Raw genomic sequence first — 52664 nt, 5'->3', positions numbered from 1 at the left:
GCGTAGCCGGCCTCTTCGACGGCGGAGCGCACGGCCGTCTCGGAAACGCAGTGGCCACAGGACATCCCGACGACGGTGCAGGTGGTGGTCTGGATCATGGTGCTGTCCTCCGATGGTGGGGGCTGGGACAGATACCCACTGGGGGTATCTTACGAGCACCATAACTCACCCTGCGGAATACCCGCCAGGGGTATGCCGCAGAGGCTTTTCCAGGGAGCTCAGACCGCGTCGATCCTGTCGCGTTCGCACGCTCCCGGCTACGGTTCTGAGGCATGGCGCGATCACGCAGGGCCCGGTTGCCCGACCTCGACGAGATCGCCCTCTCCCTGCCGGAGGTGACCCGCGACCCCACGGAAGGCGGCCGGCCGGCATACCAGGTCAGGGGCAGGACGTTCGCGTTCGCGCGCGGCCCTCGCAAGGACGCCTTCGACCCCGGCACGGGCGAGCTCTACGACGACGTGCTCGCCTTCTCGTGCACCGCTGAGGACAAGGAGGCGATGGTCGGCGACGAGTCGAGCCCGTGGTTCACGACGCCGCACTGGAACGGCTACAACGCCGTGCTCCTGCTCGAGCGCGACCTGCCGAAGGTCACCGTCGCCGAGCTGCGCGAGGTGCTCACCGACGCCTGGCTCGCGAAGGCGCCCAAGCGGCTCGCCGCCTCCTTCGTCGAGGACCAGTCGTGACACGGAGCAGTCTTCGGAATACCCCTGCTGGGTATGCTGTTGTCGATCGAGAGGAGGTGGCGACGTGCCCGGATACACCGGCAGCAAGGACGACTACCTGAAGCGGCTGCGCCGCATCGAGGGCCAGGTGCGAGGCGTGCAGAAGATGGTCGACACCGACACCTACTGCATCGACATCCTGACCCAGGTCAGCGCCATCACCAAGGCACTGCAGGCCGTGAGCCTCGGCCTGCTCGAGGACCACGTGTCGCACTGCGTCGTCGACGCGGCGCGCGAGTCGGACGAGGCAGCCCAGGAGAAGGTGCGCGAGGCGGCCGACGCCATCGCCCGCCTCGTCCGCAGCTGACGTACTCCACCACCGACGGCCCCGCACCCGACCCGCCCCAGGAGGCACCCCGATGAGCACCCAGACCGAGATCACCGTCGCCGGGATGACGTGCGGCCACTGCACCGCCGCAGTCAGCCAGGAGCTGTCGGCGCTGCCGGGGGTGATGGCCGTCGCCGTCGACCTGCACCCCGGTGAGGACTCCCCCGTCACCATCACGAGCGAGGCTCCCCTCGACCCGGCCGTCGTCGCCGACGCCGTCGCCGAGGCGGGTTACAGCGTCCGATGAGCGAGGGGCGGACACCGGTGACGCCCGACGAGCAGACCCCTGAGGAGGTCCGGCTCGCCATCACCGGCATGACCTGCGCCTCCTGCTCCGCGCGCATCGAGCGCAAGCTGTCCAAGGTGGCCGGCGTCGAGTCCGCAACCGTCAACCTCGCCACCGAGAAGGCCAGCGTCTCCTTCTCTGCCCCGGTCACGGTCGACCAGATCATCGCCGAGGTGAAGAAGACGGGTTACGGCGCCAGCGTCATCGGTGGCCCGCCCGCCGCTCCCGCACCCACCGTCGCCGGGGCGACCTCCCCGAGCCCGCATGCCGTCCCGACCCACGCCCCTCGCCCCGCGGCGGGTGTCCTCCTGGAGAAGCTGCGCGCCCAGGAGCTCGCGCGCCACAAGGCGCGGCCCGCCGAGACAGCCCGCCCCACCGAGACACCCAGGGCCAGCTCGCCGAACGGGCACGGAGCACCCGGCGAACCGGCGCGAGCCGACGCCGACCATGCCGACCATGCCGACCATGCCGACCGCGGCGGCCACGTCGCCGGCGACCACGGGGCTGCCGACCACCTCGAGCACACCCCGGCGCAGGACGTCATCCGACCGCGCCTGGTCGCCGCCGTCGCCCTCACCGTGCCGGTGCTCGTGCTCGCCATGTTCCTGCCGTCGCTCGGGGCGAGCCCGTGGCTGCAGCTGCTGCTCGCGACCCCGGTCGTGCTCTGGTGTGCCTGGCCGTTCCACCGGGCCGCCGCCGTCAACGCCCGCCACCTCGCCTCCACCATGGACACGCTGGTCTCGCTCGGTGTCGTGGCGGCCTACGGCTACTCCGTCGTCGAGCTGCTCACCGCCGGCGGCGAGAGGGAGCTCTACTTCGAGGTCGCAGCCGTCGTGACGACGTTCCTGCTCGCCGGGCGCTTCCTCGAGGCGCGCGCCAAGGACTCCGGCAAGGACGCCCTGCGCTCGCTGCTCGACCTCGGCGCCAAGGACGTCGCGGTGCTGCGCATCGACCCGCAGACCCGCACCACGAGCGAGACGCGGGTGCCCATCGAGCAGCTCGTCGTCGGCGACCAGTTCATCGTTCGCCCCGGCGAGAAGATCGCGACCGACGGGGTCGTGCTCGACGGGTCGAGCGCCGTCGACGCGAGCCTCGTCACGGGCGAGTCCACGCCGGTCGACGTCGCCCCGGGCGACGCGGTCACCGGCGGCTCCGTCAACACGACCGGCCGCATCGTCGTCGAGGCCCGCAGGGTCGGCGCCGACACGATGCTCGCCGGCATCCAGCGGCTCGTCGAGACCGCGCAGACGGGCAAGGCGCGGGTCCAGCGGCTCGCCGACCGGGTGTCGGCCGTGTTCGTGCCGGCCGTCCTCGTCATCGCGCTCGTCACCTTCGTCGCCTGGCTCGCGACCGGCCACGGCCTCGCCCGCTCGCTCGCCGTCGCGGTGACCGTGCTGATCATCGCGTGCCCCTGCGCGCTCGGGCTCGCGACGCCGACCGCCCTGCTCGTCGGCACCGGTCGTGGCGCCCAGCTCGGCACCCTCATCAAGGGTCCACAGGTGCTCGAGGACACCCGCCGCGTCGACACGGTCGTGCTCGACAAGACCGGCACCGTCACCACGGGCGAGCTGCGGCTGCGCAGCATCGCGGTGCGCGGCCGGCTCTCGAAGAAGGCCGCCCTCACCGCCGCAGCCGCGGTCGAGCAGGGCAGCGAGCACCCCATCGCCCGGGCGATCGTCGACGGCGCGGCCCTGGCGCGCATCGACCTGCCTCGCATCCGCGACTTCCAGTCCAGCCCCGGTGAGGGCGCCAGCGCCCGCATCAAGGACACCGAGGTCACGGTCGGCAAAGCCGCGCTCTTCGAGAGCGTCGACCCGACCCTCGTCGAGCACGCGGCGCGGCAGGCGGGCACCACCGTCTTCGTCGGCTGGGACGGCGTCGCCGAGGCCGCCCTCACCGTCGAGGACACCGTGCGCGACACGTCGAGGGCCGCGATCGACCGGCTGCGCGCGCTGGGCCTGACGCCCTACCTGCTCACCGGCGACAGCGCCTCCAACGCCCGCAGCGTCGCCGAGCAGGTCGGCATCCCGGCGTCCAACGTGCGGTACGACGTCATGCCTGCCGACAAGCATCGGGTCGTCACCGAGCTGCAGCAGCAGCACAAGGTCGTGGCGATGGTCGGCGACGGGGTCAACGACGCCGCCGCGCTCGCCCAGGCCGACCTCGGTCTCGCGATGGGCTCGGGCACCGACGTCGCGATGGACTCCGCCGACATCGTGCTCATGCGCCCCGACCTCGACGCCGTGGGCGACGCCATCGGCCTCTCCCGCGAGACGCTGCGGGTCATCAAGCAGAACCTCTCCTGGGCGTTCGGCTACAACACGGCCGCGATCCCGCTCGCCGCCTTCGGCCTGCTCAACCCGATGATCGCCGGCGCGGCGATGGCGCTGTCGTCGGTACTCGTCGTCACGAACTCGCTCCGCCTCAAGCGCTGGCACCGCTGACCGGCATACGCCCCCGGGAACGACGAACGGCGGCCACCCACGTGGGGTGGCCGCCGTCGCGTGCGAGCTGGAGGGAGAGTCAGATGGTGACCTTGCCGTCGGGGGTGTCGAAGGTGACCGAGAGCAGGCCCGGCGTGCCGTGCGGCGCGACGAAGGTGAAGTCGATGCCGCCCTTGTCGAAGGTGTCCTCGGGGCCGAGCCACTCGCGGACGCGCTTCGGGTCACCGGCGATCTGGAGGTGGTCGATCGAGACGGCGGTGTCGGCGCCCGCGGACGGGTGGACCGTCATGTCGTCCCACTCGATGAAGTAGGGGACCTGCGGGTCGGCCATGAGGCCCTTGATGCCGAGCTGGCGCCACTTGAGCTCGGTGCCGTCGGGACGGTGCCGGTTGCCGGGGACCGACTCGCGGCCCAGGCGGTGCTCGACGACCGAGATGTCGTCGACCGCGACGACCCACCCGAGCCAGCCGCCGCCGGCCTCGGACGCGGCGCGCACGGCCTGGCCGAACGGCGCCTTGTCGGACGCGGGGTGGTCGAGCACCTCGACGACCTCGAGGTAGTGGTCCTTGGCCAGGGGAAAGATCACGTTGCGCGTGCCGAAACGGGGGTGGACCCCGCCATCGACCGCGGTGACGCCGATGAGCTTCGACAGCCGGTCGGCGGTGGCCTTGAGGCCACCGGCCTCTGCTGCATAGGAGACGTGGTCAACTCGCATACAAGACATCGTGACACACGCCAACGGGTGCTCTTGACCACCCCTCCTCGGCCCCAGCGCGCCCGCCCCGGACGTCACTCGCCCTTCGCGTGGCGGTCATGGCGTATGCCGTCGCACCGCCTCCCCCGGGTCAGCGCAGGTCTCGCTGGCGTACCGCCTCGTAGAGCACGATGGCGGCCGAGGCGGCCACGTTGAGGCTGTTCGCCTTGCCGTGCATGGGGATTCGCACCCGGTGGGTGGCGGCCTCGAGGAGGGTGCGGTCGGCGCCGTGCTTCTCGCTGCCGACGGCGATCGCGACGCGCCCGGTGTAGTCGACGTCGGTGTGCAGCAGGTCGGTCTCGGGGGTCGTGACGACGAGGCGGATGTCGTTGTCCCCGAGCCACTCGAGGGTCGCGGCCGTCGTGGCGCTCGCGGCCGGCACCGCGAAGACGGTTCCCTTGCTGGCGCGCACGACGTTGGGGTTGCCCCAGTCGGTGACCGGGTCGGCCGCGACGACGGCGTCGACACCGGCGGCGTCGGCGGTGCGGAGCATCGCGCCGAGGTTGCCCGGCTTCTCGACGCCCTGGCTGAGCAGGGTGAGGTGGTCGGGGCCGTCGACGCGGAGGTCGGCGAGCGCGACGCCGACCCGGTGGACGACGGCGAGCAGCCCGTCGGGGCCCTCGCGGTAGCTGACCTTCTCGAAGGCGGTGCGGCTCAGGTGGACGACCTCGACCCGGTCGCCCCGCAACCGCGCGAGCAGGTCGGCCTGGTGGCCGATGTCCTGGCTGCCGGCGCGCCCCGCGGGGCTGAAGAGCTCCTCGCAGACGTAGACGGTGCCCGGCCGGACACCGGCAGAAAGCGCGAGACCGATCTCCTCGTAGCCCTCGACGAGGGTTTGGCCCGTCTCCTCGCGGGTGCGGCGGCGGCGCAGGCCGAGCAGCCCCTTGAGGCGCGGGTTGGACGCTGAGGTGATGGTCAGCTCGCGGGCGTCGGTCGTGTTCGTCATCGCGCGCCCAGCATCCCACCCGCGCCTGGGTCGATGGCTGGTCAGGGGTGGACGACGTGCGGCGGCAGCCGCGTCACGCCCGAACGCACCGCGGTGTGGTCGTGCCGGTCGAGGTCGCAGCCGATGACGCCGTCGTCGACGACGGGCAGCGTCCACGTGTGGTGGGCGTGCCCCGGGTACGCGTGGTCGTGCCACTGCGCGTGGAAGACCTCGGCGAAGCCCGCGACCGCGGTCCGCCACGAGACCGTGCGGTCGGTCGGCGCCTCCACAACGGCACGGTAGGGCGGCCGGCGCTCGTAGGGTGAGCCCGTCAGGGCAGGCACGGCCGGCACCCCGAGGAGGGCCATGACGGAGCGAGCAGAGCAGACGGGGCCCGCGGCATACCCGCGGCTCATGCACACCGCCCTCGACACGGAGGACGCCCGCGGCCTCGCGGAGTTCTACCGCGAGCTGCTCGGCCTGCACTACCGGCCGGGGGACGAGCCGCCCACCGACGGCAGCGACGACGACTGCGACTGGCTCGTGCTGCTCGACGCCGACGGGGTGCGGCGGCTGGCCTTCCAGCAGGTCGACGCACCGTTGCCGCGCTCGACCTGGCCGGCCCACGACGTGCCCATGCAGCTGCACGTCGACTATGCGGTGCCGACCTTCGCCGAGCTGGAGCGGCACCGCGACCGGGCACTGGCCCTCGGGGCGGAGGTGCTGCTCGACCGCACCGACGACGAGCCCGAGGCTCTCGTGGTGCTGGCCGACCCGGCGGGGCACCCGTTCTGCCTGCTCGTCGCCGGCTGACCTCCTCGTCCTCCGCCGCCGCACCGTCGGCGCCCGGGCGTAGCGTCGCCTCATGACCACCCTTGAAGGACGACCCAACACGGCGCTGCTCGTCATCGACGTGCAGCAGCAGGTCGTCGCCGACGCGTGGGACCGCGACGGCGTCATCGCCCGCATCAACGGCCTCGTCGACAGGGCCCGCAACGAGCACGTGCCCGTCATCTGGGTGCAGCACAACGACGAGAACATGCCCATCGACTCCGACGGCTGGCAGTACGTCCCCGAGCTGACCCGGGGCGACGACGAGCCGCTCGTGCACAAGCGGTTCGGCGACTCGTTCGAGGAGACCGACCTCGAGTCGTTGCTCGCCGAGCGGTCGGTCGGCCGGGTCGTCGTCACGGGTGCGCAGACCGACGCGTGCATCCGGTCGACGCTGCACGGCGCGCTCGTCCGCGGCTACGACGCCACGCTCGTCGAGGACGCCCACACCACCGAGGACCTCCGCCAGTGGGGCGTGCCGGTCAGCCCCGAGCAGGTCATCGCGCACACCAACACCTACTGGAGCTGGTCCGAGGCTCCCGGCCGCAAGGGCGACGTGAAGCCGGCGGCCCAGGTCGACTTCGGTAGACGCTGAGCGCGGTCGCCGTTCGCCGGCACCTCGGTGACCGCCGGGTCGCCGGCCCCGCCTATGGTGTGGGCATGCTCGACAGGTTGGCCGAGCTGCCCTTCTGGCAGGCGTTCCTCGCGCTGTTCGCGAGCGCGATGGTGCGTTCCAACGGCACGTACTGGCTCGGCCGCGGCGCGGTCGCGAGCTGGCGCCGCTACCGCGGCACGCACGGCGAGCCGACCGCGCGGGCCGAGGCCCTGCTCCGCCGGCTCGGACCCGCCGCGGTCACCCTCTCCTACCTGACCGTCGGCATCCAGACCGCGATCCACCTGACCGCCGGCGTGATGCGGATGCCCCTGCGGTGGTACGTCCCGGCCGCCGTCGTGGGGTCGGTCATGTGGGCGGTGCTCTACGCGACGATCGGCCTCGCCGTCGTGCAGGCATGGCTCGCGGCCGAGGCCGGGTCGTGGTGGGGAGTGGTCGTGGTCGCGCTCGCTCTCGTCGCTCTGGTCGTGTGGGTCAGCGCCCGCCGGCGAACCCGGCGCGAGACCAGCCCGCTCGCAGAGGCGCAGTCCCCCCGCCGCTGAACCACCCGCCACACGCCGGCGTTGGGCCCGTCCGGCGACCTCCCGTAGACTCGTGCACGAGGGGAGTACTTCCTCGCGCGCTCCGGTCAGTACGGCGGTCCCACGACCGCCCCGGTCCGCGGCCGGCGTCGCCGGTGAAGGAGACCTCAGACGTTCATCGTTCTGAGGAGTCCCATGCTCTCCGTCCTGGCGCCCGCCGCCACCGCACCCGCAGCGGCCGAGGCCGCGTCCGGCGCGACCACCGCGTCGATCGGCACCCCCACCCTCTGGATCGCGACGGTCGCGGGCGTGCTCGCGCTCTTCGTCGTCGACTTCCTGATCACCCGCCGCCCGCACGACCCGAGCATGCGCGAGGCGCTCGGCTGGTCGGCGTTCTACATCGCGATCCCGCTGCTCTTCGGAGGCTGGCTCTGGTGGCAGTACGGCTCGCAGCAGGGAGTCGAGTACTACACCGGCTACATCGTCGAGAAGTCGCTCTCGGTCGACAACCTCTTCGTGTTCGTCATCCTGCTGTCGGCCTTCGCGGTGCCGCGCGAGCTGCGCCAGCGGGTGCTGCTCATCGGGGTCGCCGGCGCGCTCGTGCTCCGCGGCATCTTCATCGCGCTCGGCGCCCAGATGATCGCGAGCTTCGCGTGGACGTTCCTGCTGTTCGGCGCGATCCTGCTCGCCACCGCGGTCAAGGTCGGCCGCGACGCGCTCTCGCACTCCGACCACAGCATCGACGTCGACCAGCTGCGCACCGTCAGGCTGATCCGCCGCCTCCACCCCGTCACCGACGTGTATGCCGGCACGAACCTCACCGTCCGGCGTGAGGGTCGGCGGGCGCTGACGCCGCTGGCGCTGGTCGCGGTCGCGATCCTCGGCACCGACATCGTCTTCGCCGTCGACTCGGTGCCCGCCGTCTACGGCATCACGGGCGACCCGTACCTCGTCTTCGCGACGAACGCGTTCGCCCTGCTCGGCCTGCGCGCGCTCTACTTCGTGCTCGAGGGCGCCCTGGCCAAGCTGGTCCACCTGGGCCACGGACTGTCGCTCATCCTCGCCTTCATCGGCGTGAAGCTCGTGCTCCACTGGGCGCACGGCGTCTGGGCGGGCGTGCCGCAGGTCCCGACGCTGCTCTCGCTCGCCCTCATCCTCGGCATCCTCGCTGTCGTCACGGTGACGAGCCTCGTCGCCAACCGACGGGCGGACGAGCCGGCCGAGCCCGCCGAGCCCGCCGAGGCCACGAGCCGCTGACGGTGGGTCCTGGCCGAGGGGTCAGCTCGCGACGTCGGGAACCGTGTCGCCCGGGAACCCGAGGCAGGGCTGCACCTCGACGGTCATCATGCCGGCCTGCACGCACGGGTCGTCGGCCATGATCGTGCGGGCCTCGTCGACCGGCACGGTCATGACCGCGACACCTGCCGTGGTGTCCGACAGGACGGGGCACAGCACGGCGACCACACCGTCGGCCCGCATCGAGACCATGCGCCGCTGGTGCTCGAGCTCGATCGCCGCGGCTCCGTACTGGTGCCGGCCGGGCGCCCAGCGCAGCACCGCCAGGCTGAACGGTCTGGCGGTCGCTGCCAGGGCCTGGATCTGCTCGTCGGTCACGTCCGGGCTCATGCCTGTCACATCCCCAGCCTCTGGTGGTCGACCTCGACGAGCGCCACGACACGCTCCTGGTCGCGGCCGTAGGGCGACCCGATGTACTTCATCGCGATCTCGTCGACCACCTTCCACCCGGCCTCGCCGTCGAGCCACTCGACGACGCGACCCCGCAGGACCACGGGGGTGAAGGGGGAGTCGGCCGGCGTCAGCGAGATGGCGAGCCTGGGGTCGCGGCGCAGGTTGCGGGCCTTCTGGGACCCGGGACCGGTGAGCAAGGCGACCCGGTCGCCGACGGTGCCGATCCACAGCGGGATCGAGTGCGGCGAGCCGTCGGGGAGCGTTGTCGCCAGATGGGCGATGGGGGTGCCGTCCAGGACGGTGCGGACGTCGTCGTCGAGCATGTCGTGCCTTCCTGAGGGTGGGGCTGGTCCGAGGTGGTCTGCCAGGTTCCTTGAAGGAACTTCACTGACGGTAGCATCCGAAGTTCCCTCAGGGAACCCCGGATGCTAGGTTCAGGACATGCAACGCACCCGGTTCGGCGACATGACGTGCTCGATCGCCCGCACGCTCGACGTGATCGGCGAGCCGTGGTCCCCGCTCATCCTGCGCGACGTCTGGGTCGGCATGACGCGCTTCGAGCAGCTCCAGGCCGACCTCGGCATCTCGCGGAAGGTGCTCACCGAGCGGCTGGCCCATCTCGTCGAGCACGGCGTGCTCGAGCGTCGGCCCTACGACGCACGTCCCCGCTTCGACTACCACCTCACCGAGAAGGGCACCGAGCTCGTCGAGATGCTCATGGTGATGGTCCGGTGGGGCGACCGCTGGCTCGCCGGCGAGGCCGGGCCGCCGGTGCTCTACCGGCACCACGCGTGCGGGCAGGTCGCCGTCGTCGACCCGCGGTGCAGCCACTGCGGCCGGCCGATGCACGCCGACGACGTCGACGTCCTGCCGGGACCCGGCGCCGCCGTCTGAGCACCCACCGACTCGTGAGGACCTGAGCCGCCGGCGCTCAGGCCTCCCCCGCCGCCCGGCGCAGCAGCAGCGCCTTCTCGGCGTCGTTCTGGGCCATCTCCGCGGCCCGGGCGAACTCGGCGCGGGCCTCGTCGTCGCGGCCGAGCCGCGAGAGCAGGTCGCCGCGCACGCTCGGGAGCAGGTGGTAGCCGTCGAGGGCGTTGGTGGCCACCAGGGCGTCGACGACGACGAGCGCGTCGGCCGGACCGTCGGCGTACGACATGGCGACAGCCCGGTTGAGGTCGATGACGGGCGACGGGCGCACCGTGCCGAGCCGCTCGTAGAGCGCGACGATCTGCGACCAGTCGGTGGCGTCAGCGCTGCGTGCACGAGCGTGGCAGGCGGCGATGGCGGCCTGCAGCAGGTACGGCCCGGGGCCCGTCGAGGTGGCAAGGGATGACGCGCGGTCGAGGGCGGCGAGGGCGTGCCGGATGAGGCCCCAGTCCCACTTCGTGCGGTCCTGGTCGAGCAGCAGCACCGGCTCGCCGTCGCGGCCGATGCGGGCGCGGGTGCGGGACGCCTGGATCTCCATGAGCGCGAGCAGGCCGTGCACCTCGGGCTCGCCGGGCGCGAGGGCGGCGAGCACCCGGCCGAGCCGGACCGCCTCCTCCATGAGGTCGCCCCGCACCCAGTCGCGACCCGACGTGGCGGCATACCCCTCGTTGAAGATGAGGTAGACGACCTCGAGCACCGACGCGAGGCGCGGCGCGAGGTCCGCACCCGAGGGCACCTCTATCGTGACGCCGTCCTGGCTCAGCGTCTTCTTCGCCCGCGAGATGCGCTGGCCGATCGTCGGCTCGCTCGTGAGGAACGCCCGCGCGATCTCACGCGTGGTGAGGCCGCCGATCATCCTCAGCGTCAACGAGATCCGCGCCTGGGCGGTGAGGGCCGGGTGGCAGGCCGCGAAGATGAGCCCGAGGACGTCGTCGTCGATGTCCTCGAGGGCGGCGTCGAAGTCGGCCTCGGCCAGGTCGGCCACCCTCAGCTCCTCCATGTGCCCCACCTGCTGCAGCTTGCTCGCGAGGTTGACGTCGCGTCGGATGCGGTCGATGGCCCGGCGGCGGGCCGTCGACGTGAGCCAGGCGCCGGGCTTGCCCGGGATGCCGTCGCGGGGCCACTGCTCGAGGGCCTGCACGAAGGCGTCCTGGGCGAGGTCCTCGGCGAGGCCGACGTCACCGACGACCCGCGCGACGACGGCCGTCACCTTGGCGGCCTCCATGCGCCAGACGGCTGCGAGCGTGCGCTGCACCTCGTCGGGAGAGACGGCGTACGCGTTCGGCCGGGTGGGCGTGGAGGAGTCGTCAGCGGTGGCCTCGGTTGACACCCCGCCACTCTGACACGCTTCTCGAGTGGCGGGGCAGCGACCGCTGCCCTCAGCCGCCGGCGGCGTTGCGAGCCGCTTCGGCGCGCATCTGCTCCTCGCGCTCGATCATCTCGGGCGTGAGCACGTCGGCGAAGTCCTCGGGGGCGTAGACCTGGCGCAGCTCGAGCGCCTGTCCCGGGTCGGGCGCGCACGAGGTGGGCCACTTCTTCAGCCACTCGAGGGCCTCCTCGCGCGAGCTGACGTCGATGATCGTGAACCCGGCGATGAGCTCCTTGGCCTCCGCGAACGGCCCGTCGGTGACGACCCAGTCGCCGTCCTCGTAGGTGACGCGGGCGCCCTTGGCCGTGGGGTGCAGCCCCTGCCCGTCGACGAACACGCCGGCCTTGAGCATCTCCTCGTTGTAGGCCTGCATGTCGGCGAACTGCTGCTCGCTGCCGCTGAGTCCCCGCTCGGTCTCGCCGCTGGCGGGCACGATGATCATGAAGCGCACGATGGTCTCCTCTGTCGGTGCGGGAATCTCCCCGCGTCACCCCTACGTCGAACGGCACGTCCCCGCTTCGACACGGCCGCCGCGCCTCCGTCGGGGCCCCGCCATGGCTAGAGCTCGAGCCGGGCGGTGGCGGCGGACTGGACGCCCTCGCGGAAGGGCACACCGTCGCGCGCGGCCTGGGCGACGGCCTCGAGGATCGGGACGAGGCCGTCCTCGTCGACGTGCCCTGCGACCTCGTCGGCGATGGCCTTGACCTGGTCGGGGGCGTTGCCCATGGCGACGCCCCACGCGGCCCAGTGGAGCATCTCGAGGTCGTTGCGCTGGTCGCCGCACGCCACGGTGTTGATGGGCTCGATCTGCAGCCGTCGACGCACGAGCTCGAGGGCGCTGCCCTTGGACACGCCCTCGGGGTTGATGTCGAGCCACGCGGACCAGCCGACGGCGTACGACACCCCGTGCAGGCCGGCGCGCTCGACGAGCTCCATGAACTCCTCGGCCGTCGCCTCGGGCTGCCGCAGCGTGACACGGGTGACGGGGTGGGCGATGAGCTCGTCCCACTCGACCTCGCGCGACTCGCCCATGAGCTCGCCGTCGGGGAAGTGCTTGCTCACCTTGAAGCCGATGCCGGGCTCCTCGACGGCGATGAGCGCCTCGGGAAGGGCGACGCGCATCTTCTCGAGCACCGCACGGGGGTCGAAGGTGACCATGTCGATGATCGAGTAGCCCTGCGGCACAGTGGGGTCGATCTGCAGGGTCAGGGCGCCGTTGGAGCAGATGGCGTAGCCCTGGCGCAGCCCCAGTGCCTCGAGGACGGGGGTCGTGGCGATGATCGAGCGACCTGTGGCGACGACGACGGCGACGTCGTCGGGCAGGGCGCGCACGGCGTCCCGCACGCGGTCGGACAGCTCGCCCATGTGGTTGAGCGTGGTGCCGTCGAGGTCGAGGGCGAGCATTCGCTGGGCCATGCGCTCACCGTATCGTCCGGTTCGCCCCACCCCCGCCGACCCATCCGCTCGTCACCCGCGCGTGGCCCGCCGACACCGGGACGTCACCCGGCAGCCATCGCGTGGTCAGGCGAGGCGTCCGAGGGCGTCCTCGATGCCGCGGTGGAGCGTCGGGTAGGCGTAGATCATCGCGCGCATCCGGTCGACCGGCACCTGCCCGTGCACCGCGACGGCCAGGGCGCCGAGGACCTCGCCTCCGGCCGGGCCCACCACCGTCGCACCCACGAGCACGCCGCGGTCGGCGTCGGCGACGACCTTGATCAGCCCGTCCGCCCTGGCGATCCAGCCGCGCGTGGTCTCGCCGAGAGGTGTGACGCCCACCTTCACGTTCGAGAGCTGGTCGCGTGCCTGTGCCTCCGTCAGTCCGACGGCCCCGACCTCGGGATCGGTGAACGTGACGCGCGGGAGGGCGGCATACTCCGCGGGAGGTCCGTCGTCGCCGAGGACGTCGCGGATGACGACGCCCGCCTGGTACATCGAGACGTGCGTGAACGCGCCCTTGCCGGTGATGTCGCCGACAGCCCAGACCCCGTCGGCGACGCGGCACCGGTCGTCGACGGCGGCGGTGCGCGAGTCCTTCGCGACCCCCACCCGGTCGAGACCCACGGCGGCTGGGTCGGCGTGTCGGCCGGCCGCCACCAGCAGCTGGTCCGACGACAGGCTCGAGCCGTCGGCGAGGGTCACGGTGAAGGTCGACCCGTCGTGCGTGACCCTGGTGGCGCCGACGCCCTCGCGGACGGTGACGCCGTCGGCCTCGAGCGCCTTGCGCAGCACGTCGGAGGCCGCGGGCTCCTCGTGGGCGAGGATGCGCTCGCCCGCCTCGACGATCGTGACCTCGACCCCGAAGCGGGCCACCGCCTGGCCGAGCTCGCAGCCGATGGCCCCTCCACCGAGGACGACGAGAGAGCCCGGCAGCTCCTTGGCCTCGATGATCTCGTGGTTGGTCCAGTAGGGCGTGCCGGCGAGCCCCTCGACCGGCGGGATCGCTGCCTTGGTGCCCGTGTTGACGACGATGCCCCGGGCGGCGGTGTAGGTCGTGCCGTCGACGTCGACCCGGCCGGGACCGGCGATGGTGCCCGTGCCGCGGACGAAGGACGCGCCCTTGCCCGTGAGCCGGTCGACGGCGACCCGGTCGTCCCAGTCGTCGGTGGCCTCGTCGCGGATGCGGGTGGCCACGGCCGACCAGTCGGGGGTGACCTCTCCGACCGTCCCCGCAAGGCCGTCGACCCGCCGGGCCTCGGCCAGCGCGTCGGCGGCCCGGATCATCATCTTCGACGGGATGCAGCCCCAGTAGGGACACTCTCCGCCGACGAGGCGGTTGTCGATGCCGAGCACGCGCTGGCCCCGTTCGGCCAGGGTGCCGGCGACGTGCTCGCCACCCGGGCCGAGCCCGATGACGATGACGTCGAACGTGTGGTCGGGGTCGGTGGCCATGCCACAGCCTTACCCGGTCGGGGCGCCGGGGGAAGGCCGAGGCCGTATGCCGGTCGGCGGACCACGCGACCGAGACGGGAGCGAACGGGGTCCTGGGCCACGACCACGCTGGCGACGACGAGCACCATCGCGAGGAGGTGGACGGGTCCGAAGTGCTCGTGGAGGAGCAGGACTCCGAGGAGGACGCCGACCACGGGGTTGACGAGGCCGATGATCGAGGCCGACGTCGGACCGAGGAGCGACAGGCCGCGGAACCACAGGACGTACGCGAGGCCGCTGCCGACCAGCCCGAGGTAGAGGAGCGCACCGACGGCGGGCAGGCCGAGCTGCGGGGGCGCGCCCTCGACGACGAGACCGACGGGCAGGAGTACGAGCCCGCCGGCGACGAGCTGCCACGAGGTGACGGTCACGACGTCGGCGGGCGGCGACCACTTCTTCGTCAGCACGAAGCCGAAAGAGGACAGCACGACCGCGAGCAGACCAGCCGCGAGCCCTAGAGGGTCGAGGGGTTTGTCGAGGCCGTTCTGCAGCACGAGCAGGCCGACACCGAAGAGCCCGACCAGGCCGGCTGCCAGGGAGATCCGCGCCGGACGGCTCCCGAGGACGAGCCGGGTGACGGCCATGGTGACCATCGGCGCCGTGGCGACGAGCGTCGCGCCGAGCCCGCTCGGCAGTCGGTAGGCGGCGACGAAGAGCAGAGCGTAGAAGAGCCCGATGTTGAGGGACCCGAGCACGAGCGAGCGCCACCACCAGTCGCGCCGCGGCAGGCGGCGCATCCACAGGAGCATGAGGAGCCCGACCGGGAGAGCCCGCACGGTGGCGGCGAAGAGCGGTCGGCCGGGTGGCAGCCACTGCTGCGTGACGGCATACGTGGAGCCCCAGATGGCGGCGGGCAGCGCGGTGAGGGCGATGGTGCCCCAGCTCGCTCGATTGTCTTCCATGGAAGATAAAATATCTTCCGGAGAAGATATATTCCACCCATGAGACCTGCCGTCCCGCGGACCGAGGACCACGCCCAGCACGTCGTCGACCAGTGGGCGGCCGTGCGACCCGAGCTCGACGCCAGCCCCGTCCTCGTCATCGGTCGGCTGCACCGGGTGGCGCTGGCGCTGACGACCGAGCTGGTGAAGGTCTACAACGCCCACGGTCTCGGCGAGGGCGACTTCGACGTGCTCGCGACCTTGAGGCGGACCGGTGAACCGTACGAGCTCACCCCGTCCGAGCTCATGGACCAGACGATGGTGACGTCGGGGGCCGTGACCAAGAGGCTCGACCGGCTCGAGGGCGCGGGGCTCGTCACGCGGCGGGTCTGCGACGGCGACCGCCGCAGCCGCATCGTCGTGCTCACCGACAAGGGTCGCGAGCTCATCGACCGGGCCGCGCCCGAGCACTTCGCGAACGAGGCCCGGCTGCTCGAGCCCCTCACCGACTCGGAGCGCGCGACCATGGCCCGGTTGCTCGCCAAGCTCGGCGCGCCGCTCGGGGTGTGACGCCCGCGGCCGCCCCAGATGCCCGTGTGGGCGCCTGCTGGACTCGGCCGCGCGGGGGCGGCAGGGCGGCATACGCTCCGGTGGCATGACGCTGACGTCGCTGGTGCTGCTCGCAGTGGCCGCGCTGCTCGTCGGCTTCGCCAAGACCGCCATCGGTGGCCTCGGAAGCGTCGCGGTCGCGATCTTCGCGTTCGTGCTGCCGACGCGCGAGTCGACCGCGGCGATCCTGCTGCTGCTCATCGTCGGCGACGTCGTCGCGGTCTGGCACTACCGCCGCGACGCGGACTGGCGACTGATCCGGCGGCTCGTGCCCGCCGTACTGCCCGGGCTCGCGCTGGGAGCTCTGTTCCTCGCGTGGGTCGACGACACCACGCTGCGACGCACCATCGGCGTGCTGCTGCTCGCACTCGCCGCCCTCCAGCTCGTGCTGACGCGACGCTCGACCGACACGTCACAGGTGGGTGGGTCGCGGGCCGCGGCGATCGGCACGGGCGCAGCGGCCGGCTTCGCGACGATGACGGCGAACGCCGCGGGCGCGGTGATGACGCTCTACCTCGTCGCGCAGGGAGTGGAGAAGCGGCGCTTCCTCGGCACGAGCGCCCTGTTCTTCTTCGGTGTCAACCTGTGCAAGCTCCCCTTCAGCGCCGGGCTCGGGCTCTTCGACGCCGACACGGCGAAGCGCACCGTCCTGCTCGTGCCGTTCGTGCTCGTCGGCACCTGGGTGGGCCTGCACACCGCGAGGCGCCTCAGCCAGAGCCGGTTCGACCAGGCCGTGCTGGTCGCGACCGTCGTCTCCGCCGTCGCCCTCGTCGTCCGCTGACCCGGATGTCGGGTCGATGTGTCACCGCGGCCCATGGCACGCGGCGATACATCGAACCGGGGTCGGCGCGATGTCAGACGGTGAAGGCGTCGCGGAACCGCTTGAGGGCGAGCTCGGGGTCGCCCGATGCCCAGGCCTCGAGTCCGATGGTGCCGCGGTAGCCCATCTCGGCGAGCGCGCGCGCGACGGCCGGGTAGGCGATCTCGCCGGTGCCGGGCTCGCAGCGTCCCGGAACGTCGGCGACCTGGATCTCGCCGATCCACGGCAACGCCCGCCGACACAGCTCGACGAGGTTCCCCTCGCCGATCTGGGCGTGGTAGAGGTCGAGCATCAGGCGCAGGTGGGGGCTGTCGACCGACTCGACGAGGGCGAGGCAGTCGGTGGCCCGTGCGAACGGCACGCCGGGGTGGTCGACCGCGGTGTTGAGGTTCTCGAGGACGAACTGCACGCCCTCGCGCTCCCCCAGCGCGGCGATGCGCGCGAGCGTGTCGCGCGCCGTCAGCCACATCTGCGCCGTGACCTCGTGCGCCGGCTGCACCGGGAGACCGTCACCGCCGAGCCCCGTGCCGTGCAGGTTGAGCCGGGGGGTGCCGAGCCGCTTGGCCACCGGCACCGACTCGGCTGCGGTCGCGAGCAGCTCGTCGGCGCCCTCACGGTCGGCGAGCCGGCCGCGGACGTAGCCGGTCATCGAGGAGTAGACGACTCCCTCGTCACGCAACGCGACCAGCGCGTCGATGTCGTGCTTCGTCCAGTCCCAGATCTCGACGGCGAAGCCGAGCTCGTGGATACGGCGCACTCGGTCGACGACGGGCAGGTCGACGAAGACCATCTCCGAGCTGACCGCGAGCGTGAAGGGGACCGTCTGAGACACAGGGGCGCTCATGCGACCACCGCGCGGTCGGCGTCGCGCACGGCGACGGTCGAGCCGGTCTCGCAGGCCTCGACGCAGGCGAGCGCGATCCGCAGCGCGGCGCGCGCGTCGTGGCCGCCGACGAGAGTCGGCCCGCCCGAGCGGACGGCGCGGCAGAACGCGGCGAGCTCGGCGGCATACGCGTCGTCCATGAGGTCGGTGTCCTGGCGCGCGGTGGGGGCAGCGACACCCTCACGCGTCCAGAGGGTCGTGGTCAGGTGAGCGGGGCTGCCGGCCTGGACCATGCCGGCCGACCCGAAGACCTCGCCGCGCACGTCGTAGCCGTACGCCGCGGAGAAGCTCGCCTCGGCGACGGCGATGGCGCCGTTGTCGTAGCGGATCGTCACGACCGCGGTGTCGAGCAGCCCTGCGTCCTTGAAGTCGGGCGCGACGAGCGCGTCGGCCATGACGCCGACCTCGACAGCCCGGGCACCGGCGTTGAACCAGTTGAGAGCGTCGAAGTCGTGGATGAGGGTCTGCGTGAAGATCGTCCACGGCGGCACGGCGCCCGGGTTGGCGAGGCCGGGGTCGCGGGTCAGCGAGCGCAACAGCTGTGGCCTGCCGATGCGGCCGGCCGCGACGGCCTCGTGGGCGACCGCGAAGTCACGGGCGAAGCGCCGGTTGAAGCCCACCTGCAGCGGTATGCCGGCTGCCTCGGCCGCGGCGATCGCGCGGTCGGCGTCGGCGAGGTTCATCGCCATCGGCTTCTCGACGAAGACGGCCTTGCCGGCCGTGGCCACGGCGACGACGAGGGCGGCGTGGGCGGTGCTCGCGCAGGTGATGGCGACGGCCTCGATGCGGTCGTCGTCGATGAGGGCCTGCGGGTCGGTGAGCCACTCCACGTCGAGGTCCTCGCCGAGGCGCCGGGCACTGGCCTCGAACGGGTCGGCGACGGCGACGAGCTCGGCCTCCGAGAGACGCCGGGAGAGGGTCGTGGCGTGGTGGGTGCCGATGCGACCGCAGCCGATGAGGCCGATGCGGACGGGGTCGTGCGCTGTCATGGGGAGCTCCTTCGGTTCGCGTGACTAGAGCGCTCTAGTAGACAAGTGAAGGGCCTGCACGGCTTCCTCGTCAAGAGGTCCGGCCGAGAAGCTGTGGAGCGCTCTAGACTCTCGACCCATGACCGGGACCCGAGTGACCATGGAGGACGTCGCCGCACGTGCCGGCGTCTCGCGCGCCCTCGTCTCGATCGTGTTCCGCGGTGTCGCCGGCGCCTCCGACGAGACGCGTGCGCGGGTGCTCGAGGCCGCGCGTGAGCTCGACTACCGGCCCGACACCCGGGCGAGCCGGCTCGGGCGCGGTCGCACCCGGATGCTCGGGGTCACGTTCGCCGTCGGGCACGCGTTCCACGGCGAGCTGCTCGGCAGCCTCTACACCGAGGCGGACGCGGCCGGCTACGAGGTCGTGCTCAGCGGGGTGACCCCCGACCGCGACGACCGGGCGGCCGTCGACACGCTGCTGGCGGAGCGGTGCGAGGGACTGGTCCTCGTCGGCAGCGGTCTCGGCAGTGCCGACCTGCGTCGACTCGGCGATCGGATGCCGGTGGTGAGCCTGCTGCGCCCGGTCCGCGTGGCGTCGGTCGATGTCGTTCGCACCGACGACGCGCTCGGTCTGCGGCTCGCCGTCGAGCACCTGCGCGGCCTCGGCCACCGGCGCATCGCGCTGCTCGACGGAGGCCGGGCGCCGGGCGCCGCCGAGCGGCGGCAGGGCTACCGTCGCGGGCTGCGGGCCGCCCCGGCAGCCGACGAGGTCGTGCTCGACGGCGGGCTGACCGAGCTCGACGGAGCGCGGGCCGCGAGGGCGTTCCTCGACCTCGGCCCCGACCACCCGACCGCAGTGGCGGCCTTCAACGACCGGTGCGCGCTGGGCTTCGTCGACGTCGTGAGGCAGGCCGGGCTGCGGGTGCCCGAGGACGTCTCGGTGGTCGGCTTCGACGACATCGAGCAGGCGGCGTACCCCCACGTCTCGCTGACGACCGTGCGCCAGGACGCGGCGCGGCTGGGCGCTGAAGCGGTCCGCGCCGTGACCGCGCGGCTCGACGGCGCGGTCTCTCGACCCGCCGGAGCCGTCATCGAGCCCGAGCTCGTCGTGCGCACCAGCACCACGACCCACGCGCGCGCTGGCAGGTCGGCGTGACCTGGCCTCACCGCGGCCCGGACGTGCGCGACCAGTGGACGACCGTGCGCGGCCGCGTGGTGCACTCCCTGACGATCGGCGGGACCGAGGGGACCGGCGAGACCTCCTCCGCCGGCGGCCCGCTGGTGGTCGTGGTGCCCGGCCTCGGCCTGCCGTCCTACACGCTGCCGACGGCCCGCGCCCTCGCCGCCAGGGGCCTCGACTGCGTCGTGCTCGACCTGCCGGGCTTCGGGTCCAGCCAGCCGCGGCCGACTCGCCCGAACATCCATGCCGCGGGCCTCATGGCCGCCCGCTGGGTCGAGGCCGAGGCGTCCGGACGACCCGTGGTCGTGGTCGGCCACTCGACGGGCGCGCAGGCGGCGCTCACGGCGGGACTGGCGCTGAGCGCGCACCGTCGTGGACTCGCCGTCGTGCTCGCCGGACCCACCTTCGCCCCGGAGCAGCGCCGGCTGCACCGTCTGGCGCGAGCGACGCCGTTCGCCTACCGTCACGACCCGCCGAGCGAGCTGAACCCTGCGGAGCTCTACCGGGGTCGCACCGGCGTCGTCGCGATGCTCCACTCGGGGCTGCGCGACGCACCGGAGAAGCGCATCGCACACCTGCCCGTGCCGGTCACGCTCACGGCGGGCGCCCACGACTCGTTCGCCCCGGTCGAGTGGCTCGACCTGCTCGCGCGTTCGGCCCGCAGCGCCCCGAGGGTGCGCACGTCGCTGCTGGACGGCTCGCACAACAATCTCTTCACCCACCCTGAGCAGGTGGGGGCCCTGGTTGCGCTCGCCGCCGAGGACGCGGCGTGCGGCGACGACGACCCGAGGTCGAGCACGTCAGGCGGGTGAGGACCGGCGGTAACCCACGCCTGGCGGCCAGCCGGCTGCCCTGGGGGGCTCTGCGTTGGTTCACCCCAGGACTCAGCGCCCACCTCGCACCAGCTCGTCCCCGGTTCGCCACGCATTCGCCGCAGCTGGGTCACCGGGTGACTCGAGGCAGAGGGGCTCCCCTGCCTCAGGCCACCGACCTCGGCACTGGCTCGGCACCCTTCGCGGCGCTGGTCACAGAGCGTCACCGGACCGACCGGCGTCGTCAGGCCGTCGGGGCGGGGTCGCGCCCCTGCCAGGTGCAGACGCACGCCTCGTTGCCCTCGGGGTCGGCGAGGATCCAGAAGGCGGGGGCGCGCGCGTCGGAGACCATGTGTCCACCCGCGGCGAGGGCGCGCTCGATGCGGCCCTGTGCCTCGTCGTGGGCGACGGTGACGTCGATGTGGATCCGGTTGCGCTGCGGCCGCGGCTCGTCCATCTGCTGGAACCACACGGCGGGTCCCATCCGGCGCCGGTCGCGCAGGTCGTCGCGGTCGACGACGTCCCAGCCGAGCACGGCATCCCAGAAGGGCCGCACGGCGTCGATGTCCATGGCATCGATGGCGATCTCGACGACCGTCAGGCTGCCCGGCTCGGAGGCGAGGCCCATCTCGGCGACGACCTCGTCGACGGCCCGGCCGAGTGCGATGTCGTCGTCGGTGACACCGTCACGCGACCCGGTGGACACGGCGAGGTGCACGACGTCGCCGCGCACGTCGATGTCGGGGTGTCGACCCCGCGAGGCGGCCAGCGAGCCGATGCGTGCGACGAGGTCGAACACGGTCGTGGCGTCTGGCGCGCGCACGGTCAGGTGCATCCGCTGCAGCAGGAAGCGCCACGTGGGCAGCGCGTCCGAAGCCGCCTGGCGCGAGAGCTTCTCCGACATGCCCCGACCGTAGCCCCGACCCACGACACCACGGCCGGATATGCCGGTGAGCCACGCCTGGGTCCCGGGCCGAGTGCTCAGCGCCTGACGGTCACCGAGCGATCGTCGAGCGACTCACTCAGGGACTGAGACGTCTGCGCCTCGTCGACCTGAACCGGCGGCGCGACCACGTCGTATTCGTCTCATCGACGTGGATCGCGCTTGCGCCGCACCCGGGGCTCGAGTGATCCGCGAAGGGAGGGACTCGGTTGCGAAGTGGGACGTTTCGGATGCACCTGAGGGCCTCGGTCCGAGGCGCCTCTTGTGCCGTCCACGGCCGCCTACGTTCCTGAGGGCGACTCGTGCGCGGCAACGGTTACCAGCCTGCACTGGACGGGGTCCGCGGTGTGGCAATTCTCCTGGTCCTGGGTCAGCACGCACCCACCAGGCCGCTGGTCGACGGGTTCGTCGGCGTGACCGTGTTCTTCTGCCTGTCGGGCTACCTCATCACCAGCCTGTTGGTCCGCGAGCTCCAGACAGGCACCATCGACGTCCGGGCGTTCTATCGTCGGCGTGCGGCGCGCCTCTACCCGGCATTGCTGACCGTCGCAGCGGCGACCATCGTGGTGCTGCTCGTCGGTCGGCGCGATCTGGGTGTCGGCCAGGTTCTCGCGCCCGCTGCTGCTGCCGCGACCTACACGACGAGCCTCTTCGACTGGGCTGGGCATCCCTTCGCCACGCAGGACTACTTCAACTACACGTGGACGCTCTCCGTCGAAGAACAGTTCTACGTGCTGTGGCCGTTCGCACTGCTCTGGGGCTATCGACGCAGTCCGCGACTCTTCGCCGCGCTCACCATGTCGCTCATCGGGATCACCTTGGTGCTCGACCTCGTGCTCGGCCTGAGTCAGGAGATCCTGTTCGACCAGCACCAGTACGTCGGGACGGACACGAATGCGCTGCCGATCCTGGTCGGCGCACTGCTCGCGATCGTCGTCCAAAACGACTGGGCGTCAAGGGTGACAGGGCATCTTGCGCGCTTCGCGATGTTGGCCGTTGCTCTCCTTCCTGTCCTGGCCCATCGCAACGACACCCATCGCACGTCGTTGGTGATCGTCGCGGGGACAGTGCTGACGCTGGTGATGCTGACGGGTGTCGTGACGCGGCCACGTTCGGCGATCGGAGTGCTGCTGTCGAGCGCGCCGATGCGGTGGCTCGGCGAGCGGGCGTACTCGATCTACCTCTGGAATGTCCTTGCGAGGATCGCGGTACTCAATCTGTTCGGACACTCGGTAGTCGGTGACATGGCCTGGGTCGCCCTGTTCGTCGTTCTGGCCGAGGCGAGCTTCAGGTTCGTCGAGCGCCCGCTGCGCGCCAGGTTTGCGCGAAGGCGCGGTGCGCTCCGCCGGCCGCTTCTCATCGTGCCCCGGGTTTCGTGAGGACTGTCCTGCTCCGCAGGCCTTCGACGAGCGACCTTTTTTCGACACGGCCGATGCCGGCTGGCCCGCCAGCAGCCGGCCATCAGTCAGCGGACGGGTCCGGGACTCGCGCTAGGGTGATGCCTTCGACGGCGAGGGAGCCCCGCATGACCGGAACCGAAACGCCACAGCACATCCCGGGCGTGGGCACCGTGTACCTGGCGGTGAGCGACCAGGATCGCGCGCTCGAGTTCTACCGTGACAAACTCGGCTTCGAGGTGCGCACGGACACCGACTTCGGTGAGGGCTTCCGCTGGGTCGAGGTAGCTCCCGTTGGTGCGTACACGGTGATCGCGCTCGTGTCGCCGACGGGCGCGGACGACCCGCAGCCCGGCGGCCCAGCACCGTTCGGCTTCGACACACCCGACCTCGAGGCCGCGATGGCCGAGTTCCGTTCGCGCGGTGTCGAGTTCGAGGACGTCAGGGTCGGCGGGGGGCCCGTGCCGCCGATGGCCTACTTCCGCGACCCCGACGGCAACCGCATCTTGCTCGTCGAGGAGACCGCGCGCTGACTGGCGCCGGTCAAGGCTTCCCGGCCACCGGGTCTGGACGCGACTGGACGACGCCGGAGCAGGTCATTCAGGTCTCGAGGGCGCGTTTGAGGTTCTGGACGAAGGCCTTGTTCCGACGCGGGACCATCAGGGCCATCATCGGCGTCATCGCGATCCTCAGCCCCGTGGGATGCATCTCGACCGAGCGGGTGAACTGCGCTCCGCCGTCCTGCGGGGTCACGGTGTAGGTGATCAGCGGGGTCAGGCCCGCCAGTGCGGCCCGGTAGACGATGCGCCGGCCGGGGTCGACCTCCAGTGCGGTGAAGGTGCCCTCGGTCTTGCCCATGAAGGGCTTGAACGTGAGCGGGTAGGTCTTGCCGGGGACGGGGACGGGATCGGTTCCCGGTGGGACGGAGGCGATGTCGTCGTGCCAGCTCGGCTCGTTGCGCAGGTCTGCGACGTACCGGAACACCTCCTCGGCGGACCGGGACAGCTGAACACTCTCTGAGGACTTGACCACGGCTCCTCCTTCGAATGTGGTTAAGGTACTAAACTATCGCCCCGTGAGAGATGCCGAGTCAAGCGGTTCCAGCGCGGGCGCCGAGCCGCAGTACCTCCTGCTCGAGCCCATGCGCGCCATCGAGCGCGCAGTCCATCACGCCATGCTGCGACGGCTCGCCGACGCCGGGTACCACGAGATCCGCGTGCCCCACATCGCGCTGCTGGCGCACATGACGACCGAGGGTCGAAGGCTTTCCGAGTTCGCCGAGCTGATGCAGGTGACCAAGTCGGCCGTGAGCCAGCTGGTCACCCAGCTCGAGCGAGCAGGGCTGCTGGAGCGAGCTGCCGACCCGACGGACGCCCGAGCCTCCCTGATCCGGGCCACCCCTCGCGCCGAGCGTGGATTCCGCGTCGCACGCGCACTGCTGGCGGACCTCGAGCGCGAGTGGGAACGCCTGCTCGGCACCGGCCACCTGAACGACCTGGCGCAGTCGCTGCGGCTTCTGGAGGACTGGACTCGCACCGGCGACCGCCTGGCACGGACGTCCGCGGTGACTGCGGCAGAGCCGACGTCGCCCACCTGAGCAGCCACGTCGCACATCACGTCCTGTCACGACATGGCGGCCGCGACGACCACAAGAGCCGTCTTCCTCAGCGGACGTAGATCGCGTCGCCCACCGCACGCTCACCCGCGGCGTCTGACGGGTGCGAGACCAGGCCACCTTCGACGACCATCGCCGTGGAGCCGCCGCCGTCGAGGTTCAGCGCGTCCACGAGGCCGAGGGACTTCGCCACGTCGGCGGTCTCCTGGATGGACAGACCCATCTCGCCGAGCTGGCGCCCGTCGACGGTCACGAGGACGGTCCGGCCCGAGGCGTCGACGCCCGCGAAGGTGCGCGGGTTGCGCTGGAGCACCCACCCGTACTGGAACGACGGGTCGCCCGGATGAACCATGCCGTCGGCAGCCTGCGTGACGTGGAAGGCGCCCCCCTGGAGCAGCTGGGGCCCGCCGTTGACGACCGACGTGCCGGGACGGGTCAGGGTGGCACCGCTCGCGGACCTGAGGGTCAGTGACAGCGGGAGGGCGGCTCCAACGCGGACACCGGCGAGCTCCCCGGCTCGGTCACCGGTCGCCTGGATCGAGCGCTCACCGTCGCGCAGGACGGTGCCTCGTGCGTCCGCGACGCGCACGACCCGTCCGGCCGAGTCGAGGATCACCTCGCGCCCGGCACCCCCCGGCGTGCGAGCGCCGAACTCGCGGTTGAACGCGACGAGCTCACCGCTGTCCGTGCATGTGACGTCGTGGAGCGGCTGGTCGGTCGGGGTGTCCCCGTGGCCGCCGCAGTTGCGGATCAGACCCGGGACGCGGTCGATCCCGTCGAGAGCGGCCTGACCGGCGCGCAGCCGGACCGTTCCCTCCCACACCGGGCGCGTCACGGCCGTGTGCGCTCCCCTCGGGTCGAGCACGAGCACCGGGCGGCGACCGACGGTCTCGGACAGGAGGCGTCCGTCGTAGACGCCGGCCCCGGCAGGATCTCCCTCCGCGCCCGCGGCGGGGTCGAAGACGAAGAAGCCGGCGTTGACTGCTGCGCTGGCCTTCTCGTACGCGGCGAGCCACGAGGTTCGTTCGCGCGTCTCGATGGAGGGCCCGTACGTGCCGCCGATCCCGCCGCGGAACTCCCGCGGGTCGATCGTCAGCACGTTGACCGACCAGTGACCGGCTGCGGCGGCGCCACCGTCCCAGCCGGCATACCAGCTACGGCCCGAGAAGCCCATGGCCCGCACCCGCGCGAGCTCGGCGTCCGCTGCGGCCTTGGACGGGAAGGTCGTCACGAGGCGTACGCGATAGCCGATGACTCCCGGTGCCACGTCGGCCGCCCGGGGCTGGGTGACCGGCTGGGTGGCAGCGTCCACGTCGTGCGCCGCGAGCGACCCGACGAGGGCGTCAGCGCTGGCGCGGTCCTGCACCGACCGGGGCGACGCGTCCGGGTCGGGGCTGCTCCGGGTCGAGGGGATGCCGAGCTCGACGACCCAGCGTACGGCCGGGTCCACGGAGCCCCGGTCGATGTGGGTCCACGTGACGCCCGGCCGGAGAGTCCGCGCGGTCCGTGTCTCCGAGAGGCCGGAAGGGCCGAGGGGCAGCGACTTGGCCGACGAGGCGGGGTCGGCGGTCGAAGCGCCCGACATGGCAGCGTCCGAAGCGGCGGCGGTAGCGGGAGCTGTGGAGGACTGCGCGACGAGAGCGCAAGCCAGCGCGAGCGCTGTAGCGCCCGATGCGAACAGTTTGTGGGACATGTCCCCAGGAGTACCGGGGCGGGCGACCACCGAGTTGAGCCACGGGCAAACGGCAGGCCAACGCTGCGAGGCCACCGGGTACGCCGTCACGCGCCCCTACGAGCGCTTTCCGCTCCTCGACCCCTGGAAGCCGACGACCTGGTGCGGCTTCGCGGGCCGCACGCGCGCGGGACCCTTGCCTCGCCCATGACGCCGGGCGACCCAGCGGGAGGCTCCGTCGACGGCTGCCGCCGCGGCGACGATCAGGGTCAGACCCGTGAGCGCGAGGTCTCCCTTGTTCTGGTCACGCAACCGCATAGCCCTACCTGCCCCGTCAGCCCCGCCCCAAACACGTCCAGGCCGGCCGCCCGGAGGCGCACGACGTCCAGCGCCCGCCCCGAGGCGATCCACGTGGTGACCGACCGCGGCGCGCAGAAACGGCGAGTCCCCCGACCGTCTGGTCGGGGGACTCGCTGAGGACCGGGGTCACCGATGCTCGGGGTGGGTCAGATGCCCTTGACCTTCTCGGCCTGGGGGCCCTTCGGACCCTGCGTCACCTCGAACTCGACCTTCTGGCCTTCCTGCAGCTCGCGGTAGCCGCCGCTCTCGATGGCCGAGTAGTGAACGAAGACATCGGCGCCGCCGCCGTCCTGCTCGATGAAGCCGAAGCCCTTTTCGCTGTTGAACCACTTCACGGTGCCTGTTGCCACTGGTGTTGCCTCTTCTTGTCAGCGAGGTCTCCCGAGTGGAGACCTCAGAATGCCGATGCGTCACAACCAAACGCACACGCGAAACCTTCGCGCGCCTACGCGTTGTGCCCAGTCCGAACTGGTGGACCGGGACGGCAGACGGGAATGACGCTAGCAGCCAGCGGGTCCTCTGCCCTGCCCGATCCAGAACCCAGCATCCCCAACATGCGCCGCCGTCATCCTCAGACGCACCTCAACCGCCGGCGAGACCCAGTCCGAAGGCTGTGGCCATCGAGGGAGCGGCGGCTGCCTCGCCGAGCGGCGGTGCGCCGAGGACCTCGCTGTAGAGCCGTGCGAGCGAGTAGTGGGTCAGGGGCGTCGTGACGACGGCGCCGTGCACGGATGGGTGGGCGACGGCGGTGAGGACGAGGTTGTCCTGGTGATGATCGTCCTCGTCGGCGGTAACCACGATCGCGAGATGCCCGGCGCGCCAGTCCGGACCGGCCAGGACAACCTCGATCTGGCTCCGGAGCCAGCGGTCCGCGACCGAGAGCTCGCAGTCGTGGGCGTCGTTGCACACGTCGGGGACGACCATGCCGGCGTTGGGTAGCCGGCCGTCGGCGGCATCCTTGCTCAGCTCACCGAACGGCACGTCGTACCGGGCGCAAGCGGTGCGCTCCCCCAGGTAGTAGGCCCACGGGTTGTGCTTCACGACGTACTGTCCGGAGCTCTCCGTCGCGCAGTTGCCGGGCATTCCCTCGGCATACAGCTTCGCCGTCCTGCCCAGCGACAGAGCCTGGCCGAACACGGACGGCTCGTCGGTCGCGTGACTGGCGGGCGGGGCATCATCGGCGACGTCGAAGGTGCTGCCTCCCGTCATCGCCAGGTAGTTGGGCAGTGACGGATGAGCCACCGCCCGGTAGCTCGTCGCGACAGCGAACTCCTTGCCCAGCGCTGCCGTGTAGGGCATGGCTTCACGCATCTGGTTCAGCGAGTGGTTCTCGACGACGAACACCAGCAGCTTGGTCACCTGCGCCGGGTGCACCCTGGCGAAGGTGACGGGCGCGGAGGGCTCTCCGGCTCCGCAGCCGCCGAGCGCCACTGCGGTGGCGATCACCAACCCGAGCACCTTGTTCGACACGCGCCCTCCACGGTCTGAAGCAGCCTGCCGGCGACAGTACCTCGGGGTGTGTCACTGCGGGCCGGGAAGAGCGAGAGTGCAGCCGGAGCTGCGTTGCGCCTGCGAACCTCTCTGCACCTGTTGCACGTCGCGCAGCTGCCGGGCTTCCATGGTGGGTATGCGCGTCCGGCTCGTCCGCAGCCCGCGGTGGGCTGCCGCTGCAACGTGCTTCGTCGTGCTCTCCCTCGGCTGCCTCGCCGGCTGCGACGCCGGTCCCGCGGCGAGCGACCCGACCAGCAGCAGCCGGCCCACGACCGGCGGGGCCGGGACGGCGGTTCGCGTGCTGCAGATGAACCTCTGCAACAGCGGGCGCGCTGACTGCTACTCCAGCGGTCGTGCGGTCAGCCTGGCTCTCGCACTGATCCACGAGCACCGGCCGCAGATGGTGAGCCTCAACGAGGTGTGCCGCGACGACCTGGGCGTGCTCGGGCACGCGATGTCGTCCGCCTTTCCCGCGACGACGGTGGCGTCGGCGTTCACGGCCGCCCAGGACCGCCCGACCCAGGCACCGGTCCGCTGTCAGAACGGCCAGGAGTTCGGCGACGGCGTCCTGGTGGTGGTCTCCCCGCCGGCAGTCGCCTCCCGCAGCTACAGCGGCGTCTACCCGGTCCAGGACCACGGCGACCCCGAGGGACGCGTCTGGGTCTGCATCGACCTGGCCACACGGTTCGCTGCCTGCACGACGCACACCACGAGCGCCAGCACGACGACAGCACTGGACCAGTGCCGGTACCTGCTGAGCTCGGTCGTGCCTGGCATCAGCCGCCGCAACGATGGAGCCCCCATCATCCTCGGCGCAGATCTCAACCTCTCGGCTCACGGTTCACCCAGCCCGGACTCATGCCTGCCCAGCGGCTACCAGCGCGCCGACGACGACAGGCTCCAGGACGTGGTGGTGAGCCCGGGGGTCGCGGTTCGGTCGCACTCCGTCATCGACATGCAGGGCACCACTGACCACCCCGGCCTGCTGGTCGACGTCGTGCTTGCCCGCCACTGAGAGCGGCCTGATCCGGAAGGACCTGCGGCTGTCGCCCGAACTTTCATGTGAACCATCATTGACACGAAGCCTGTATTCCATGTCAACTGGCATGAACATGGATACGAAGCGCAAGTACACGATGGGCGCCAGAGCCGAGGCCGTCGAGGAGACCGGGCGACGGGTCGTCCACGCCCTCGTCAGCCTGGCCGGCGAGCGGCCCTTCGCCGAGATCTCGCTCCACGACATCGCGGCGGGCGCCGGGGTGAGCGTGCAGACGGTGCTACGCAGGTTCGGGAGCCGTGACGCCTTGTTCGCGGTCGCGATGGAAACCGCGATGTCCACCGTCGAGGAGGAGCGTCGTACGCCGTCCGGTGACGCGGGAGCGGCCGTCCGAACCGTGGTGGACCACTACGAGCAGCGCGGTCGCGCCTCGTTGCTGCTCCTGGCGCAGGAAGGACACGACCAGGTCGCGCAGAAGGCAGCGCAGCTGGGCAAGGAGATGCACCGTCGCTGGGTGCGCGACGCCTTCTCCCCCGCCACGGACGACGAGGTCGTTCTCGACCTGCTCGTCGTGGCAACCGATGTGTACACGTGGAAGCTGCTGCGACTCGACCGCGGCCATGACCGGGCGCTGACGGAACGACGTATGCGCGTCCTGGTCGGCGCCGTCGTGGCCTCCGGCGCGGCACCACTGGACAACGAGCACGCTTCACAGGGAGGCAAGCGGCGACGATGAGCGAGATCCTGGTCGTCACGTGGGACGGCGGCGGCAATGTCCCGCCCGCCCTGGGCATCTCCGCGGAGCTGCAGGCCCGCGGACATCACGTTCGGTTCCTGGGCCATCGCGGTCAGGCCGCCGCGTTCGCCGAGGCGGGAGTGCCGTTCGAGGCGTTCAGCCGCGCCAGGCGGTTCAGCTCGGACGAGCCGTCCGGGACCTCGACCCTCATGGGCGTGTTCGCCGACCGCAAGATGGGCCAGGACGTCGTGGACTCGCTGGCCAGGCAGCCCGCCGATGTCGTGCTGGTCGACTGCCTGCTGTTCGGCGTCATGGACGCGCTGCGGCGCTCGGGCCGGGAGTATGCCGTACTGGAACACTCCTTCGACGGCTACTTCCGCCGCGCGGCGCACGGCCCGCTGGGACTGTTGCTGCGGCTCCGCGGTTGTCGGCCGCTCTCCCTCCTGGACGCGGGGCACCCGGTGCTCGCCGCCACTCTCGACGAGCTCGACGCGGGCGCCGGCCCTGTGGAACACACCGGTCCCGTCCTCGCCGACCCGCCAAGCGGCGCCACCCCGCCGCCGGCCGCGCCAGCCGTGCTGCTGAGCCTGAGCACCTTCGCCTTCCGCAGCCTCGTCCCCACCTGGCAGCGGGTGCTGGACGCGGTGGACGGACTACCGGCGAGGGTCGTGGCGACCACCGGCCCTGCCGTCGACCCGGCCCTGTTACGCATACCTGCGAAGGTGGAGCACCATCGGTGGCTTCCCCACGCGGACGTGCTGCCCGAAGTCTCGCTGGTCGTTGGGCACGGCGGGCACGCGACGACGATGGCCGCGCTGGCCCACGACCGGCCTCTGGTGATACTCCCGCTGGATCCGAAGACCGACCAGCCCTTCGTGGGTCGAGCCGTCCGCGCCGCAGGCGCCGGACGCACCCTCAGCCGCCGTTCATCGGCGGTGGACATCCGCAGGGCCATCGAGGACCTGCTCGGGGAAGGCCCGCACCGGCAGGCAGCAGCCCGCCTCGGCGCGAAGATCCGGGCCACCCCGGGCGCCGCGCTCGCCGCTGACCGGATCGAGGCGCTTCCCAGCGCTCGACCCACCGGTTGACGCATGGCGAGCCCGGCGGTGACGGGTCGGCGTTCACCCTCTCGACGACACACGGCCGCCGCTAGACTTCGACTCCTCGGCGGCGTCCGACTGGGCGCAGGGACGACGTAGGAGCGCCATGCTGTTCCACATCACGCAATCGCACGCCCCGGCGGACTGCCCGTACGGCGCGGGCGGCTCCCGCTCGCTGTTCGACGGCGACCATCCGAACGTGACCATCCGCGGCTACTGGCTGGCGTTTCCCCAGCACACGACGTACCTCGTGGTCGAGACCGACGACATCGCGCACCTGCAGGCGTTCCTCAGGCCGGGCGCCGCCGTGACGACCTGCCAGATCACGCCCGTGAGTGATCGGCCTGTGGCCGCCCCCGGGTGACCGCCCGCATCCGGTCGGGCGCCGGGGTCGAACGACCGGCTCAGGGCACCGGGAAGTCCGGCGGCGGACCCTCTCCGGTGGCCCCGTCGACCTGCTCCCGAAGAAGGTCGGCGTGCCCCGTGTGGCGGGCGTACTCCTCGACCAGGTCCACCATCAACCGGCGCAGGTTCATTCCGTCGGCGGTGGTCTGCTCGAGGCCGCCGCTGGTCAGCGCGTCGTCGAGTGCGGCGCGGGAGCGACGGACCGACTCGACCCACAGGGCACGCAGCGCGTCCGGTGTGTCGTCGGCTGCCGTCCTCCACGCCCAGTCATCCCAGTCCCGCTCGGCGTCGAGCTGGTCGAACGGCGCCATCGACTGGCGTCCGGCGAGCCTGTCCTGGAAGTAGAGCTCCTCGACCCACGCGAGGTGCTTGAGCAGACCTCCCAGCGTCACCGAGGAGGGGCCGAGCCGGAGCCGCAGTCCGTCGGCATCCACACCAGCGCACTTCCACGCGAACGTCCGCCGGTTGCGTTCGAGGGTGATCACGGCCGCGTCGATCTCGTCGCCGCGCAGGAAGCGCTCGAGGTCCCACTCCGGTGGCTGGCCGGAGGTGAAGCCGAAGCTGTTCGACATGCACGTCCCCCTAGGAGGCGTGCCGGTGGGCGCGCACGGTCGATCAGCTCGTTCCGTCGAGCATCGTCGTGCGCGACGGGCGCCACGGCTCGTGCTCGTGCGAGAGCCAGACCTCCTCGGGGGCCAGTGCCCGGATCAACCGCTGGCCTTCGGTGCGCGGGTTGTCGAGCTCGTCGAAGAAGACGGCGGTGTCACCGGCGATGACGACTGGTCTGTCGCCCGACTCGACGACCACGACCTGCGAGCCTCGCGTGTGGCCGGGCGTCGACACGAGCCGGATGCCCGGCAGCAGCTCGAGCGTGCCGTCGACGGGCACGTACTGCACTCCAGGCGACTCGACCCATTCGCGGATCGTGTAGTCCGGCTGGGTGCGCGCATCGTCCAGCTCGACCCGCTGGACGTAGACCGGCCTGCCGGCGAAGAGGTGGTTGCCGCCGCAGTGGTCGAAGTGCAGGTGCGTGTTGACGACGATGTCGATGGCGTCCAGGTCGAAACCGGCCTGCTCGCTCAGGGGGATGAGGCGAGGGTCCATGTCGTCGACAGCCGGGTGCAGCTGCGTCATGCCGGTGTCGACCAGCACCCGCGCGTCGGGATGCTCGATGACGTGGACGTAGACCGGCATGCGTTCGCCCTCGGCGAGCAGCTCTGCGACGAGCACCGGCGTGACGGTGGCGACCTCGCTTCGCGGTCCCCCGCCCTTCTCAGTTCGTGAATCACCCATGGTGGCAGTCTGGGGCAGACCGGCCGGCCGGCGGTGACTTCGCGCGTGACTGGAAGTGGCGTCAAGCATCACCCGAGGATGCTCCAGGTGCCGGGGGGTCCTCGACCTCGAGGAGCCTCTTGAGCGCTTGGAGGTCCTTCAGGTTGGCCCGTCGCATGGCTCGGGCCATCATCGGGGCCGCGAGCTGGCCGAAGCCCGACGGCTCGCCCTCGTTGCGCAGGGTCATCCTCGTTCCGCCGTCCGCGGTGTCGGCCCAGGTGTACGTCGTCTCCATCGGGAACGGGCTTTCGGCGGTGCTCATGACGAACCGCTCGGCGTCCACCAGCTCACGCACCTCGTAGGTGTACGCGATGCGCCGACCCAGGAAGTGCGCGACGAAGGCGATGCGCGACCCCACGACGGCCGGCGGGGGCGTCTCCCAGCTGACCGAGCTGATGTTCACGTACCAGCGCGGAGCGTTCTCGGGGTCGGACGCGAAGGCCGCGACCCGACGACGGGGAGCAGCGATCTCGATGGAGGTCTCCACATCGACTGCCACCGTTCAACCCTACGCGCGCCGTATGCGTGTGGCCGGCACCGCAGGCCGGCGCCGGACGCCGCTAGCGCACACGAGGGCCGGAAAGCGACGGCATACGACTGGGTATGGGTGAGGCAGAAACACCGCCGGCCAAGCCCGCGGTCACAGCGCGACGGCCGGAGACCTCGGGCACGCGACACACGCGTAGGGCAACGGCTCGAGGTCCGGCCGTCGGCCAGTCGCGGGGCCCTCGCGACGCGCCTCCCGCTCGGCACGCCTACGCTGCTGCCCTCGACCGAGCCATGAGGAGAACCGTGCTGGCCAAGTTTCCCGGACACTGCATCCGCTGCCAGGAGCCGATCCGAGCAGGGGACGAGATCGTCGGTGACCGCGGCAGAGCCAGCGCGTGGGTGCACGCGGCCTGTGGCACCGAGCTCGCGCTCCCGGGCCTGACGACGCAGCCGGCGACGTCCGGGACGCCGCGTGCGAAGTCGGCAACCAAGGCGCGAGCGCCCAAGGCGCCGATGGCTGCGCCCGACGGCGCGACGTTCGTCTACACCGACGGCGCCTGCTCGGGAAACCCGGGCCCGGGCGGATGGGCCTGGGCCATCGACCGCGACCGCTTCGCGTCCGGGTCGGAACGCCCGAGCACGAACCAGCGCATGGAGTTCCGCGCAGCCCTCGAGGCCGTCACCGCGATCAGTGGGCCACTCGTCGTGGTGAGCGACTCGACATACGTCGTCAACTGCTTCCGCGACAGGTGGTGGGACGGCTGGCTCAAGCGCGACTGGACCAACTCACAGAAGAAGCCGGTCGCCAACCGCGACCTGTGGGAGCCACTCGTGCGGGCGGTCACGGAACGCGGCGACGTCGCCTTCCACTGGGTCAAGGGGCACTCCGGCAACGAGATGAACGACCTCGTCGACCAGCTCGCCGTGGCGGCCAGCCTCACCCGGGACTGAGCGGCGCCGGCAGCGAGCTGACCTGAACGCATCACGCTGACTCGGTAGCGTGCGATGCATGCCCATCAAACTCGAGAACGTCGGGATCGCCGTCCGCGACCTCGAAGCGACGATCGCCTTCTTCACGGACCTGGGGCTCACGGTGCTGGGCCGGGACACGGTCAGTGGCGAATGGACTGACACGGCGGTCGGCCTCGACGGCAACCACGCCAGGATCGCCATGCTGCAGACCCCCGACGGCAACGGCCGCCTCGAGCTGTTCGAGTACATCCACCCCGACGCGATCGAGACCGAACCCACCCTGCCCAACGAGATCGGCATGCACCGCGTGGCCTTCTCGGTCGACGACATCGACGAGGCCCTCGAGATCGCCGCGAAGCACGGCTGTCACCCGCTGCGCGGAGTGGCCACGTACGAGGACGTCTACAAGCTCACCTATGTCCGCGGCCCGAGCGGGATCCTCGTCATGCTCGCCGAAGAGCTGCAGAAGAGCTGACCTGACCGGCCGGCCACCGACGACACTCGACGGTATGGACACACAGACCGCGGACGCCGTCGAGTGGCTGCTCGCCTCCGACGAGCCGGCAGTCCGACAGCTCACCCGTCGCCACTTGCTCGGCGACGCCACCGACGACGACCGCGCCGACGTGCCGGCAGGGCCGGCCGTGTCCGCGCTGCTGTCCGGGCAGGAGAAGGACGGCGGGTTCGGAGAGGGCCCCTACCGCAAGTGGACCGGAGCGCACTGGCGGCTGGTCGCCCTCGCCGAGCTGGAAGCACCCGCGGACGATGCCCGAGTCGCGGCCATGGCCGAGCACGTCCTGGAGTGGATCAGCGCCGACCTGCTCGCGCGCCACCGGGTCGTCGACGGGCTCCCGCGGGTGCACGCCAGCATCCACGGCAACGCACTCGGCGCCTGTACGCGTCTGGGGCTTGCCGACGACCCGCGCACCCACCGGCTGGCCGAGGCGCTCGTCTCCTGGCAGTGGCCCGACGGCGGCTGGAACTGCAGCATCAAGGCACGCGGTCACCGCTCCTCGTTCCACGAGTCGCACCGCGCGGCGTGGGGGCTCAACGAGTACGCGCGGGCCACCGGTCACGAGGCAGCGGCATCCGCGGCCGACCGTACCGCCGAGCTGTTCCTCGAGCACCGCGTCTTCCGACGTTCGGGCGACGGCGACCCCATCCACCCGCGCTGGATGAAGCTCGTCCACCCCTCGTACTGGCACTACGACGTGCTGTCCGGCCTCACGGTGCTCGCGGCCCTCGGGCGTGTCACCGACACTCGGGCCGAGGACGCGCTCGACCACCTGGAAGAGCAACGTGGACCCGACGGGCGCTGGCAGCCACAAGCCCGGTGGTGGCGCCCTGCGACGAGCAGGGCCAGCGCGGACGTCGTCGACCGGGGCCGGCCCGGCAGGCCGAGCCCGTGGCTCACCCTCACGGCGCTGCGCGTGCTCAAGACCGCCGGACGGTGAGGCTGCCGACACCTCCCGGTGGCGCGCAGCCACCACGGTCGTTCGCGCCCTTCAGGATGTCGGTGGTCGCTCCAGGCGGGCCAGTGCCTTGCGCATCGACGTCGCGACCGGCCTACCCCTCGTCAGCTGGATCAGCACGGTGGCCAGCCGCCCGGGCACGGACGTCGGCGTGCGGTTCCAGATCACGTGGATCCGACTCCCGCCGTCCCCTCTTGGGGCGATCGCGGCGGACACGTAACTGCCGGGAGCGCAGAAGTTGCTCTCCTTGACGGTCCACGTGACCAGCCCATCCTTCGACCAGTCGTAGTGCTCCCTCGCCCAGATGCTCGCCCCCGGCATCTTGCTCCCCTCCTGCACATCTGCGGTGTCGGCGCCGACGGAGTAGACCTTGTAGAGACTGGGGTCGATGCCCGGCCAGATCTCGGGCCGACGGTCGGAGAAGTCCAGGAGGGCGGCCCGCACGGCCTCCGGCGACGCTGTGGTCTCCACGTCCAGCTCGACCTTGGGCATCCTGTGCTCCTCCGCGCAGCGACGACGACTCGGCGGGACGTCGGCCGTCCCGCCCACGCTACTGCTGCGTGGCACGGACGGGAGGGGCGAACCCACACCCGATGTGGGAGTGGGTCCGCGCCCGCGATCCGATCCTCAGCCGAGCCTGGGGACGAGCCGGCTTCCCGTGGGGACGGGGAAGGGGAACCCGAGGTTCGCCAGCCGACCGCGTACCTGGTTCTGGGCCTGGCAGTTGGAGACGCAGTCGGTGGGCGGGTTGGCCACCTCGGTGGCGTCCCCTCCGGTCACGAAGCCCAGCCGACCACCCCTCGCGACGTCCCAGACCGACACGCCGCCACAGTGCCGCACGCTGGGAGTCACCGGGATCGCCGTGTTGCACGCCGGCTGCGGCACGCGGTCAGCCACCTGCGCGCTGTCGCGAGCCACGAACTTCGGCGACACGTCGTTCGCGATGTTGACGCGGGTGCTGACCCGGACACAGAACTGGCCGGGAGGACCGGTCTCCACGCTGGTGCAGCCCGCACCCAGGAACTGGCCCACTCGTGCACGGAAGTTCGGGTTGTCGAAGTAGAACGGCGTCAGACCCGTTGTCGTCGACGAGGCCAGCGTGTGCGTGATGCGCGTCCTCGTGCCGTCGCCCCGCTCCGGCTCCATCTGGAAGATGCCACCCTGCGCGCAGTCCTTGGCGGAGAGGGTCATCGACAGCCCCGGGCCGGTCCGCTGGAGGGACAGGCCATCCCCATCGAGCTGCACGGCGATGGCGCTGTTCAGCACCAGCCCGCGGTGGTCGGGCACCTTGCTCGCGAAGACAGGCGTGAACCGCCCGCCCGTGATGTCCAGCTCGTTCGGCGCCCCGGTGAACGCCTGGTTGAGAACGGCGAAATCGACTGAGCGGACGTCGAACTGGGCGTAGCGGCCCCGCACGGCGAACGTGCTGGCGAACTGGCTGGCCGGGATGGTGGTGCTGATGCGGTCTGCCCCCGCCGCGGCGACGGTCGCTCCGGTGGTCATGTTGACCAGGCGGAAGCCGCCGTTCGTGCACCCGTTGGACGACGGTGGCTCGTCGGTGGCTCGGCGGTGGCTCGTGGTTCACGACAGACGATCGCGTGGCCGTTGTCGAAGTCGGGGCGCCCCGTTCGATGAGAGGGTGAGAGTCCTCGTTGGCAGGGCTCGACCGACGGAGAGGAACCACCACCATGTCCGACGTGATCGCGATCATGTCCATGTCGCTCGACGGTTTTGTCGCAGCCCCCGACGGTGACGTGATGGGGGTGTTCGCGTGGTACTTCGGCTCGGGTGACGTCGAGATCCGCGGAGGTGGGGCTGACCCGATGACGTTCACGGTGTCCGAACGCAGCGCCCAGCACCTGCGCGCCCTCACGTCCGAGCTCGGTGCACTGGTGACCGGTCGCCGCACGTTCGAGGCCGCGCAGGGATGGGGTGGGAACCACGGGTGGGGGCCGGCCTTCGTGCTCGCGCACGAGATCCCCGACGGATGGCCGCGCCCCGACTCGACGGTGCACTTCGTGAGCGACGGCGTCGAGAGTGCGGTGGTGCAGGCGAAGGCCGCCGCCGGCGGCAAGTCCGTCGGGCTGCACGGCGCCGACACCATCCAGCAGTGCCTCAACGCCGGCCTGGTCGACTACCTCCACGTCGACATCGCCGCGATCCTGCTGGGTTCCGGTGTGCGGCTCTTCGACCACCTCGACGACATGCCGGCCACGCTCGGCAACCCCACCGTGGTCGAGGGCGTCGGGGTGACGCACCTGCGCTACCCCGTGCTCAAGGCATAGGGCGCCTACGGCCAGTCGGCCGTGAGGTAGGCGATCACCAGGGCCAGGAGCGAGACGCCCACCAGCACCGCACCGACCTGCATCTCGCGGTTTCGGCGTGCCGAGACGTCGCGGCCCCTCCGGTCCGGCTCGGTCAGCGAGCCCCACACGATCAGCCCGATGCCGACGACGAGCAGAACGCCGACGGCCGCCCAGAACGAGGTCACGCGTACGGCTCAGATGGGCATGGCGACGAAGGGCGACGAGTAGTCGTCGTCGACGGACAGCTGCCGTTCGGCGTCTTCGGGGGCGATCCTGTTCCGCTCGGCCTCGATCAGCATGCCGAGCAACCTGACGTCACCCGCCGTCGGTATGCCGGTGACCTCGTCGTGCGCCAGCACCCACGAGACCGCCGCCGTGATGGCGTCCTGCTGCTGGAACGGCTCGTACCAGGTCGTGTGCGTGTGGTCGGCACCCTGCGGCCAGTTGCGTCGCGACACCGTCTTGATCGTCATCAGACCGGCGTCCTGACGTCGCGTCTCCTCGACGAGCGCGAGGTATGCCGTCCGGTAGGAGTCGTCGCGCCACAGCACCGGGTTGAGCGGGGTCAGGACGGTGGCGAACGGGTAGCGCCGTAGCGCCTCCAGGTGTGTCTGGGCGGCCTCCTGGCCGTGGCCCGTCACACCGACCGCGCCGACGAGTCCCTCGTCGAGCGCCTGCACCGCGGCCTCCAGCGCGCCGCCCGTCCCCGTGGCCAGGTCCAGCTCGCCGAGGTCGCCGATCGCATGCAGCTGCAGCAGGTCGATCCGCTCGGTCTGCAGCCGCTCCAGCGACGCGTTGATCTCTCGCCACGCCGACTCCCGGTCGCGGCGTCCGGTCTTGGTCGCGAGGAAGATCTGGTCGCGGATCCGCGGCATCCACGGCCCGAGCCTCAGCTCCGCGTCGCCGTAGCTCGCGGCGACGTCGAAGTGGTTGATCCCACCATCGAGAGCCTCCTGGATCGAGACGTCCGCGACGTCCTGCGTCACCTCACCCAGAGCCGCCGCGCCGTAGATGAGCACCGAGCTCTGGTGCCCCAGCCGACCAAGCCTTCGCGTCTCCATAGCCACCACCTTTGCCCACGGCCGTCCGATCAGGCAACCAGCAGGCAGCCGGTTGAGCGACGGACTCGTCGGGTAGGACTCGAAGGACCAGCACATCGACCGAAGGAGTGAAGATGTCGGACGACGCCAAGGCTGCCAAGGAGCTCGTCGAGACCCTGAAGGACGGCGAGCGCGGATTCGCGTCCGCCGCAGAGAAGCTTCGCAGTGACGACCGCCCGGAGTGGGCAGCGACGTTGCAGCGCTTCTCGGAGCAGCGGGCCGGCTTCCACCGCGAGATCGTCGCGATGGGCCACGAGTACGGCGAGGACGTCGACGAGAGCGGGTCGGCCACCGCCGCCCTGCACCGCGGTTGGATCGCACTCAAGGACGCCCTGACCGGTGACGACGCGGGCAGCGTGCTCGGCGCCGCCGTCACGGGCGAGGACCACGCGGTCTCCGAGTACGAGAAGGCCCTCGAGCAGGACCTCAGCGCCGGCTTCCGCGACGTGGTGACCCGTCAGCACGCGGCCATCGTCGCAGCGCGCAACGAGGTCAAGGCCCTCCGGGTCGCGGACTGACCCACGGCGCTGCCGTTGCGACGGCGGCGCGCACGACCATCGAGCCGGCCAGCTCTGCACGGGAGCTGGCCGGCTCGGTGCGCAACGGCAGCGAGCCCGTCGTGTGACTGACCGGCGAGGTCAAAATTCCGGGTCGCCGGACCGATGAGCCGACCAGAACGTCCCCTCGGATCTTGCTCCGCTGAGCGGAGCAAGATCCGAGGGGACGCCAGATCATCGGTGCTGCGCTCGACCGTCCGGAACCTGCCGACCCGTGGTTGACGTCGAGGCTCAGGGCCGCCCGGCTTGTCGAGGTGCGTTGATCGCCTTCTTTGCCGACTTCGTTGCGGCTCGCTTGGCGGTCTTCTTCGGCGCAGCCTTCTTTGCAGATGTCTCTTCGGCTGGCTCGGCGGCGGGTCGGCGCGGCTTGCGTCTCACCCACAGCTGGCCGTTCCCGTTCGAGCCGGTCACCGTCTTCGTCTCGACGTAGGCCTGCGCCCGGACCAGCTCGCCCAGCTTGCTGAAGCCGTAGTTGCGTGAGTCGAACGACGGGTCGGTTCGGCGCAGGTGGTTGCCGAGGGCACTGAGCGGCGTCCAGTCGTCGTCGTCGGTGTCCACCTTCTGCAGGGCGCGGGTCAGCACGCTCTCGATGGGACGCGTGGGCTCACCCTTGACCAGCTCGGACTCGTCGGGATCGTCGACTCCGCTACCGGCGAGCACTTCGAGGAAGAGGAACCGCTCACACGCCTCGACGAAGGCTTTGGGGGTCTTGCGCTGGCCCACACCGATCACGCGCTTGCCTGACTCCCGCAGGCGAGTGGCCAAGGGCGTGAAGTCGCTGTCGCTGGACACGATCGCAAAGCCGTCGACGTTGCCGGAGTAGAGCAGGTCCATCGCGTCGATGATCAGCGCCGAGTCCGTGGCGTTCTTGCCGACGGTGTACGCGAACTGTTGCTGGGGCGAGATGGCGTTGCCGAGCAGCACCTCGCGCCACCCGGTCAGGTGCGGGTTGGTCCAGTCGCCGTAGGCGCGTTTGACCGTGATGGTGCCGTATCCGGCGAGCTCGTCGAACATCTCCTTGATCAGCTTCGCAGACGTGTTGTCAGCATCGATGAGGACGGCGAGACGAGTGCTGTCGTCGGTCATGTTGGTCGTTCCCCTCGGTCGGTTCCGCGGCAAGTGTGACCTACCCGCCCGCCCTGCGGTCCCGTGAACGCGCCACCCGCTCGCAACACGTCAGGCGACGCGGGGCCCGGCGAGCTCCCCTCGGACTGGCCGCGCCCCGGTCCCTCCGTCGCCGGCTCAGGCGTAGAAGTCGGGCTTGGCGATCATCTCGACCTTGACCACGCCGTCGTCGGTGAGCGCCCGCACGCCTGCGTCGCAGACGCACGCGGCGGCATACCCGTCCCACGACGTCGACCCCTTGTGCTCGCCGCGCGCGACGGCCGCGATCCACTCCTGGACCTCGGTGACGAACGCCCCCCAGAAGCGGTCGTTGTGGTCGCGCGCGATCGAGTTGCGGTGGCCGGAGCCGTCGCGCACCTCGACGGCGTTCTGGTCGGCCAGGGACACGACGCCCTTCTCGGCGACGGCCTCGCAGCGGATGTCGTAGCCGAACTGGCAGTTGACGAAGATCTCGTCGTCGACCCGCACGCCCGACTCGGTCTCGAGGACGAGCACGAGCGGGTCCTGCAGGTGCTCGAAGCGCAGCGACGTCTTCTTCGGCTTGTCGACACGAGCCGACACGAACTCCTCGCCGAGCAGCCACCGCATCGTGTCGACCTCGTGGATCGCGGTGTCGTTGATGGCCATGTCCCACGTGTAGTGCTCGGGCACGGTCGGGTTGCGGTGCGCGCAGTGCACCATGAGCGTCTCCCCGAGCTCGCCCGAGTCGAGCAGCGCCTTCATCTCGCGGTAGCTGCGGTCGAAGCGCCGCATGAACCCCACTGTCACCAGACGGCGCCCACCTGCCTGCTCCGCCTCCATGATCCGCAGTGCGGCCTCCGCGGTCGGCGTCAGCGGCTTCTCGCAGAACACCGGCTTCCCGGCAGCGATGCACGCCAGCACGTCGACCTCGTGGGCCGGTCCGTAGCTGCAGATCATCACGGCGTCGACCTCGTCGGACGCGATCAGGCTGGCCGAGTCGGCGTACGCCGTCCCGTCGATGCGCGAGGCGACCTCCTTGGCACGCACCTCGTCGACATCGCTCACCGCGACGACCCGACCGCCGGCGATGACGGAGTGGATGCGGTCGATGTGGGCCTGACCCATGCCGCCGGGACCGATCATCCCGATGCGAACAGTCATTGTCGTTGACTCCTTCGTCAGTGAATCGCCTTGAACCGCAGGCTCAGAGCAGGCCGAGGCCGATGGACGCGAGGTACTCGCGGGTCTGGATGGCGTTGGGCAGCGGGTAGGACGGGTCACACGGGTACATGTCCTGCTCGCACACGACGTACAGGTCCTTGTCGAGGTCGGCCAGCGCCTCGATGAGCGGCGGCATGTCGGGCGCCCCGGCCGGTGGCCGCACCGAGCAGCCCTTCGCGACAGCGAGACCGAACGGCCAGTCCTCGTCGTGGGCCTGCTTCACGAGCCCTTCGTCCATGGCCTTGATGTGCACGTAGGAGATGCGCTCGGGGTACTTGCGGCACAGCTCGACCGGGTCGCCACCGCCGTAGACGACATGGCCGGTGTCGAGGCAGAAGCCCACGTACTCGGGGTCGGTCGCCTGGAAGATGCGGTCGATGTCCTCGGGCGTCTCGATGTGGCTGTCACCGTGCGGGTGGAGCACCATCCGGAGGCCGTAGTCCTCCTTCATGATGCGTCCGAGCTTGTCGGCGTTGGCGATGTACGCGTTCCACGCCTCCGTCGACAGTGTGCGGTCGTCGGTGAACTCCCACGTCTTGTCGTCCCGGAAGAGCGGCGGCAGGTGCACGATGTACTCCGCGCCGACGGCTGCGTGCGTCTCGGCGATCTCGCGGAACGTCTTCTCGGTGTCGGCCCAGGCCTCCGGCTTGTGCAGGATGCCCCAGCCGGTGCCGGCGACGACGCGGAAGCCGCGCTTGTCCATCTCCTCCTTGAGCCGCGCGGCGTCCTTCGGGAAGTAGCCGAAGGGGCCGGTCTCCATGACCGAGAAGCCGGCCTCGGCCATCTCGTCGAGCGCGGTCTCCCACTGGATCTGCTTGTCGTCGTTGGGGAACCACACGCCCCACTGGTCGGGACACACGCCGATCGTCAGCTTGCTGTAACGCTCGTCGGTGTTGCGGGCCTTGGACTCGGCCATCGTTCGGGGTCCTTTCGGGGGAAGGCGGTGAAGGCGTACGTACGCGTTGCGCTGGGTCGTGAGGGCGGGTGCGCTCAGTCGTTCTGCGGGAAGCCGAGGTTGAGGCCGCCGTGGCTCGGGTCGAGCCAGCGCGCAGTGACGACCTTGCCGCGGGTGAAGAAGTGCACGCCCTCCATGCCGTGGGCGTGGGTGTCGCCGAAGAGGGAGTTCTTCCAGCCGCCGAACGAGTAGTACGAGACGGGCACCGGGATGGGCACGTTGACACCGACCATGCCGACCTCGACCTGGCGCTGGAACCTGCGGGCCGCGCCGCCGTCGTTCGTGAAGATCGCGGTGCCGTTGCCGTAGGGGTTGCTGTTGATGAGCTCCAGCCCCTCGTCGTAGGAGCCGACGCGAACGACCGACAGCACGGGGCCGAAGATCTCGTCGTCGTAGACCGACATGCCGGGCTTCACGCCGTCGAAGAGGGTGGGCGCGAGGAAGTAGCCCTCGCCGTCGGCGTCGAAGTCGCTCTCGCGTCCGTCGACGACGAGGGTTGCGCCGTCGGCGACACCGGAGTCCAGGTAGCCGGCGACCTTGTCGCGGTGCTGCTTCGTCACGAGCGGGCCCATGTCGGCGCCGCGCGTGCCGTCGCCGGTGACGAGCTTGCCCATGCGGTCGCGGATCTTCGAGATGAGCTCGTCGGCGATGGGCTCGACGGCCACGAGGGCCGAGATCGCCATGCAGCGCTCACCGGCGGACCCGAAGCCGGCGTTGACCGCGGCGTCCGCGGCGAGGTCGAGGTCGGCGTCGGGCAGCACGAGCATGTGGTTCTTCGCGCCCCCGAGGGCCTGCACGCGCTTGCCGTGCGCCGTGCCCGTCTCGTAGACGTACTTCGCGATCGGCGTCGAGCCGACGAACGACACCGACTTCACGTCCGGGTGGGTGAGCAGCGCGTCGACGGCCTCCTTGTCACCGTGGACGACCTGCATGATGCCGTCGGGCAGGCCCGCCTCCTTCCAGAGCGCGGCGATCGCGAGGGCCGCCGACGGGTCCTTCTCGGAGGGCTTGAGGACGACGGCGTTGCCGCAGGCGATCGCGATCGGGATGAACCACAGCGGCACCATCGCGGGGAAGTTGAACGGCGAGATGACGGCGACGACGCCGACGGCCTGGCGGATCGAGTAGACGTCGACGTTCGTCGAGGCGTTCTCGCTAAAGCCGCCCTTGAGCAGGTGGGGGATGCCGCAGGCGAACTCGGCGACCTCGAGGCCTCGCGTCACCTCACCGACGGCGTCGGAGAGCACCTTGCCGTGCTCGGCCGTGATGAGCGCGCCGATCTCGTCCTTGCGGGCGTTGAGCAGCTCGCGGAACGCGAAGAGCACCTGGGCGCGCCTGGCGAGCGAGGCGTCGGCCCACTCCTCCCAGGCGGCCGCGGCCGACGTGACGGCCTCGTCGACGAGGGCCGCGGAGGCGAGGTCGAGCACGCCGGTCTGCTCACCGGTCGCGGGGTTGAAGACGGGCGACGTGCGCTCGGCGGTGCCGGTCCACGACCGGCCGTCGATGAGGTGGGTGATGCGGGTGGGCGTGCTCATGGTGGGTCCTTCGAGGTGAGACAGACGAACTGCGGAGGTGTGCCGGGTGGCCGGCGTCAGGGGGAGACGAACGTGGGCGGCGTCGACCACTTGTCGAGGTAGCTGCGGATGGTGTCGCGCATGTAGGTGGTCGACTCGCGGGCGCGGTCCTCCCACGCGAAGACACAGGAGGTGACGATCCCGTCGAACCCGATGCGCTCGAGCCCGCGGAAGAACTGGTCGAAGTCGACCTCGCCCTGGCCGATGTCGAGGTGCTGGTGCACCGTGACCTGCGATCCGGGCGGGTTGACGATGTAGCGCAGCCCTGATGACGCGGTGTGGTCGTAGGCGTCGGCGACGTGGACCATCGTCAGCAGGTCACCGGCCCTGTCCATGATCCCGTCGCAGTCGTTGCCCTGGTGGAACGTGTGGGGCGCGCAGTAGAGGAACGAGACGTTGGGCGAGTTGATGCCGCGGATGAGGTCGACGGCGCGCTTGCCGTCCTCCTCCCAGTCGTCGGGGTGCGGCTCGAGGACGAGCCGGATGCCCTCCTTCTCGAAGACCGGCAGCAGCTCCTCCATCGACTTCCAGAACCGCCGCTCGCAGACCGCCGCCTCGCGCGGGTTGCCGTTGAACTCGGAGTTCATCGTGTCGACGCCGAGGTCGGAGGCGATCTGGATGGCGCGCTTCCAGTAGCGCACCGCCGCCTGCCGCTCGTCCTCGTCGGGGCCGCTCCACGTGAAGAGCGGCAGCACCGACGAGACGCCGATCCCCGCGGCCGAGAGCTCCTTGCGGAACGCGGCCACGCCGGCGTCGTCGACGCGCGGGTGGTTGAAGAACGGGATGAAGTCGTCGCGCGGCGACAGCTCGATCCACTCGTAGCCGAGCTCGGCGACGAGGGCGGGCAGCTCGAGCAGCGGTGCCGCGCGGAACATGTAGGGGTCGAGAGCGAGCTTCATGAGGGGCGAACTCCTTTGTCGGCCAGGGGTTTCAGTCCGCGCTGGGCGGGGTGAGCAGCGGTCGCTGGGTGGCCTTGTGGTCGAGGTACTCGCCGTATGCCGTCTGCGTCGTCTCGAGGTCGCTGACCGCCGAGACCGGCACGTCCCACCACGACGCGCTGTCGGGCGCGTGGACCAACGGGTCGGTCTCGACGTGGATCACGACCGGGCCGCCGTCGGACGGCCACGCCTTGGCCTCCTTGATGGCCTGGTGCAGGTCCTCGAGCGAGTGCACCTCGATGACGTGCGCGCCGAGTGACCTGGCATTGGCGGCGAGGTCGACGGGCAGCACGTCGCCGTCGAGGCGTCCGGACTGCTCGCCACGGAACCGGTAGGACGTGCCGAAACGCTGCGAGCCCAGGGACTCCGACAGGGAGCCGATCGAGTGGAAGCCGTGGTTCTGCACGAGCACGACGACCACCTTGACCCGCTCCTGCACGGCCGTCACGAGCTCGGTCGGCATCATGAGGTAGCCACCGTCGCCGACCATGGCGAAGACGTCGCGCGAGGCGTCGGCGAGGCGGACGCCGATCGACGCCGGCACCTCGTAGCCCATGCAGGAGTAGCCGTACTCGACGTGGTACGCCTTGCGGTCGCGCACCCGCCACAGCTTGTGGATGTCGCCGGGCATCGAGCCGGCAGCGCACAGGACGACGTCGCGCGGGTCGGTGAGCTCGTTGACCGCGCCCAGCACCTGGCCCTGGGTGAGCAGGCCGTCGGCGAGCTTGTCGGTCACCTCGGTCGGCGGGTTGAACGCGCTCTCGACGACGGCGTCCCACTCGGCCCACAGGGCGGCCTGACGTGCCTTGTGGTCGGCAGGGACGGCATACCCCTCGAGGGCGGCCGTCAGCGCCGTCAGCGCCTCTCGGGCGTCGGCGACCACCGACAGCCCCGAGTGCTTGCCCGCGTCGAAGCGTGCGACGTTGATGTTGACGAAGCGGACTCCGTTGTCCTGGAAGGCCGTTCGCGAAGCCGTGGTGAAGTCGCTCCAGCGCGTGCCGATGCCGATGACCACGTCGGCCTCGGCGGCGAGCGCGTTCGCTGCCGTCGTGCCGGTCGAGCCGACGGCGCCCATCTCCTGCGGGTGCCCGTGCGGCAGCGAGCCCTTGCCGGCCTGCGACTCACCGACCGGTATGCCGGTGGCCTCGCAGAAAGCGCGCAGCGCCTCCTCGGCGCCGGAGTAGTGCACGCCACCCCCGGCGACGACCATCGGCCGCTTCGCCGAGCGGATCAGCGCAGCCGCGTCCTCGACGTCGACGGCCTCGGGCAGCGGGCGAGCCACCCGCCACGTGCGTGGCGAGAAGAGCCCGACCGGCCAGTCGAAGGCCTCGGCCTGCACGTCCTGCGGCAGCGCGACCGTCACGGCACCGGTGTCGACCGGGTCGGTGAGCACCCGCATCGCACCCAGGAGCGCCGACGGCAGCTGCTCAGGCCGGCTCACCCGGTCGAAGAACCTCGACAGCGGGCGGAAGGCGTCGTTGACCGTGACGTCGGCGGCATACGGCTGCTCGAGCTCCTGGAGCACGGGGGCGCTGACGCGGGTCGCGAAGGTGCCCGATGGCAGCAGCAGCACGGGAAGCCGGTTGATCGTCGCGAGCGCCGCACCGGTGAGCATGTTCGTCGAGCCGGGGCCGACCGAGGCCGTGCAGGCCCACGTCTGGAGGCGGTCCTTCTGGCGCGCGTAGGCGACGGACGTGTGCACCATCGCCTGCTCGTTGCGGGCCAGGACGTAGGGAAGGTGCTCGTCGCCGTCAGCCAGCTCGTTCTGCAGCAGCGCCTGACCGAGCCCGGCGACGTTGCCGTGGCCGAAGATGCCGAAGCAGCCGGCGAAGAGCTTCTGCCGCTCGCCGTCGCGCTCGCTCCACTGGTTGGCCAGGAAGCGCACCACGGCCTGCGCCACGGTGAGGCGCACGGTCTCGCCTGCGCCGGCGTGCAGATCACGCGTCATCGGGTGCCTCCAAGGGGAAGTCGGGGGTCGACGGGCTGGTCGGGCCAGGTCTCGCGCACCCAGCCGTGGGCGGGGTCGTCGCAGATGAGCCAGGCGCGTTGCTCACCGGGACCGGCCATGACGTTGAGGTAGTACATGTCGTAGCCCGGGCCCGCGATGGCCGGGCCGTGCCAGCCGTGCGGCACGAGCACGACGTCTCCGGCGCGCACCTCCGCGAGCACGTCGATGGGGCGGTGCTCCGTGCCGTAGACGCGCTGGTAGCCAACGGGATCCGTCGCTGCGGCTGCCGGCGTTCCGGCCGAGGGGGCGACCTCGAAGTAGTAGATCTCCTCGAGCGCGGTCTCCTCGCCGGGCCGCTCCTCGTCGTGCTTGTGCGGGGGCCAGGAGCTCCAGTTGCCGCCCGGCGTGACGACCTCACAGGCGATGATCGAGTCGGCCTCGAGCACGCCGGGGACGCCGAAGTTGCGGACCTCCCGCGACGCGATGCCCGCACCGCGCAGCTCGACGGGCACCTCGTCGGCGGACACGTGCCGGAAGGGGAAGCGGGCCTCGGCCGTCTCGGTGACCGCGAAGACGACCGCGACGCGCGCGTCGCCGACCGCCGTCACCGTGAGGGACGACCCGGCCGGCACGTACGCGACGTCGGATGCCCCGGCGAAGACCGAGGAGCGGCCGGCGAGCTTCGCCTCGTGCTCACCCGCCGCGCCCGAGACGGCGACGTGCACCGACCCCGACAGGGGGACGACGACGTGTTCACGGCGCCCGGCCTCGTGGGTGCGGGCGTCGCCGTCGGCGAGGCGGCCGGCATACAGGCCGGTGTGCTCCCAGCCCGACGCGTCGGGCTCGACGACGACGTCCCAGCCGTCTCGCGCCGTGCTGCCGAAGGGGTGGTGCCAGCTCATGCCGCGCTCCCACCGTGCACGAGCCCGGCCGCGATGTCGACGGCCGCGGCGACGTCGCCGTCGGGCGGGAAGAGCAGGGCGCGGCCCACCACGAGCCCGCGCACGGCAGGCAGGTCGAGCGCACGACCCCACGACGCGTACGTGTCGTGGGGGTCGCCCTGCGGGTCGCCGCCGAGCAGCAGCGTCGGCAGCGTCGTCGCGTCCATGACCCGGTCCAGCTCGTCGACGACGGGCAGCTTGAGCCACGTGTGCGCGCTGGAGGCGCCCAGGCCGGCGGCGATGTGGATGGACTTGATCGTCGAGTCGGGGTCGAGCTGGTTGACCACACGCCCACCCTCACGCGTCGAGAGGAACGGCTCGACCATCGCCATGAGCTGACGCTCGGCGAGCTCGGTGACGGCGCGGGCGCTCGCCTCGAGCGTCGCGACGGTCCCGGGATCGTCGAGGCAGATGCGCGTCAGCATCTTGCCGCCGTCGAGGCCGCGGGCCGCGATCTCGGCGGCCGTGTAGGCGGTGAAGCGGTCGTCGAGCTCGAAGCTCGCGCCCTGCAGGCCGCCGCGGTTCATCGAGCCGATCGCGACCTTGCCCTCGAGCGCGCCGAGCAGCAGCAGGTCGTCGAGCACGTCGGGCGTGCCGAGCACGCCGTCGACACCGGGCCGACCGAGCGCGGTGACGAGGCGCTCGAGCAGGTCGCTGCGGCTGGCCATCGCGGCCCCTGCGCCACGCACGCCGAGCGCGCCGCGGGCCGGGTGGTCGGCGGCCACGAGGAGCATGCGGCCGTCCTCGCCCACGAGCGGGCGGTGCTCACGGGCGGCCCAGGCCGCCGCGATGCGCCCGGGCTCGCGCACGCGGATCTCGGTCAGGTCGGCGACCGCGACACCAGCACCCAGGCCGGGAGTCGTGGGCGGGTGCGTGGTGGTCATCGTGCCTCCTCGGCGACGGCGGCGAACGGGTTGCGGGAGCCCTGGGGGGAGTGCGCGCCGGCCAGGCGCTCCTCGACCTCGGCCGAGGTCGGCATGGCGGTGGAGCACTCGAGCTTGCTGGCGACGATCGCCCCGGCGACGTTGGCGAACTCGAGGACACGGCGCAGGTCCCAGCCCTCGAGCAGTCCGTGGCAGAGGGCTCCGCCGAAGGCGTCCCCGGCCCCGAGACCGTTGACGACCTCGACGGGGAACGGGGGCACCTCGACGCGCTCGTCGCGCGTCGCGGCCAAGACGCCCTTGGGGCCCTGCTTGACCACCGCGAGCTCGACGCCACGCTCGAGCAGGGCGTCGGCCGCCCGCTGCGGGTCGGTCTCGCCGACGGCGACCTCGCACTCCTCGCGGTTGCCCACGGCGACCGTCACGTGGTCGAGGGCGCTGCCGACCTGCTCGCTCGCCTCGGCCGGGTCGGACCAGAACATCGGCCGGTAGTCGAGGTCGAGCACCGTGTGGGTGCGGCGGGCGCGGGCCGCCCAGCCGCGGAAGTGCGCGGCGCGGCTCGGCTCCTGCGACAGCCCGGTGACCGTCGACCAGTAGACGCCGGCGTCGCGGATCGCGTCGAGCGGCATCTCTTCGGGCTCGACGAGCAGGTCGGGGGCGGCCGGGTAGCGGTAGAAGTACAGCGGGAAGTCGTCGGGCGGGAAGACCTCGCAGAACGTGACGGGCGTGGGCGGCCCGTCGACAGCGGTGACGTACCGGTCGTCGACGCCGAAGTCCTGCAGCGCCTCGTGGATGTAGCGGCCGAACGCGTCGTGCCCGGTGCGGGTGATGAGCGCCGTGCGGTGTCCGTGGCGGGTTGCGGCGACGGCGACGTTGGTCGCGCTGCCGCCGAGGAACTTCTCGAACGTGCGGACCTTCTCGAGGCCGACGCCGTGCTGGAGCGGGTAGATGTCGACACCGGTGCGGCCGATCGCGACGACGTCGTATGCCGTCTCGCCGGCCGGCGTGGCCTGGCCGGCCGTGGTGGGGGGTTGGGTGCTCATCGGTGCGACGTCCTCACAGGCTCGGGATCTCGTCGAGGGACACGGGCCGACCCTCACGGCGCGACAGCTCGCACGCCTCGGCGACACGGAAGGCCTGGAGGGCGTCGCCGACGGTGCACGGCGAGGTCAGGGCGCCGCGGGCGACGGCTGCGAAGGCGGTCAGCTCGGCGCGGTAGGCGGGCAGGAAGCGCTCCATGAACGACCAGTGGCGCGGGCCGACCGGGTAGGTGGCGCCGGGCTCGGCCGACGTGACGGCGAGGGAGTCGTCGTAGCCGACGCCGAGGGTGCCGTCGCTGCCGAGGACCTCCATGCGTACGTCGTGGCCGGCGCCGTTGTAACGGGTCGCCGAGAGGGAGACGAGCGTGCCGTCGTCGAGCGTGAGGACGGCCGCGGCGGTGTCGACGTCGCCCGCCTCGGAGAAGAAGGCGGCGCCCTTGTTGGCACCGGTGGCGTAGACCGAGGCGACCTCGCGGCCGGTGACGAAGCGGATGATGTCGAAGTCGTGGATCGAGCAGTCGCGGAAGAGGCCGCCGCTCGTCGGGATGTAGGCGGCGTGCGGTGGCGCCTGGTCGTGGGTCTGCGCGCGGATGCTGTGCAGGAAGCCGAGCTCACCTGCGGCCACCGCCTGCTGGGCCCGCTGGTACCCCCGGTCGAAGCGGCGCTGGAAGCCGACGTGGACCGGCGTGCTCGTCTGCGAGACGAGCTTGGCGAGGTCCATGGTCTCGTCGAGCGTGGCGGCGACGGGCTTTTCGCAGAAGGTCGGCACACCGACCTCGAGACCGAGGCGCAGCAGCGGTGCGTGGCCGGGCGTCGCGGTGGCGATGACGAAGCCGTCGACGCCCTGCGTGAGCAGCTCGGCCGGCGAGGCGGCATACCCGACGCCGAGTCGCTCGGCGACCGCCTTGGCTGCGTCGGCGTCCAGGTCCGCGACGACGACCTCGTCGACCTCGGAGAGGTCGCGGAGGGTCTCGGCGTGGAACGCCCCGATGCGGCCGACTCCGGCCAGTCCGATGCGCATGTGCACACTCCCTCGGGTGTCTCGTGCTTGGTGACACCGATCGTCCAGCGACCACGGTGGCGATGTCAAGCAAATGTTAGGACATTCTTATGTTTGCTCAATCTCTTGACATGACGCGACCGGCGGAGGCATCCTCCAATCGCTGGCACTGACGCCGGGACCTGTGGGCACCGACAGCGATGTCCACCGCGACGCGGAGCCAGTGCGGAGGTCGACAGTCACCAGCCGCCGCCCCTCGCCGTCGTCTCGAAGCAGGCGATGACACGCCCCTCAACGACCCGCCGCACCGCTCGCGGGACAACCAGATCTCTGATCGACGGAAGAACCGTCACAGATCGTCGCGTCACTCCGGCGACCGGGCCACGCGACGCAACGAAAGGAATCAACGATGACTCCGACTCGGACTCGCAAGAGACTGATCGTCGCCACCGGCATGGCCACGAGCGCGGCCCTGCTCCTGACCGCCTGCAGCGGCGGCGGCGCCCCCAGCACGACGTCCACGGGAGGCGGCGGAGGCGGCGGCGGCAACAGCGGCTACACCTTCGCGATGATCACGCACGAGACCCCGGGCGACACGTTCTGGGACCGCATCAAGGCCGGTGCGCAGCAGGCCGCCAAGGACACCGGCGCCACGCTCAAGTACTCGTCGGACCCGGAGGCCAGCAAGCAGGCGGTCCTCATCCAGAACGCGATCGACTCCAAGGTCGACGGCATCGCGACCACGCTGGTCACGCCCGACGCGCTCATTCCCACGATCAAGAAGGCCGTCGACGCCGGAATCCCCGTCGACACCTTCAACTCGGGCCTCGACTTCTTCCAGAAGGCGGGCGCCCTGACGCACTTCGCATCCAACGAGAAGCTGGCCGGACAGCAGGCGGGCAAGCGCGCCGCAGCCGCCGGCGCCACGAAGATCCTCTGCACCATCCAGCAGACCGGGTCGGTCGCCCTGGAGGACCGCTGCGCGGGCGTCAAGGACTCCTTCCCGAACACCGAGAACCTGCAGGTCAACGGCGCTGACGATGCCGCGGTCACCAGCGCGGTCCAGGCGAAGCTGACCCAGGACAGTTCGATCAACTGGGTCATCACCCTGGGCGCACCGCAGGCCCTCGACACGGTCAAGGCGGCACAGACAGCCGGGGTGACCGTCAAGATCGGGACCTTCGACACCAACCCGGACGCGGCCCAGGCGGTCAGCGACGGCAAGATCGAGTGGTTCATCGACCAGCAGCCCTACCTGCAGGGCTACATGGCGGTCACCCAGCTCTACCTGTTCAAGAAGAACGGCAACATCCTCGGCGGCGGTCAGGCCGTGCTGACCGGCCCCTCCTTCGTCGACAAGGCGAACATCGCCCAGGTCCTCCCGTTCATCAAGCAGAACACTCGCTAACCGCCTGCAGGGGCTGCGGGCCCTCCCAGCTCGTCCGGGGCGGCCCCAGCCCCTGCCGAACAGCACTGGAGCTGTCATGAGTAGCACCCCCGTCAAGACGGACCCGTCACCCTCGGCCCCCGCCGAGGCCTCCAACCGGGTCACCCTCGGCTTGTCCAACAGGCTGCTGGCCCGGCCGGAGATCGGCGCCCTGGTGGCGGCGATCGTGATCTTCATCTTCTTCCTGATCGTCGCCCCG

Annotated in this window: 60 protein-coding genes and 1 pseudogene; 26 read left to right on the top strand and 35 right to left on the bottom strand. The window is 71.1% G+C overall.

Annotated elements, in window-relative coordinates; translation table 11 throughout:
• The first annotated feature begins 272 nt into the window (after positions 1 to 272).
• The 4 genes from ACFQ2V_RS18550 to ACFQ2V_RS18535 all read left to right on the top strand — a co-directional run bounded on the left by ACFQ2V_RS18550 (position 273) and on the right by ACFQ2V_RS18535 (position 3780).
• Positions 273 to 683: an MmcQ/YjbR family DNA-binding protein gene (locus ACFQ2V_RS18550; RefSeq protein WP_386054374.1), complete on the top strand. Its 411-nt coding sequence runs from the start codon at positions 273 to 275 to the stop codon at positions 681 to 683.
• Positions 684 to 747: 64 nt separating this feature from the next.
• The gene (locus ACFQ2V_RS18545; protein ID WP_386054373.1) at positions 748 to 1029 is read left to right on the top strand and encodes a metal-sensitive transcriptional regulator; all 282 of its coding nucleotides are present in this window, start codon (positions 748 to 750) and stop codon (positions 1027 to 1029) included.
• Positions 1030 to 1081: 52 nt separating this feature from the next.
• Positions 1082 to 1297, top strand: coding sequence for a heavy-metal-associated domain-containing protein (locus tag ACFQ2V_RS18540; protein WP_386054372.1), 216 nt, complete (start codon positions 1082 to 1084; stop codon positions 1295 to 1297).
• On the top strand, positions 1294 to 3780 hold the full coding sequence (locus ACFQ2V_RS18535; protein ID WP_386054371.1) for a heavy metal translocating P-type ATPase: 2487 nt from the start codon (positions 1294 to 1296) through the stop codon (positions 3778 to 3780). The genes ACFQ2V_RS18540 and ACFQ2V_RS18535 overlap by 4 nt, the downstream gene beginning before the upstream one ends.
• Positions 3781 to 3859: 79 nt before the next feature.
• Here the strand turns inward: ACFQ2V_RS18535 and ACFQ2V_RS18530 are convergent, their stop codons facing one another.
• From ACFQ2V_RS18530 to ACFQ2V_RS18520, 3 genes are all read right to left on the bottom strand, one after another.
• A complete protein-coding gene (locus ACFQ2V_RS18530) occupies positions 3860 to 4495 on the bottom strand; it encodes a VOC family protein (RefSeq protein WP_386054369.1) in 636 nt (211 codons plus the stop codon).
• Positions 4496 to 4625: 130 nt separating this feature from the next.
• Complete coding sequence (locus ACFQ2V_RS18525; RefSeq protein WP_386054368.1) at positions 4626 to 5480, bottom strand: TrmH family RNA methyltransferase; 855 nt, start codon at positions 5478 to 5480, stop codon at positions 4626 to 4628.
• Between the two features lie 41 nt (positions 5481 to 5521).
• Positions 5522 to 5803: a hypothetical protein gene (locus ACFQ2V_RS18520; RefSeq protein ID WP_386054367.1), complete on the bottom strand. Its 282-nt coding sequence runs from the start codon at positions 5801 to 5803 to the stop codon at positions 5522 to 5524.
• A gap of 22 nt (positions 5804 to 5825) precedes the next feature.
• Between ACFQ2V_RS18520 and ACFQ2V_RS18515 the strand changes: the two genes are divergently transcribed.
• The 4 genes from ACFQ2V_RS18515 to ACFQ2V_RS18500 all read left to right on the top strand — a co-directional run bounded on the left by ACFQ2V_RS18515 (position 5826) and on the right by ACFQ2V_RS18500 (position 8681).
• Entirely contained in the window at positions 5826 to 6272 is a 447-nt protein-coding gene (locus tag ACFQ2V_RS18515) for a VOC family protein (RefSeq protein WP_386054365.1), read from the top strand.
• A gap of 52 nt (positions 6273 to 6324) precedes the next feature.
• Positions 6325 to 6885 (top strand): cysteine hydrolase family protein, encoded by a 561-nt coding sequence (locus ACFQ2V_RS18510; RefSeq protein ID WP_386054364.1) that lies wholly within the window; start codon positions 6325 to 6327, stop codon positions 6883 to 6885.
• 65 nt (positions 6886 to 6950) lie between these two features.
• On the top strand, positions 6951 to 7445 hold the full coding sequence (locus tag ACFQ2V_RS18505) for a DedA family protein (RefSeq protein ID WP_386054363.1): 495 nt from the start codon (positions 6951 to 6953) through the stop codon (positions 7443 to 7445).
• A gap of 174 nt (positions 7446 to 7619) precedes the next feature.
• A complete protein-coding gene (locus ACFQ2V_RS18500) occupies positions 7620 to 8681 on the top strand; it encodes a TerC/Alx family metal homeostasis membrane protein (protein ID WP_386054361.1) in 1062 nt (353 codons plus the stop codon).
• Between the two features lie 21 nt (positions 8682 to 8702).
• Here ACFQ2V_RS18500 and ACFQ2V_RS18495 read toward each other — a convergent pair whose 3' ends face one another.
• Both ACFQ2V_RS18495 and ACFQ2V_RS18490 read right to left on the bottom strand, forming a co-directional pair.
• Positions 8703 to 9050: a hypothetical protein gene (locus ACFQ2V_RS18495; RefSeq protein ID WP_386054360.1), complete on the bottom strand. Its 348-nt coding sequence runs from the start codon at positions 9048 to 9050 to the stop codon at positions 8703 to 8705.
• 5 nt (positions 9051 to 9055) lie between these two features.
• Positions 9056 to 9436 (bottom strand): TIGR03618 family F420-dependent PPOX class oxidoreductase, encoded by a 381-nt coding sequence (locus ACFQ2V_RS18490; protein WP_386054359.1) that lies wholly within the window; start codon positions 9434 to 9436, stop codon positions 9056 to 9058.
• Positions 9437 to 9554: 118 nt separating this feature from the next.
• Between ACFQ2V_RS18490 and ACFQ2V_RS18485 the strand changes: the two genes are divergently transcribed.
• Positions 9555 to 10007, top strand: coding sequence for a winged helix-turn-helix transcriptional regulator (locus ACFQ2V_RS18485; RefSeq protein WP_386054358.1), 453 nt, complete (start codon positions 9555 to 9557; stop codon positions 10005 to 10007).
• Between the two features lie 37 nt (positions 10008 to 10044).
• On the opposite strand, the gene ACFQ2V_RS18480 is transcribed toward ACFQ2V_RS18485, so the two are convergent.
• From ACFQ2V_RS18480 to ACFQ2V_RS18460, 5 genes and pseudogenes are all read right to left on the bottom strand, one after another.
• Positions 10045 to 11265 (bottom strand): RNA polymerase sigma factor, encoded by a 1221-nt coding sequence (locus ACFQ2V_RS18480; RefSeq protein ID WP_386054420.1) that lies wholly within the window; start codon positions 11263 to 11265, stop codon positions 10045 to 10047.
• A 154-nt stretch (positions 11266 to 11419) separates the two neighbouring features.
• Positions 11420 to 11851, bottom strand: a complete 432-nt coding sequence (locus ACFQ2V_RS18475; RefSeq protein ID WP_386054418.1) for a YciI family protein — start codon at positions 11849 to 11851, stop codon at positions 11420 to 11422.
• 116 nt (positions 11852 to 11967) lie between these two features.
• Positions 11968 to 12825 carry an HAD family hydrolase gene (locus ACFQ2V_RS18470; RefSeq protein ID WP_386054357.1) on the bottom strand — a complete coding sequence of 286 codons (858 nt, stop codon included), beginning with the start codon at positions 12823 to 12825 and terminating at the stop codon, positions 11968 to 11970.
• Positions 12826 to 12930: 105 nt separating this feature from the next.
• Positions 12931 to 14298: a dihydrolipoyl dehydrogenase family protein gene (locus ACFQ2V_RS18465; RefSeq protein ID WP_386054356.1), complete on the bottom strand. Its 1368-nt coding sequence runs from the start codon at positions 14296 to 14298 to the stop codon at positions 12931 to 12933.
• Positions 14299 to 14408: 110 nt separating this feature from the next.
• Positions 14409 to 15239: pseudogene (locus ACFQ2V_RS18460) on the bottom strand (EamA family transporter); the annotation flags it as partial.
• A 39-nt stretch (positions 15240 to 15278) separates the two neighbouring features.
• On the opposite strand from ACFQ2V_RS18460, the gene ACFQ2V_RS18455 reads away from it, so the two are divergent.
• Together ACFQ2V_RS18455 and ACFQ2V_RS18450 are read left to right on the top strand one after the other, a co-directional pair.
• On the top strand, positions 15279 to 15788 hold the full coding sequence (locus ACFQ2V_RS18455; RefSeq protein ID WP_386054355.1) for a MarR family winged helix-turn-helix transcriptional regulator: 510 nt from the start codon (positions 15279 to 15281) through the stop codon (positions 15786 to 15788).
• An 85-nt stretch (positions 15789 to 15873) separates the two neighbouring features.
• Complete coding sequence (locus ACFQ2V_RS18450; protein WP_386054354.1) at positions 15874 to 16608, top strand: sulfite exporter TauE/SafE family protein; 735 nt, start codon at positions 15874 to 15876, stop codon at positions 16606 to 16608.
• Positions 16609 to 16681: 73 nt separating this feature from the next.
• Here the strand turns inward: ACFQ2V_RS18450 and ACFQ2V_RS18445 are convergent, their stop codons facing one another.
• A complete protein-coding gene (locus tag ACFQ2V_RS18445; RefSeq protein WP_386054417.1) occupies positions 16682 to 17437 on the bottom strand; it encodes a TIM barrel protein in 756 nt (251 codons plus the stop codon).
• 50 nt (positions 17438 to 17487) lie between these two features.
• Positions 17488 to 18519 (bottom strand): Gfo/Idh/MocA family oxidoreductase, encoded by a 1032-nt coding sequence (locus ACFQ2V_RS18440; protein ID WP_386054353.1) that lies wholly within the window; start codon positions 18517 to 18519, stop codon positions 17488 to 17490.
• 118 nt (positions 18520 to 18637) lie between these two features.
• Between ACFQ2V_RS18440 and ACFQ2V_RS18435 the strand changes: the two genes are divergently transcribed.
• Both ACFQ2V_RS18435 and ACFQ2V_RS18430 read left to right on the top strand, forming a co-directional pair.
• Complete coding sequence (locus ACFQ2V_RS18435; protein ID WP_386054352.1) at positions 18638 to 19654, top strand: LacI family DNA-binding transcriptional regulator; 1017 nt, start codon at positions 18638 to 18640, stop codon at positions 19652 to 19654.
• On the top strand, positions 19651 to 20490 hold the full coding sequence (locus ACFQ2V_RS18430; protein WP_386054351.1) for an alpha/beta fold hydrolase: 840 nt from the start codon (positions 19651 to 19653) through the stop codon (positions 20488 to 20490). The genes ACFQ2V_RS18435 and ACFQ2V_RS18430 overlap by 4 nt, the downstream gene beginning before the upstream one ends.
• A 244-nt stretch (positions 20491 to 20734) precedes the next feature.
• Here the strand turns inward: ACFQ2V_RS18430 and ACFQ2V_RS18425 are convergent, their stop codons facing one another.
• Positions 20735 to 21394: a VOC family protein gene (locus ACFQ2V_RS18425; protein ID WP_386054350.1), complete on the bottom strand. Its 660-nt coding sequence runs from the start codon at positions 21392 to 21394 to the stop codon at positions 20735 to 20737.
• A gap of 341 nt (positions 21395 to 21735) precedes the next feature.
• On the opposite strand from ACFQ2V_RS18425, the gene ACFQ2V_RS18420 reads away from it, so the two are divergent.
• Together ACFQ2V_RS18420 and ACFQ2V_RS18415 are read left to right on the top strand one after the other, a co-directional pair.
• Positions 21736 to 22812 carry an acyltransferase family protein gene (locus tag ACFQ2V_RS18420; protein ID WP_386054349.1) on the top strand — a complete coding sequence of 359 codons (1077 nt, stop codon included), beginning with the start codon at positions 21736 to 21738 and terminating at the stop codon, positions 22810 to 22812.
• Positions 22813 to 22958: 146 nt separating this feature from the next.
• Complete coding sequence (locus ACFQ2V_RS18415) at positions 22959 to 23363, top strand: VOC family protein (RefSeq protein ID WP_386054348.1); 405 nt, start codon at positions 22959 to 22961, stop codon at positions 23361 to 23363.
• A gap of 67 nt (positions 23364 to 23430) precedes the next feature.
• Here the strand turns inward: ACFQ2V_RS18415 and ACFQ2V_RS18410 are convergent, their stop codons facing one another.
• Positions 23431 to 23862, bottom strand: coding sequence for an SRPBCC family protein (locus ACFQ2V_RS18410; protein ID WP_386054347.1), 432 nt, complete (start codon positions 23860 to 23862; stop codon positions 23431 to 23433).
• A 43-nt stretch (positions 23863 to 23905) separates the two neighbouring features.
• Between ACFQ2V_RS18410 and ACFQ2V_RS18405 the strand changes: the two genes are divergently transcribed.
• A complete protein-coding gene (locus ACFQ2V_RS18405; protein ID WP_386054346.1) occupies positions 23906 to 24427 on the top strand; it encodes a MarR family winged helix-turn-helix transcriptional regulator in 522 nt (173 codons plus the stop codon).
• A gap of 67 nt (positions 24428 to 24494) precedes the next feature.
• On the opposite strand, the gene ACFQ2V_RS18400 is transcribed toward ACFQ2V_RS18405, so the two are convergent.
• From ACFQ2V_RS18400 to ACFQ2V_RS18385, 4 genes are all read right to left on the bottom strand, one after another.
• Positions 24495 to 26030 carry a phosphodiester glycosidase family protein gene (locus tag ACFQ2V_RS18400; RefSeq protein ID WP_386054345.1) on the bottom strand — a complete coding sequence of 512 codons (1536 nt, stop codon included), beginning with the start codon at positions 26028 to 26030 and terminating at the stop codon, positions 24495 to 24497.
• Between the two features lie 204 nt (positions 26031 to 26234).
• Positions 26235 to 26435, bottom strand: a complete 201-nt coding sequence (locus tag ACFQ2V_RS18395) for a hypothetical protein (protein ID WP_386054344.1) — start codon at positions 26433 to 26435, stop codon at positions 26235 to 26237.
• Between the two features lie 188 nt (positions 26436 to 26623).
• Positions 26624 to 26827 carry a cold-shock protein gene (locus ACFQ2V_RS18390; RefSeq protein ID WP_142180378.1) on the bottom strand — a complete coding sequence of 68 codons (204 nt, stop codon included), beginning with the start codon at positions 26825 to 26827 and terminating at the stop codon, positions 26624 to 26626.
• 232 nt (positions 26828 to 27059) lie between these two features.
• Positions 27060 to 27947, bottom strand: coding sequence for an alkaline phosphatase family protein (locus tag ACFQ2V_RS18385; protein ID WP_386054343.1), 888 nt, complete (start codon positions 27945 to 27947; stop codon positions 27060 to 27062).
• Between the two features lie 157 nt (positions 27948 to 28104).
• On the opposite strand from ACFQ2V_RS18385, the gene ACFQ2V_RS18380 reads away from it, so the two are divergent.
• The 4 genes from ACFQ2V_RS18380 to ACFQ2V_RS18365 all read left to right on the top strand — a co-directional run bounded on the left by ACFQ2V_RS18380 (position 28105) and on the right by ACFQ2V_RS18365 (position 31165).
• On the top strand, positions 28105 to 28983 hold the full coding sequence (locus ACFQ2V_RS18380) for an endonuclease/exonuclease/phosphatase family protein (protein ID WP_386054342.1): 879 nt from the start codon (positions 28105 to 28107) through the stop codon (positions 28981 to 28983).
• Between the two features lie 79 nt (positions 28984 to 29062).
• Positions 29063 to 29701 (top strand): TetR/AcrR family transcriptional regulator, encoded by a 639-nt coding sequence (locus ACFQ2V_RS18375; RefSeq protein WP_386054341.1) that lies wholly within the window; start codon positions 29063 to 29065, stop codon positions 29699 to 29701.
• A complete protein-coding gene (locus ACFQ2V_RS18370) occupies positions 29698 to 30789 on the top strand; it encodes a glycosyltransferase (protein WP_386054340.1) in 1092 nt (363 codons plus the stop codon). Before ACFQ2V_RS18375 ends, ACFQ2V_RS18370 begins: the two co-directional genes overlap by 4 nt.
• Positions 30790 to 30907: 118 nt before the next feature.
• Positions 30908 to 31165 (top strand): DUF3303 domain-containing protein, encoded by a 258-nt coding sequence (locus ACFQ2V_RS18365; protein WP_386054339.1) that lies wholly within the window; start codon positions 30908 to 30910, stop codon positions 31163 to 31165.
• A 40-nt stretch (positions 31166 to 31205) separates the two neighbouring features.
• Here ACFQ2V_RS18365 and ACFQ2V_RS18360 read toward each other — a convergent pair whose 3' ends face one another.
• The 3 genes from ACFQ2V_RS18360 to ACFQ2V_RS18350 all read right to left on the bottom strand — a co-directional run bounded on the left by ACFQ2V_RS18360 (position 31206) and on the right by ACFQ2V_RS18350 (position 33037).
• Positions 31206 to 31778, bottom strand: a complete 573-nt coding sequence (locus ACFQ2V_RS18360; RefSeq protein ID WP_386054338.1) for a mycothiol transferase — start codon at positions 31776 to 31778, stop codon at positions 31206 to 31208.
• A 43-nt stretch (positions 31779 to 31821) separates the two neighbouring features.
• Positions 31822 to 32499 carry an N-acyl homoserine lactonase family protein gene (locus tag ACFQ2V_RS18355; RefSeq protein WP_386054337.1) on the bottom strand — a complete coding sequence of 226 codons (678 nt, stop codon included), beginning with the start codon at positions 32497 to 32499 and terminating at the stop codon, positions 31822 to 31824.
• Between the two features lie 61 nt (positions 32500 to 32560).
• The gene (locus tag ACFQ2V_RS18350; protein WP_386054336.1) at positions 32561 to 33037 is read right to left on the bottom strand and encodes an SRPBCC family protein; all 477 of its coding nucleotides are present in this window, start codon (positions 33035 to 33037) and stop codon (positions 32561 to 32563) included.
• A 281-nt stretch (positions 33038 to 33318) separates the two neighbouring features.
• Here ACFQ2V_RS18350 and ACFQ2V_RS18345 point away from each other — a divergent pair, with 281 nt between their 5' ends.
• Genes ACFQ2V_RS18345 through ACFQ2V_RS18335 form a run of 3 tightly spaced genes read left to right on the top strand, consistent with a single transcriptional unit; the run spans position 33319 to position 35453 of the window.
• Entirely contained in the window at positions 33319 to 33978 is a 660-nt protein-coding gene (locus ACFQ2V_RS18345; RefSeq protein WP_386054335.1) for a ribonuclease H family protein, read from the top strand.
• 58 nt (positions 33979 to 34036) lie between these two features.
• Positions 34037 to 34474, top strand: a complete 438-nt coding sequence (locus tag ACFQ2V_RS18340) for a VOC family protein (protein WP_386054334.1) — start codon at positions 34037 to 34039, stop codon at positions 34472 to 34474.
• A 34-nt stretch (positions 34475 to 34508) separates the two neighbouring features.
• Positions 34509 to 35453 carry a hypothetical protein gene (locus ACFQ2V_RS18335; RefSeq protein ID WP_386054333.1) on the top strand — a complete coding sequence of 315 codons (945 nt, stop codon included), beginning with the start codon at positions 34509 to 34511 and terminating at the stop codon, positions 35451 to 35453.
• A 51-nt stretch (positions 35454 to 35504) separates the two neighbouring features.
• Here the strand turns inward: ACFQ2V_RS18335 and ACFQ2V_RS18330 are convergent, their stop codons facing one another.
• Together ACFQ2V_RS18330 and ACFQ2V_RS18325 are read right to left on the bottom strand one after the other, a co-directional pair.
• The gene (locus ACFQ2V_RS18330; RefSeq protein ID WP_386054332.1) at positions 35505 to 35963 is read right to left on the bottom strand and encodes an SRPBCC family protein; all 459 of its coding nucleotides are present in this window, start codon (positions 35961 to 35963) and stop codon (positions 35505 to 35507) included.
• A gap of 135 nt (positions 35964 to 36098) precedes the next feature.
• Positions 36099 to 36974: a hypothetical protein gene (locus ACFQ2V_RS18325; protein ID WP_386054331.1), complete on the bottom strand. Its 876-nt coding sequence runs from the start codon at positions 36972 to 36974 to the stop codon at positions 36099 to 36101.
• 185 nt (positions 36975 to 37159) lie between these two features.
• Here ACFQ2V_RS18325 and ACFQ2V_RS18320 point away from each other — a divergent pair, with 185 nt between their 5' ends.
• Positions 37160 to 37756: a dihydrofolate reductase family protein gene (locus ACFQ2V_RS18320; RefSeq protein WP_386054330.1), complete on the top strand. Its 597-nt coding sequence runs from the start codon at positions 37160 to 37162 to the stop codon at positions 37754 to 37756.
• Positions 37757 to 37761: 5 nt separating this feature from the next.
• On the opposite strand, the gene ACFQ2V_RS18315 is transcribed toward ACFQ2V_RS18320, so the two are convergent.
• Both ACFQ2V_RS18315 and ACFQ2V_RS18310 read right to left on the bottom strand, forming a co-directional pair.
• Positions 37762 to 37962 carry a hypothetical protein gene (locus ACFQ2V_RS18315; RefSeq protein ID WP_386054329.1) on the bottom strand — a complete coding sequence of 67 codons (201 nt, stop codon included), beginning with the start codon at positions 37960 to 37962 and terminating at the stop codon, positions 37762 to 37764.
• A 9-nt stretch (positions 37963 to 37971) separates the two neighbouring features.
• Complete coding sequence (locus ACFQ2V_RS18310; RefSeq protein WP_386054328.1) at positions 37972 to 38838, bottom strand: aldo/keto reductase; 867 nt, start codon at positions 38836 to 38838, stop codon at positions 37972 to 37974.
• A 113-nt stretch (positions 38839 to 38951) separates the two neighbouring features.
• Here ACFQ2V_RS18310 and ACFQ2V_RS18305 point away from each other — a divergent pair, with 113 nt between their 5' ends.
• Positions 38952 to 39395 (top strand): ferritin-like domain-containing protein, encoded by a 444-nt coding sequence (locus ACFQ2V_RS18305; RefSeq protein WP_386054326.1) that lies wholly within the window; start codon positions 38952 to 38954, stop codon positions 39393 to 39395.
• Positions 39396 to 39665: 270 nt separating this feature from the next.
• Here the strand turns inward: ACFQ2V_RS18305 and ACFQ2V_RS18300 are convergent, their stop codons facing one another.
• The 10 genes from ACFQ2V_RS18300 to ACFQ2V_RS18255 form a co-directional block, all read right to left on the bottom strand.
• Positions 39666 to 40520, bottom strand: coding sequence for an NYN domain-containing protein (locus ACFQ2V_RS18300; protein ID WP_386054325.1), 855 nt, complete (start codon positions 40518 to 40520; stop codon positions 39666 to 39668).
• A gap of 156 nt (positions 40521 to 40676) precedes the next feature.
• Positions 40677 to 41681, bottom strand: coding sequence for a Gfo/Idh/MocA family protein (locus ACFQ2V_RS18295; protein WP_386054324.1), 1005 nt, complete (start codon positions 41679 to 41681; stop codon positions 40677 to 40679).
• A gap of 43 nt (positions 41682 to 41724) precedes the next feature.
• A complete protein-coding gene (locus ACFQ2V_RS18290; protein ID WP_386054323.1) occupies positions 41725 to 42657 on the bottom strand; it encodes a TIM barrel protein in 933 nt (310 codons plus the stop codon).
• 74 nt (positions 42658 to 42731) lie between these two features.
• Entirely contained in the window at positions 42732 to 44231 is a 1500-nt protein-coding gene (locus ACFQ2V_RS18285; protein WP_386054321.1) for a CoA-acylating methylmalonate-semialdehyde dehydrogenase, read from the bottom strand.
• 56 nt (positions 44232 to 44287) lie between these two features.
• The gene (locus ACFQ2V_RS18280) at positions 44288 to 45169 is read right to left on the bottom strand and encodes a sugar phosphate isomerase/epimerase family protein (RefSeq protein WP_386054319.1); all 882 of its coding nucleotides are present in this window, start codon (positions 45167 to 45169) and stop codon (positions 44288 to 44290) included.
• A 31-nt stretch (positions 45170 to 45200) separates the two neighbouring features.
• Positions 45201 to 47156, bottom strand: coding sequence for a 3D-(3,5/4)-trihydroxycyclohexane-1,2-dione acylhydrolase (decyclizing) (gene iolD / locus ACFQ2V_RS18275; RefSeq protein ID WP_386054318.1), 1956 nt, complete (start codon positions 47154 to 47156; stop codon positions 45201 to 45203).
• Complete coding sequence (iolB, locus tag ACFQ2V_RS18270; protein ID WP_386054317.1) at positions 47153 to 48058, bottom strand: 5-deoxy-glucuronate isomerase; 906 nt, start codon at positions 48056 to 48058, stop codon at positions 47153 to 47155. Before iolB ends, iolD begins: the two co-directional genes overlap by 4 nt.
• Positions 48055 to 48981: a Cgl0159 family (beta/alpha)8-fold protein gene (locus tag ACFQ2V_RS18265; protein ID WP_386054315.1), complete on the bottom strand. Its 927-nt coding sequence runs from the start codon at positions 48979 to 48981 to the stop codon at positions 48055 to 48057. Before ACFQ2V_RS18265 ends, iolB begins: the two co-directional genes overlap by 4 nt.
• On the bottom strand, positions 48978 to 50021 hold the full coding sequence (iolC, locus tag ACFQ2V_RS18260; RefSeq protein ID WP_386054314.1) for a 5-dehydro-2-deoxygluconokinase: 1044 nt from the start codon (positions 50019 to 50021) through the stop codon (positions 48978 to 48980). Before iolC ends, ACFQ2V_RS18265 begins: the two co-directional genes overlap by 4 nt.
• A 13-nt stretch (positions 50022 to 50034) precedes the next feature.
• Positions 50035 to 51039, bottom strand: coding sequence for a Gfo/Idh/MocA family protein (locus ACFQ2V_RS18255; RefSeq protein WP_386054313.1), 1005 nt, complete (start codon positions 51037 to 51039; stop codon positions 50035 to 50037).
• Positions 51040 to 51427: 388 nt separating this feature from the next.
• Between ACFQ2V_RS18255 and ACFQ2V_RS18250 the strand changes: the two genes are divergently transcribed.
• Positions 51428 to 52426 carry a substrate-binding domain-containing protein gene (locus tag ACFQ2V_RS18250; RefSeq protein ID WP_386054312.1) on the top strand — a complete coding sequence of 333 codons (999 nt, stop codon included), beginning with the start codon at positions 51428 to 51430 and terminating at the stop codon, positions 52424 to 52426.
• Positions 52427 to 52664 lie beyond the last annotated feature (238 nt).

The sequence above is a fragment of the Terrabacter terrigena genome (genome assembly GCF_042676085.1).
Lineage (GTDB): Bacteria > Actinomycetota > Actinomycetes > Actinomycetales > Dermatophilaceae > Terrabacter > Terrabacter terrigena.
Note: the sequence above shows the minus strand (reverse complement) of the source record. Positions and strands in the feature narration are given on the sequence as shown.

What these genes read in the sequence shown, in the direction of transcription:
- ACFQ2V_RS18475 (WP_386054418.1), bottom strand. Translation starts at nt 11,851, where the DNA reads ATGATCATCGTGCCCGCCAGCGGCGAGACCGAGCGGGGACTCAGCGGC.
- ACFQ2V_RS18445 (WP_386054417.1), bottom strand. Translation starts at nt 17,437, where the DNA reads ATGGTCTTCGTCGACCTGCCCGTCGTCGACCGAGTGCGCCGTATCCAC.
- iolD (WP_386054318.1), bottom strand. Translation starts at nt 47,156, where the DNA reads ATGACGCGTGATCTGCACGCCGGCGCAGGCGAGACCGTGCGCCTCACC.
- ACFQ2V_RS18265 (WP_386054315.1), bottom strand. Translation starts at nt 48,981, where the DNA reads ATGACCACCACGCACCCGCCCACGACTCCCGGCCTGGGTGCTGGTGTC.
- ACFQ2V_RS18505 (WP_386054363.1), top strand. Translation starts at nt 6,951, where the DNA reads ATGCTCGACAGGTTGGCCGAGCTGCCCTTCTGGCAGGCGTTCCTCGCG.
- ACFQ2V_RS18300 (WP_386054325.1), bottom strand. Translation starts at nt 40,520, where the DNA reads ATGACCGACGACAGCACTCGTCTCGCCGTCCTCATCGATGCTGACAAC.
- ACFQ2V_RS18250 (WP_386054312.1), top strand. Translation starts at nt 51,428, where the DNA reads ATGACTCCGACTCGGACTCGCAAGAGACTGATCGTCGCCACCGGCATG.
- ACFQ2V_RS18510 (WP_386054364.1), top strand. Translation starts at nt 6,325, where the DNA reads ATGACCACCCTTGAAGGACGACCCAACACGGCGCTGCTCGTCATCGAC.
- ACFQ2V_RS18515 (WP_386054365.1), top strand. Translation starts at nt 5,826, where the DNA reads ATGACGGAGCGAGCAGAGCAGACGGGGCCCGCGGCATACCCGCGGCTC.
- ACFQ2V_RS18340 (WP_386054334.1), top strand. Translation starts at nt 34,037, where the DNA reads ATGCCCATCAAACTCGAGAACGTCGGGATCGCCGTCCGCGACCTCGAA.
- iolC (WP_386054314.1), bottom strand. Translation starts at nt 50,021, where the DNA reads ATGAGCACCCAACCCCCCACCACGGCCGGCCAGGCCACGCCGGCCGGC.
- ACFQ2V_RS18255 (WP_386054313.1), bottom strand. Translation starts at nt 51,039, where the DNA reads ATGCGCATCGGACTGGCCGGAGTCGGCCGCATCGGGGCGTTCCACGCC.
- ACFQ2V_RS18285 (WP_386054321.1), bottom strand. Translation starts at nt 44,231, where the DNA reads ATGAGCACGCCCACCCGCATCACCCACCTCATCGACGGCCGGTCGTGG.
- ACFQ2V_RS18335 (WP_386054333.1), top strand. Translation starts at nt 34,509, where the DNA reads ATGGACACACAGACCGCGGACGCCGTCGAGTGGCTGCTCGCCTCCGAC.
- ACFQ2V_RS18290 (WP_386054323.1), bottom strand. Translation starts at nt 42,657, where the DNA reads ATGGCCGAGTCCAAGGCCCGCAACACCGACGAGCGTTACAGCAAGCTG.
- ACFQ2V_RS18365 (WP_386054339.1), top strand. Translation starts at nt 30,908, where the DNA reads ATGCTGTTCCACATCACGCAATCGCACGCCCCGGCGGACTGCCCGTAC.
- ACFQ2V_RS18525 (WP_386054368.1), bottom strand. Translation starts at nt 5,480, where the DNA reads ATGACGAACACGACCGACGCCCGCGAGCTGACCATCACCTCAGCGTCC.
- iolB (WP_386054317.1), bottom strand. Translation starts at nt 48,058, where the DNA reads ATGAGCTGGCACCACCCCTTCGGCAGCACGGCGCGAGACGGCTGGGAC.
- ACFQ2V_RS18380 (WP_386054342.1), top strand. Translation starts at nt 28,105, where the DNA reads ATGCGCGTCCGGCTCGTCCGCAGCCCGCGGTGGGCTGCCGCTGCAACG.
- ACFQ2V_RS18480 (WP_386054420.1), bottom strand. Translation starts at nt 11,265, where the DNA reads ATGGAGGCCGCCAAGGTGACGGCCGTCGTCGCGCGGGTCGTCGGTGAC.
- ACFQ2V_RS18535 (WP_386054371.1), top strand. Translation starts at nt 1,294, where the DNA reads ATGAGCGAGGGGCGGACACCGGTGACGCCCGACGAGCAGACCCCTGAG.
- ACFQ2V_RS18305 (WP_386054326.1), top strand. Translation starts at nt 38,952, where the DNA reads ATGTCGGACGACGCCAAGGCTGCCAAGGAGCTCGTCGAGACCCTGAAG.
- ACFQ2V_RS18465 (WP_386054356.1), bottom strand. Translation starts at nt 14,298, where the DNA reads ATGGCCACCGACCCCGACCACACGTTCGACGTCATCGTCATCGGGCTC.
- ACFQ2V_RS18485 (WP_386054358.1), top strand. Translation starts at nt 9,555, where the DNA reads ATGCAACGCACCCGGTTCGGCGACATGACGTGCTCGATCGCCCGCACG.
- ACFQ2V_RS18295 (WP_386054324.1), bottom strand. Translation starts at nt 41,681, where the DNA reads ATGACTGTTCGCATCGGGATGATCGGTCCCGGCGGCATGGGTCAGGCC.
- ACFQ2V_RS18345 (WP_386054335.1), top strand. Translation starts at nt 33,319, where the DNA reads ATGAGGAGAACCGTGCTGGCCAAGTTTCCCGGACACTGCATCCGCTGC.
- ACFQ2V_RS18355 (WP_386054337.1), bottom strand. Translation starts at nt 32,499, where the DNA reads ATGGGTGATTCACGAACTGAGAAGGGCGGGGGACCGCGAAGCGAGGTC.
- ACFQ2V_RS18325 (WP_386054331.1), bottom strand. Translation starts at nt 36,974, where the DNA reads ATGACCACCGGAGCGACCGTCGCCGCGGCGGGGGCAGACCGCATCAGC.
- ACFQ2V_RS18330 (WP_386054332.1), bottom strand. Translation starts at nt 35,963, where the DNA reads ATGCCCAAGGTCGAGCTGGACGTGGAGACCACAGCGTCGCCGGAGGCC.
- ACFQ2V_RS18470 (WP_386054357.1), bottom strand. Translation starts at nt 12,825, where the DNA reads ATGGCCCAGCGAATGCTCGCCCTCGACCTCGACGGCACCACGCTCAAC.
- ACFQ2V_RS18440 (WP_386054353.1), bottom strand. Translation starts at nt 18,519, where the DNA reads ATGACAGCGCACGACCCCGTCCGCATCGGCCTCATCGGCTGCGGTCGC.
- ACFQ2V_RS18530 (WP_386054369.1), bottom strand. Translation starts at nt 4,495, where the DNA reads ATGCGAGTTGACCACGTCTCCTATGCAGCAGAGGCCGGTGGCCTCAAG.
- ACFQ2V_RS18490 (WP_386054359.1), bottom strand. Translation starts at nt 9,436, where the DNA reads ATGCTCGACGACGACGTCCGCACCGTCCTGGACGGCACCCCCATCGCC.
- ACFQ2V_RS18280 (WP_386054319.1), bottom strand. Translation starts at nt 45,169, where the DNA reads ATGAAGCTCGCTCTCGACCCCTACATGTTCCGCGCGGCACCGCTGCTC.
- ACFQ2V_RS18455 (WP_386054355.1), top strand. Translation starts at nt 15,279, where the DNA reads ATGAGACCTGCCGTCCCGCGGACCGAGGACCACGCCCAGCACGTCGTC.
- ACFQ2V_RS18425 (WP_386054350.1), bottom strand. Translation starts at nt 21,394, where the DNA reads ATGTCGGAGAAGCTCTCGCGCCAGGCGGCTTCGGACGCGCTGCCCACG.
- ACFQ2V_RS18550 (WP_386054374.1), top strand. Translation starts at nt 273, where the DNA reads ATGGCGCGATCACGCAGGGCCCGGTTGCCCGACCTCGACGAGATCGCC.
- ACFQ2V_RS18310 (WP_386054328.1), bottom strand. Translation starts at nt 38,838, where the DNA reads ATGGAGACGCGAAGGCTTGGTCGGCTGGGGCACCAGAGCTCGGTGCTC.
- ACFQ2V_RS18435 (WP_386054352.1), top strand. Translation starts at nt 18,638, where the DNA reads ATGACCGGGACCCGAGTGACCATGGAGGACGTCGCCGCACGTGCCGGC.
- ACFQ2V_RS18360 (WP_386054338.1), bottom strand. Translation starts at nt 31,778, where the DNA reads ATGTCGAACAGCTTCGGCTTCACCTCCGGCCAGCCACCGGAGTGGGAC.
- ACFQ2V_RS18540 (WP_386054372.1), top strand. Translation starts at nt 1,082, where the DNA reads ATGAGCACCCAGACCGAGATCACCGTCGCCGGGATGACGTGCGGCCAC.
- ACFQ2V_RS18415 (WP_386054348.1), top strand. Translation starts at nt 22,959, where the DNA reads ATGACCGGAACCGAAACGCCACAGCACATCCCGGGCGTGGGCACCGTG.
- ACFQ2V_RS18395 (WP_386054344.1), bottom strand. Translation starts at nt 26,435, where the DNA reads ATGCGGTTGCGTGACCAGAACAAGGGAGACCTCGCGCTCACGGGTCTG.
- ACFQ2V_RS18450 (WP_386054354.1), top strand. Translation starts at nt 15,874, where the DNA reads ATGACGCTGACGTCGCTGGTGCTGCTCGCAGTGGCCGCGCTGCTCGTC.
- ACFQ2V_RS18370 (WP_386054340.1), top strand. Translation starts at nt 29,698, where the DNA reads ATGAGCGAGATCCTGGTCGTCACGTGGGACGGCGGCGGCAATGTCCCG.
- ACFQ2V_RS18320 (WP_386054330.1), top strand. Translation starts at nt 37,160, where the DNA reads ATGTCCGACGTGATCGCGATCATGTCCATGTCGCTCGACGGTTTTGTC.
- ACFQ2V_RS18495 (WP_386054360.1), bottom strand. Translation starts at nt 9,050, where the DNA reads ATGAGCCCGGACGTGACCGACGAGCAGATCCAGGCCCTGGCAGCGACC.
- ACFQ2V_RS18500 (WP_386054361.1), top strand. Translation starts at nt 7,620, where the DNA reads ATGCTCTCCGTCCTGGCGCCCGCCGCCACCGCACCCGCAGCGGCCGAG.
- ACFQ2V_RS18375 (WP_386054341.1), top strand. Translation starts at nt 29,063, where the DNA reads ATGTCAACTGGCATGAACATGGATACGAAGCGCAAGTACACGATGGGC.
- ACFQ2V_RS18400 (WP_386054345.1), bottom strand. Translation starts at nt 26,030, where the DNA reads ATGTCGGGCGCTTCGACCGCCGACCCCGCCTCGTCGGCCAAGTCGCTG.